At 49.0% G+C, this 57671-nt stretch carries 55 protein-coding genes and 1 pseudogene (1 of these 56 running past the window's edge); 32 read left to right on the top strand and 24 right to left on the bottom strand.

From position 1 onward, the window contains the following. Positions 1 to 981 (top strand): RepB family plasmid replication initiator protein (locus ACWPW2_RS21335; protein ID WP_312200819.1); only part of this gene is annotated, 981 nt, incomplete at its 5' end. A gap of 561 nt (positions 982 to 1542) precedes the next feature. On the opposite strand, the pseudogene ACWPW2_RS21340 reads toward ACWPW2_RS21335, so the two are convergent. Then, a pseudogene (locus ACWPW2_RS21340) lies at positions 1543 to 2662 on the bottom strand (IS3 family transposase). A 146-nt stretch (positions 2663 to 2808) separates the two neighbouring features. On the opposite strand from ACWPW2_RS21340, the gene ACWPW2_RS21345 reads away from it, so the two are divergent. The 3 genes from ACWPW2_RS21345 (at position 2809) to ACWPW2_RS21355 (ending at position 6564) form a co-directional block, all read left to right on the top strand. Then, positions 2809 to 3030, top strand: a complete 222-nt coding sequence (locus tag ACWPW2_RS21345; protein WP_312200753.1) for a hypothetical protein — start codon at positions 2809 to 2811, stop codon at positions 3028 to 3030. Positions 3031 to 3240: 210 nt separating this feature from the next. Further along, entirely contained in the window at positions 3241 to 4245 is a 1005-nt protein-coding gene (locus ACWPW2_RS21350; RefSeq protein WP_454125314.1) for a hypothetical protein, read from the top strand. Between the two features lie 567 nt (positions 4246 to 4812). Beyond that, positions 4813 to 6564 (top strand): hypothetical protein, encoded by a 1752-nt coding sequence (locus ACWPW2_RS21355; protein WP_454125316.1) that lies wholly within the window; start codon positions 4813 to 4815, stop codon positions 6562 to 6564. 295 nt (positions 6565 to 6859) lie between these two features. Here the strand turns inward: ACWPW2_RS21355 and ACWPW2_RS21360 are convergent, their stop codons facing one another. After that, positions 6860 to 7237, bottom strand: coding sequence for a VOC family protein (locus ACWPW2_RS21360; RefSeq protein ID WP_454125318.1), 378 nt, complete (start codon positions 7235 to 7237; stop codon positions 6860 to 6862). A 181-nt stretch (positions 7238 to 7418) separates the two neighbouring features. Next, positions 7419 to 8189, bottom strand: a complete 771-nt coding sequence (locus tag ACWPW2_RS21365) for an AraC family transcriptional regulator (protein WP_454125319.1) — start codon at positions 8187 to 8189, stop codon at positions 7419 to 7421. 99 nt (positions 8190 to 8288) lie between these two features. Here ACWPW2_RS21365 and ACWPW2_RS21370 point away from each other — a divergent pair, with 99 nt between their 5' ends. After that, positions 8289 to 8675, top strand: coding sequence for a nuclear transport factor 2 family protein (locus tag ACWPW2_RS21370; RefSeq protein ID WP_454125404.1), 387 nt, complete (start codon positions 8289 to 8291; stop codon positions 8673 to 8675). A gap of 56 nt (positions 8676 to 8731) precedes the next feature. Here ACWPW2_RS21370 and ACWPW2_RS21375 read toward each other — a convergent pair whose 3' ends face one another. The 5 genes from ACWPW2_RS21375 to ACWPW2_RS21395 form a co-directional block, all read right to left on the bottom strand. Then, positions 8732 to 9028, bottom strand: coding sequence for a hypothetical protein (locus ACWPW2_RS21375; RefSeq protein ID WP_312200742.1), 297 nt, complete (start codon positions 9026 to 9028; stop codon positions 8732 to 8734). Then, positions 9025 to 10398, bottom strand: coding sequence for a hypothetical protein (locus tag ACWPW2_RS21380; RefSeq protein ID WP_454125321.1), 1374 nt, complete (start codon positions 10396 to 10398; stop codon positions 9025 to 9027). Before ACWPW2_RS21380 ends, ACWPW2_RS21375 begins: the two co-directional genes overlap by 4 nt. 305 nt (positions 10399 to 10703) lie before the next feature. Next, positions 10704 to 11795: a hsdR gene (locus ACWPW2_RS21385; RefSeq protein WP_454125322.1), complete on the bottom strand. Its 1092-nt coding sequence runs from the start codon at positions 11793 to 11795 to the stop codon at positions 10704 to 10706. 307 nt (positions 11796 to 12102) lie between these two features. Continuing rightward, positions 12103 to 13173, bottom strand: a complete 1071-nt coding sequence (locus ACWPW2_RS21390) for a HEPN/Toprim-associated domain-containing protein (RefSeq protein ID WP_454125323.1) — start codon at positions 13171 to 13173, stop codon at positions 12103 to 12105. 9 nt (positions 13174 to 13182) lie between these two features. Beyond that, positions 13183 to 13968: a tyrosine-type recombinase/integrase gene (locus tag ACWPW2_RS21395; RefSeq protein WP_454125325.1), complete on the bottom strand. Its 786-nt coding sequence runs from the start codon at positions 13966 to 13968 to the stop codon at positions 13183 to 13185. Between the two features lie 523 nt (positions 13969 to 14491). Here ACWPW2_RS21395 and ACWPW2_RS21400 point away from each other — a divergent pair. Continuing rightward, positions 14492 to 15235, top strand: coding sequence for a DUF4145 domain-containing protein (locus tag ACWPW2_RS21400; protein WP_454125327.1), 744 nt, complete (start codon positions 14492 to 14494; stop codon positions 15233 to 15235). A 701-nt stretch (positions 15236 to 15936) separates the two neighbouring features. Beyond that, entirely contained in the window at positions 15937 to 16299 is a 363-nt protein-coding gene (locus ACWPW2_RS21405; RefSeq protein WP_454125329.1) for a hypothetical protein, read from the top strand. A 114-nt stretch (positions 16300 to 16413) separates the two neighbouring features. Here the strand turns inward: ACWPW2_RS21405 and ACWPW2_RS21410 are convergent, their stop codons facing one another. After that, the gene (locus ACWPW2_RS21410; RefSeq protein WP_454125331.1) at positions 16414 to 16704 is read right to left on the bottom strand and encodes a hypothetical protein; all 291 of its coding nucleotides are present in this window, start codon (positions 16702 to 16704) and stop codon (positions 16414 to 16416) included. Beyond that, complete coding sequence (locus tag ACWPW2_RS21415) at positions 16704 to 17531, bottom strand: ParA family protein (RefSeq protein ID WP_312200715.1); 828 nt, start codon at positions 17529 to 17531, stop codon at positions 16704 to 16706. Before ACWPW2_RS21415 ends, ACWPW2_RS21410 begins: the two co-directional genes overlap by 1 nt. 799 nt (positions 17532 to 18330) lie before the next feature. Here ACWPW2_RS21415 and ACWPW2_RS21420 point away from each other — a divergent pair. The 6 genes from ACWPW2_RS21420 (at position 18331) to ACWPW2_RS21445 (ending at position 22577) form a co-directional block, all read left to right on the top strand. Further along, positions 18331 to 19101 (top strand): TraX family protein, encoded by a 771-nt coding sequence (locus ACWPW2_RS21420; RefSeq protein ID WP_454125333.1) that lies wholly within the window; start codon positions 18331 to 18333, stop codon positions 19099 to 19101. A gap of 761 nt (positions 19102 to 19862) precedes the next feature. Further along, positions 19863 to 20324: a helix-turn-helix domain-containing protein gene (locus tag ACWPW2_RS21425; protein ID WP_454125335.1), complete on the top strand. Its 462-nt coding sequence runs from the start codon at positions 19863 to 19865 to the stop codon at positions 20322 to 20324. Next, complete coding sequence (locus ACWPW2_RS21430) at positions 20324 to 20899, top strand: PIN domain-containing protein (RefSeq protein ID WP_454125337.1); 576 nt, start codon at positions 20324 to 20326, stop codon at positions 20897 to 20899. The genes ACWPW2_RS21425 and ACWPW2_RS21430 overlap by 1 nt, the downstream gene beginning before the upstream one ends. Before the next feature lie 312 nt (positions 20900 to 21211). After that, positions 21212 to 21667 (top strand): STM2901 family protein, encoded by a 456-nt coding sequence (locus ACWPW2_RS21435; RefSeq protein WP_289745987.1) that lies wholly within the window; start codon positions 21212 to 21214, stop codon positions 21665 to 21667. Beyond that, positions 21661 to 21954 (top strand): DUF1493 family protein, encoded by a 294-nt coding sequence (locus tag ACWPW2_RS21440; protein WP_367165729.1) that lies wholly within the window; start codon positions 21661 to 21663, stop codon positions 21952 to 21954. Before ACWPW2_RS21435 ends, ACWPW2_RS21440 begins: the two co-directional genes overlap by 7 nt. A 293-nt stretch (positions 21955 to 22247) precedes the next feature. Continuing rightward, positions 22248 to 22577: a hypothetical protein gene (locus ACWPW2_RS21445; protein ID WP_076770359.1), complete on the top strand. Its 330-nt coding sequence runs from the start codon at positions 22248 to 22250 to the stop codon at positions 22575 to 22577. An 819-nt stretch (positions 22578 to 23396) separates the two neighbouring features. On the opposite strand, the gene repA is transcribed toward ACWPW2_RS21445, so the two are convergent. Next, positions 23397 to 24305, bottom strand: a complete 909-nt coding sequence (gene repA / locus ACWPW2_RS21450; RefSeq protein ID WP_289745982.1) for a plasmid replication initiator RepA — start codon at positions 24303 to 24305, stop codon at positions 23397 to 23399. An 820-nt stretch (positions 24306 to 25125) separates the two neighbouring features. Between repA and ACWPW2_RS21455 the strand changes: the two genes are divergently transcribed. After that, positions 25126 to 25599, top strand: coding sequence for an outer membrane beta-barrel protein (locus ACWPW2_RS21455; RefSeq protein WP_454125341.1), 474 nt, complete (start codon positions 25126 to 25128; stop codon positions 25597 to 25599). Between the two features lie 159 nt (positions 25600 to 25758). Then, entirely contained in the window at positions 25759 to 26295 is a 537-nt protein-coding gene (locus ACWPW2_RS21460; protein WP_139967025.1) for a response regulator transcription factor, read from the top strand. Positions 26296 to 26444: 149 nt separating this feature from the next. On the opposite strand, the gene ACWPW2_RS21465 is transcribed toward ACWPW2_RS21460, so the two are convergent. Beyond that, positions 26445 to 26873 carry a helix-turn-helix domain-containing protein gene (locus ACWPW2_RS21465; protein ID WP_326903123.1) on the bottom strand — a complete coding sequence of 143 codons (429 nt, stop codon included), beginning with the start codon at positions 26871 to 26873 and terminating at the stop codon, positions 26445 to 26447. Between the two features lie 1157 nt (positions 26874 to 28030). On the opposite strand from ACWPW2_RS21465, the gene ACWPW2_RS21470 reads away from it, so the two are divergent. Then, positions 28031 to 29029 (top strand): tyrosine-type recombinase/integrase, encoded by a 999-nt coding sequence (locus tag ACWPW2_RS21470; RefSeq protein ID WP_454125344.1) that lies wholly within the window; start codon positions 28031 to 28033, stop codon positions 29027 to 29029. A 96-nt stretch (positions 29030 to 29125) separates the two neighbouring features. After that, positions 29126 to 29482, top strand: coding sequence for a hypothetical protein (locus ACWPW2_RS21475; protein ID WP_454125346.1), 357 nt, complete (start codon positions 29126 to 29128; stop codon positions 29480 to 29482). 431 nt (positions 29483 to 29913) lie between these two features. Here ACWPW2_RS21475 and ACWPW2_RS21480 read toward each other — a convergent pair whose 3' ends face one another. Then, positions 29914 to 30708, bottom strand: a complete 795-nt coding sequence (locus ACWPW2_RS21480; protein WP_289745971.1) for an AraC family transcriptional regulator — start codon at positions 30706 to 30708, stop codon at positions 29914 to 29916. Between the two features lie 87 nt (positions 30709 to 30795). Between ACWPW2_RS21480 and ACWPW2_RS21485 the strand changes: the two genes are divergently transcribed. Further along, positions 30796 to 31986: an MFS transporter gene (locus tag ACWPW2_RS21485; RefSeq protein ID WP_454125348.1), complete on the top strand. Its 1191-nt coding sequence runs from the start codon at positions 30796 to 30798 to the stop codon at positions 31984 to 31986. 213 nt (positions 31987 to 32199) lie between these two features. Then, entirely contained in the window at positions 32200 to 32346 is a 147-nt protein-coding gene (locus ACWPW2_RS21490) for a winged helix-turn-helix transcriptional regulator (RefSeq protein ID WP_326903148.1), read from the top strand. Between the two features lie 236 nt (positions 32347 to 32582). Here ACWPW2_RS21490 and ACWPW2_RS21495 read toward each other — a convergent pair whose 3' ends face one another. The 3 genes from ACWPW2_RS21495 to ACWPW2_RS21505 all read right to left on the bottom strand — a co-directional run bounded on the left by ACWPW2_RS21495 (position 32583) and on the right by ACWPW2_RS21505 (position 34747). After that, positions 32583 to 33155: a flavin reductase family protein gene (locus ACWPW2_RS21495; RefSeq protein ID WP_326903126.1), complete on the bottom strand. Its 573-nt coding sequence runs from the start codon at positions 33153 to 33155 to the stop codon at positions 32583 to 32585. 93 nt (positions 33156 to 33248) lie between these two features. Continuing rightward, positions 33249 to 33764: an NAD(P)H-dependent oxidoreductase gene (locus ACWPW2_RS21500; protein ID WP_326903127.1), complete on the bottom strand. Its 516-nt coding sequence runs from the start codon at positions 33762 to 33764 to the stop codon at positions 33249 to 33251. 17 nt (positions 33765 to 33781) lie between these two features. Continuing rightward, complete coding sequence (locus ACWPW2_RS21505) at positions 33782 to 34747, bottom strand: aldo/keto reductase (RefSeq protein WP_289745960.1); 966 nt, start codon at positions 34745 to 34747, stop codon at positions 33782 to 33784. A 116-nt stretch (positions 34748 to 34863) separates the two neighbouring features. Between ACWPW2_RS21505 and ACWPW2_RS21510 the strand changes: the two genes are divergently transcribed. Further along, a complete protein-coding gene (locus tag ACWPW2_RS21510) occupies positions 34864 to 35757 on the top strand; it encodes a LysR family transcriptional regulator (protein ID WP_289745957.1) in 894 nt (297 codons plus the stop codon). Between the two features lie 197 nt (positions 35758 to 35954). Here ACWPW2_RS21510 and ACWPW2_RS21515 read toward each other — a convergent pair whose 3' ends face one another. Further along, the gene (locus tag ACWPW2_RS21515) at positions 35955 to 36842 is read right to left on the bottom strand and encodes a LysR family transcriptional regulator (protein WP_396462232.1); all 888 of its coding nucleotides are present in this window, start codon (positions 36840 to 36842) and stop codon (positions 35955 to 35957) included. Between the two features lie 142 nt (positions 36843 to 36984). Between ACWPW2_RS21515 and ACWPW2_RS21520 the strand changes: the two genes are divergently transcribed. From ACWPW2_RS21520 to ACWPW2_RS21530, 3 genes are all read left to right on the top strand, one after another. Further along, positions 36985 to 38382 carry an amidohydrolase family protein gene (locus ACWPW2_RS21520; protein WP_289745952.1) on the top strand — a complete coding sequence of 466 codons (1398 nt, stop codon included), beginning with the start codon at positions 36985 to 36987 and terminating at the stop codon, positions 38380 to 38382. 14 nt (positions 38383 to 38396) lie between these two features. Next, complete coding sequence (locus tag ACWPW2_RS21525; RefSeq protein ID WP_289745949.1) at positions 38397 to 38870, top strand: DMT family transporter; 474 nt, start codon at positions 38397 to 38399, stop codon at positions 38868 to 38870. Positions 38871 to 38970: 100 nt separating this feature from the next. Continuing rightward, positions 38971 to 39831 carry an SMP-30/gluconolactonase/LRE family protein gene (locus ACWPW2_RS21530; RefSeq protein WP_396462233.1) on the top strand — a complete coding sequence of 287 codons (861 nt, stop codon included), beginning with the start codon at positions 38971 to 38973 and terminating at the stop codon, positions 39829 to 39831. Positions 39832 to 39936: 105 nt separating this feature from the next. Here the strand turns inward: ACWPW2_RS21530 and ACWPW2_RS21535 are convergent, their stop codons facing one another. Beyond that, positions 39937 to 40890, bottom strand: a complete 954-nt coding sequence (locus ACWPW2_RS21535) for an aromatic alcohol reductase (protein ID WP_396462234.1) — start codon at positions 40888 to 40890, stop codon at positions 39937 to 39939. A 69-nt stretch (positions 40891 to 40959) separates the two neighbouring features. Here ACWPW2_RS21535 and ACWPW2_RS21540 point away from each other — a divergent pair, with 69 nt between their 5' ends. The 4 genes from ACWPW2_RS21540 to ACWPW2_RS21555 all read left to right on the top strand — a co-directional run bounded on the left by ACWPW2_RS21540 (position 40960) and on the right by ACWPW2_RS21555 (position 44428). Then, entirely contained in the window at positions 40960 to 41394 is a 435-nt protein-coding gene (locus tag ACWPW2_RS21540) for a winged helix-turn-helix transcriptional regulator (RefSeq protein WP_289745944.1), read from the top strand. A 329-nt stretch (positions 41395 to 41723) separates the two neighbouring features. Then, positions 41724 to 42680 (top strand): alpha/beta hydrolase fold domain-containing protein, encoded by a 957-nt coding sequence (locus ACWPW2_RS21545; protein WP_396462235.1) that lies wholly within the window; start codon positions 41724 to 41726, stop codon positions 42678 to 42680. A 300-nt stretch (positions 42681 to 42980) separates the two neighbouring features. Continuing rightward, positions 42981 to 44099: an alkene reductase gene (locus tag ACWPW2_RS21550; RefSeq protein WP_396462236.1), complete on the top strand. Its 1119-nt coding sequence runs from the start codon at positions 42981 to 42983 to the stop codon at positions 44097 to 44099. A 14-nt stretch (positions 44100 to 44113) separates the two neighbouring features. Continuing rightward, on the top strand, positions 44114 to 44428 hold the full coding sequence (locus ACWPW2_RS21555; RefSeq protein ID WP_139966985.1) for an ArsR/SmtB family transcription factor: 315 nt from the start codon (positions 44114 to 44116) through the stop codon (positions 44426 to 44428). 229 nt (positions 44429 to 44657) lie between these two features. Here ACWPW2_RS21555 and ACWPW2_RS21560 read toward each other — a convergent pair whose 3' ends face one another. The 3 genes from ACWPW2_RS21560 to ACWPW2_RS21570 all read right to left on the bottom strand — a co-directional run bounded on the left by ACWPW2_RS21560 (position 44658) and on the right by ACWPW2_RS21570 (position 47957). Continuing rightward, entirely contained in the window at positions 44658 to 45152 is a 495-nt protein-coding gene (locus ACWPW2_RS21560; RefSeq protein ID WP_396462237.1) for a DUF523 domain-containing protein, read from the bottom strand. A 776-nt stretch (positions 45153 to 45928) separates the two neighbouring features. Further along, entirely contained in the window at positions 45929 to 46417 is a 489-nt protein-coding gene (locus tag ACWPW2_RS21565; protein WP_454125355.1) for a hypothetical protein, read from the bottom strand. A gap of 73 nt (positions 46418 to 46490) precedes the next feature. Further along, on the bottom strand, positions 46491 to 47957 hold the full coding sequence (locus ACWPW2_RS21570) for an efflux transporter outer membrane subunit (RefSeq protein WP_454125357.1): 1467 nt from the start codon (positions 47955 to 47957) through the stop codon (positions 46491 to 46493). Between the two features lie 89 nt (positions 47958 to 48046). On the opposite strand from ACWPW2_RS21570, the gene ACWPW2_RS21575 reads away from it, so the two are divergent. The 4 genes from ACWPW2_RS21575 to tnpA all read left to right on the top strand — a co-directional run bounded on the left by ACWPW2_RS21575 (position 48047) and on the right by tnpA (position 53684). Continuing rightward, on the top strand, positions 48047 to 48661 hold the full coding sequence (locus ACWPW2_RS21575) for a TetR/AcrR family transcriptional regulator (RefSeq protein ID WP_454125359.1): 615 nt from the start codon (positions 48047 to 48049) through the stop codon (positions 48659 to 48661). A gap of 75 nt (positions 48662 to 48736) precedes the next feature. Next, positions 48737 to 49846, top strand: a complete 1110-nt coding sequence (locus ACWPW2_RS21580; RefSeq protein ID WP_182270618.1) for an efflux RND transporter periplasmic adaptor subunit — start codon at positions 48737 to 48739, stop codon at positions 49844 to 49846. Further along, positions 49843 to 52953, top strand: coding sequence for an efflux RND transporter permease subunit (locus tag ACWPW2_RS21585; RefSeq protein WP_454125361.1), 3111 nt, complete (start codon positions 49843 to 49845; stop codon positions 52951 to 52953). Before ACWPW2_RS21580 ends, ACWPW2_RS21585 begins: the two co-directional genes overlap by 4 nt. Positions 52954 to 53249: 296 nt before the next feature. Next, positions 53250 to 53684: an IS200/IS605 family transposase gene (tnpA, locus tag ACWPW2_RS21590; protein ID WP_429218117.1), complete on the top strand. Its 435-nt coding sequence runs from the start codon at positions 53250 to 53252 to the stop codon at positions 53682 to 53684. Positions 53685 to 53758: 74 nt separating this feature from the next. Here the strand turns inward: tnpA and ACWPW2_RS21595 are convergent, their stop codons facing one another. Beyond that, complete coding sequence (locus tag ACWPW2_RS21595; RefSeq protein WP_429218067.1) at positions 53759 to 54010, bottom strand: hypothetical protein; 252 nt, start codon at positions 54008 to 54010, stop codon at positions 53759 to 53761. Between the two features lie 254 nt (positions 54011 to 54264). After that, on the bottom strand, positions 54265 to 55173 hold the full coding sequence (gene lpxP, locus ACWPW2_RS21600) for a kdo(2)-lipid IV(A) palmitoleoyltransferase (RefSeq protein WP_102891560.1): 909 nt from the start codon (positions 55171 to 55173) through the stop codon (positions 54265 to 54267). A gap of 215 nt (positions 55174 to 55388) precedes the next feature. Here lpxP and ACWPW2_RS21605 point away from each other — a divergent pair, with 215 nt between their 5' ends. Next, positions 55389 to 55622: a hypothetical protein gene (locus tag ACWPW2_RS21605; RefSeq protein ID WP_102891561.1), complete on the top strand. Its 234-nt coding sequence runs from the start codon at positions 55389 to 55391 to the stop codon at positions 55620 to 55622. A 19-nt stretch (positions 55623 to 55641) separates the two neighbouring features. Here the strand turns inward: ACWPW2_RS21605 and ACWPW2_RS21610 are convergent, their stop codons facing one another. Further along, positions 55642 to 57671: the final stretch of a GH36-type glycosyl hydrolase domain-containing protein gene (locus ACWPW2_RS21610; protein WP_454125364.1), read on the bottom strand. It continues 6553 nt past the right edge of the window; 2030 of the gene's 8583 nt are visible here — the last part of the coding sequence; the start codon falls outside the window, past its right edge — the gene reads right to left on this strand; its stop codon occupies positions 55642 to 55644.

The following is a 57671-nucleotide window of genomic DNA, read 5'->3' on the forward strand; positions in this document are numbered from 1 at the left end:
ATGGATAAGTCTACTGGTGAACTTATTACCCTCACTCCAAATTCTAATAATACGGTTCAGCCAGTCGCGCTAATGCGACTTGGTGTTTTCGTCCCAACACTCAAGTCATTGAAAAATAGTAAAAAAAATACGTTATCAAAAACTGATGCGACCGAAGAGCTAACGCGTTTGTCCTTGGCCAAAGCGGAGGGTTTCGACAAAGTCGAGATCACAGGTCCGAGGCTGGATATGGATAATGACTTTAAAACTTGGGTGGGTATTATCCATTCTTTTGCCAAACATAAAGTGATAGGCGATAAGGTTCAGCTATCATTTGTTGAATTCGCTAAACTCTGTGGGATCCCATCGAGCCAGTCCTCACGCAAACTCAGGGAGCGCATCAGCCCCTCACTGAAGCGTATAGCAGGCACGGTAATATCATTCTCCCGCACCACTGAAAAGCATACCAAAGAGTATATAACTCATCTGGTACAGTCTGCATTCTATGATACCGAACGTGATATCGTGGTTCTGCAGGCGGATCCGCGGTTATTCGAACTCTATGAATTTGATAAAAAAGTACTTCTTCAGCTTAAGGCTATAAACGCGTTGAAGCGCCGCGAGTCTGCTCAGGCGCTATATACCTTTATAGAGAGTCTGCCAAAAGATCCTGCCCCTATATCGCTGGCACGCTTAAGAGCAAGATTAAGCCTGAAATCACCAGTATTCTCACAAAATCAGACCGTTCGCCGGGCTATGGAGCAGCTCAAAGAGATTGGTTACCTTGATTACACCGAGATGCAGCGCGGACGCAGCGTGCTGTTTAACGTACATTACCGTCGTCCCAAGCTCAAAGCACCTAAAGACGCTAGCGAAGAGAATCCTAAGCTGGCTGGCAGTCCAGCAAGCCCTCCCGATCAAGAGCTTACCGAAAAACTCCAGCTCCTTGAAAAGCTTGGCATAACCATGGACGACTTGGAAAAACTCTTCCGTAATAAGTAATCGAATAAGCGAGAGCGATTAATCACAATTCAATTCTCATCGCCAGTGAGTACCGACGAGATCAGTGCTCACTACAGCTTATACATATTATTTAGCGAGTACTTTTGCTAACCCTGTCCTTCGGTCAGCCGATCCTGGCTGCTATTTAGTCGCTATGGTTTATTTTTCACTCATCATTGGGTGATGATTCTCACTATAGCTTATGTATCAACATGCCAGAAGTAGCTCTGCTCTCTATAGCTTATTTTTCGATGTTCGTAAGTGCTTGCTTACCTCGGTGGCTAATGAATGATTGGTTTACGTTAGGGAAGGGAGTGATATCTATTAAATAACATAAACTATAGCGAGATAGTAACTTGCTATAGTTTATACTTCTCTGCCTGTTGTTCATCTCACTCGCCATAGCTTATGACATAAACTGTAGTAAGCAAATGCTTGCTACAGTTTATATTTTCATTAAGACAAATGCAGGAAATAAGATGGTAATCATCGAGATGCAAGCAAAATGCCTCCATTTGCATCGGAATGAGCATGACCTGCCCCCAGGATTAGATACAACGCTCACTTAGTAATGTCGGATCCTTCACTATCAGAATTACCCTTTCTCCAGGCCGCCGCAAATTCCGACGGCGTCTGATAATTGAGCGCGGAGTGCGGGCGGCACTCATTATAATCCTGACGCCATTCACTGATGGTTTTCCTGGCATGACTGACGTCACTGAACCAGTGTTCATTCAGACATTCATCGCGAAAGCGTCCATTAAAACTCTCAATAAATCCGTTCTGTGTCGGCTTGCCGGGCTGGATAAGCCGCAACTCCACGCCATGCTCAAAGGCCCATTGATCGAGCGCGCGGCAGGTAAATTCCGGGCCCTGATCAGTTCTTATTGTCGCCGGATAGCCGCGAAACAGCGCAATACTGTCCAGAATACGCGTGACCTGAACACCTGATATCCCGAAGGCAACAGTGACCGTCAGGCATTCCTTCGTGAAGTCGTCCACGCAGGTCAGGCACTTTATCCTGCGACCGGTGGCCAGCGCGTCCATGACGAAATCCATCGACCAGGTCAGGTTGGGCGCGGCAGGGCGGAGCAGCGGCAGACGTTCCGTTGCCAGTCCTTTACGACGTCGTCTGCGTTTTACGCCCAGCCCGCTGAGATGATAGAGGCGGTACACGCGCTTGTGATTAACCAGAAGGCCTTCACGGCGCAGTAACTGCCAGATGCGGCGGTAGCCAAAACGCCTGCGCTCCAGTGCCAGTTCAGTAATGCGCCCTGATAAATGTGCATCAGCCGCCGGACGCTGAGCCTCGTAGCGGCAGGTCGACAGGGATAAACCTGTAAGACTGCGGCACGACGTTGCGACAGACCGGTCGCATCACACATCAACACCACGACTTCGCGCTTCTGGTCTGTCGTCAGTACTTTCGCCCAAGAGCCACCTGAAGCGCCTCCTTATCCAGCATGGCCTCGGCGAGCAACTTCTTGAGTCTGGCGTTCTCTTCCTCAGGCGACTTCAGGCGCTTAACCTCAGGCACCTCCATACCGCCATACTTCTTACGCCAGGTATAAAACGTGGCGTCGGAAATGGCGTGCTTACGGCAGAGTTCCCGGGCAGAAACTCCGGCTTCGGCCTCGCGGAGAATACTGATGATCTGTTCGTCGGAAAAACGCTTCTTCATGGGGATGTCCTCATGTGGCTTATGAAGACATTACTGACATCGGTGTGTATTAATCAACGGGGAGCAGGTCAGAACAGGGCTCCCGCAAAACGGCGTTCATCTTTAACTATGAAGACACAACCTATAAGCGCAGCCAGATTCAGGGCATGATCGATGCTGTGCTGCAGCTCGGTATTCCTCACCATGTGGTATTCATCACCGCGTCACCGCTGGCGCTGGAAAAGGCTGGGATGGGTGAAGGACCTAACCGGGATCTTATCTACGAGCTATATCGTGTTCTGGCTACTAAATGCTGTACGTATGCTTTTGATTTCCGAGTAGGAAAGGGAAAAGAGATAAACAAACTGCTGTTAGCTCACAACGTTTGATTTGACGCGTCTGGTATCTTTTAGCTGGTTCGGTAATATGTGGGTTTACCGAATGCCCGGATAAAGGCATAAATAAACTGCCTGGCGGCAATTATTCTTCTTCCAGATAATTAAGGGTCAAAATGGGCTGCATGAGGCTTGCAAATTCAATCATGATGGCTCTACAAAACTACATCATTAAGTCAGACAACTACTATTCAAGGAAACGGAATGATACCGCAACGAATTAGTTACTTTTCTGGATTTCCGGTTCTCATGATGCCGAATGCTCCTTCTAAGCTTAAGAATGCCAGCCTGACCGGGGCCCCTCAATCATTTGTGACTCGGCGGGGCGATTGCGTACATGCCAACGGGTTGACGAGGGATTACCACCTCTACATCATGGCGTCTAGAATCAATATATCGTTCTCCTCCAACGTTGTATGGGATCCGGTGGGCAAGAAGGTGGTATGTGATATTGTTTTTCACACTTTCCCAAATGTAACTATGGTTGGGGCCGAAATTCTGTTGGATGGAAGCTCACCGTACCCCCTTCCTCCAATGCTTGATGTCACCAAAATCCAAACTGTGCGTCCAGTGCAGTATACAAATCATGGCTACCTAGTCGGTCTGGAAATTATTTGCATCAATAACACAACCCACAATTATTTTCTGAATCCGGATTTGCTGCACTACCTGCGTTTTATCAATCCCCCTGCCCACTTGACAGATTTTCACGTTGAATATATCGGAATAGCCTGCGGTCCGAATGGAACCCGGGATGTTTTTAAGAGAGCAACGGCTCACGAGAAATCTGTTGAGATCCAAGCGGATTTGATACAGAGAAATGGTAACCGGGCACTGTACATTTTTGCCTACGATCCGGGATATATCATTGAATCCAAGACAGGTGCGCCATCGGTGATTACCACCACTGACGTCATATCGTCATTGATCAAAGGGGGCGAGAACAGCCTTTATGAGGTAATGGAGGCCAGCCTGATTGCGCATTTTCAGCCTCATTATAATATTGAGTTTAAGCAATTTCCTTCGAACGAACCTCAGTGGCTGAAGAAAGATATGCAATCCCTCAATGGGTGTGTACTGGACGTAAACGAAATTGCTGTCACGCTCCTGTCTGACTGTTCGCTGCACTCCAAGCCTTGGATTTTTGGAAACCTTACTTCTTCAAAAATATCCGCACAGACATTTCACACTGTGCAGGTGTCGGTTTGATCCCCATGCTCACCTTAGCAGCTACCGTGTTAAGTTCCGCATCCATCGCAGAAAGTCCAGATGAACACCCCCCTAAGCGTCAGTAGCAAGCTGCCGACGCCAAGTCCCCGGAAATCACGCCCTTCACGTCGCAAGCGCCGTGAAGTCCGCTCACCGGGGTTAAAAGAGGTTATCTGAGTTTCTTCATTGCTAAAGGCTCGCAGGGCTGTTCAGGGAAAGGTAGGGTATGGCGCGATTTATACGGCAGTAACCGGCTACGCCGGGCGTACGGCGCCGTTCAGCCTCTGCGCCATCTTTTACTTCATCTGGCGCCTTGATGCCGCTGAAGCGGCATTCTGAATACGGGTCAGTGGTTAATTCAGATTCAAACGTCCGCTTTGTGCCAAGAGCGGACAGTTTGAAAAATAACTGTGCTACCCAGCAACAGGTACATAGTAGTTTCTGTTTTTATAAATTTTACAGCCCTGCAATGATTCTATGGACAAAAGTAGGTTAGACACAAACCATCCAAAATGGATATGATTACTGTGTTAACAAACACTCATGGTTATCACGGAGGGCTATTAAGTGCTTGATTATTTATCAAAGCTTCCTTTACCGGCTGAGCAAATACCTCAGGGTTTAAAGGATCTATTATTTGTTGAAGACAATTCTAACCCCCAGCGAGAAGTTACTGTAACCCATCGGTACGAAAGAAATAAATATCAAGATGATTATGATTACACTCATATGATCATGGCCGTAGTTCCCGAGGATGATGTCGCAAATCTAAGTGTATTACGTGAATCCTGTGAAGGTGTCGTCACATTTTCCACGCAGGACTGCACAGAGAAAGGTGGGGCTTGGGGTACAGATATATCTATCTCCGGTTATGGGTATATTGTAGCTTCTTGGGGATCAAGTCTCCACTACTCCTTTTTTTTGGCCGAAGATGTCTGGATGAAACTGGGATTGAAACCAAGGCTCATAGGGGATGATGAACAAAAAGTAATTTTTGATGAGATTTCTTCGCCATCATATGGAGTCGCACAAGGTGATGTCTCAAGTGAATATTTTTTCAAAAGCAACAAAGATGTTAAATGGACGATGAGGAATGATTACCTCAGAAAATATTTATGGATGAAAGGTTGTGTTGGAGTAAAAGTTTTCTTCTTCGAAGCCTATATCGAACGAACTAAAGAGGTACTCAAACTCTTATCAGGTTCTAATCACTTTAGAATCGAACTTCCTTGGATTGAATTTGAAATAGTTGATCATACAGATAGGATATTGCTTCAAGCATGGGGAACTGTTCAATCTGTTCAGCCAGAGCTTTGCTTTGAATTAGACGTCAACACATTAGTATGGCCCGGTCACAAGTCACCGATGACAATGTCACGAGCTACCGATTATCGTAGTGGCGAATACGTATATGTTGATGATGCTTTTCTTACTAAATATGAGAAAGATAAGACATACGAAGCCATTCCATTTTTTGATGGTAATCACTATCATGCAGACCCTAGCTATGGCGGGCAATGGGCATTTAGAGACTGTGTCAGAGTCGGTAGAAACTTAGTGAAAATACCTTTTTATGAGCTTTACCGAGGAGTTCCAGAAAAGGAAATATATCATGTGTATGATTATGCGAAAGACCAAAACCTTATTGATACTAATTCATTAGATGATGAGCATATTGTTTCTAAGACTTTTAGATTTGCTAGAGAACTAGCTGAGCTTAATGAAAACCTAGTATCTCTAGGTAGAGTTTTAGATGTTCCCCTGTCGAGTTCTGATATTTTTGAATACAACAGAGATGAACTTGATGATGAAGGCATTAGAAACTATCCTATACTGCAAAAGCTTGCTCATGTAGCCTCAATCGATATGCAAGAGCAAGATTTCCTAGCTAGATGCAAGACTATAAATGAGATCATTAATAAGATCAAAACTGGTTCATTAAAGAAATTAAGTATTGCTATGGGTGTAAAGGCTAAGGATATTGAAAGATTGCAAACGCTAAAATTATTGCAAGGAATATTAAACCTTACAAGGATTATTAATGAACAAAATGAAGATCAATCCGCGCTAAAACATGCCAATGAACTTGCAAATTATAATTCATCCAATCATACGTTAGCAGCTCTATTTATAAATAATGACTTGAGGAACGCTGAAGCTCATGAAGCAGTCAATAAATCCATTGAACATTTAGCTAGTCTTGGTTTTGATAGTGCAACTTTGGCATCAGGTTATAGCCATGCTTTAGATTTTATATTTGATCAAGTCATTGAGAGCTTGAAGAATCTTAATGCAACTTTAAATGAAGTCCTGCATTAATGTTAAATTGCAATATAAGCTTTAGATGATATTCTAAAGCTTTTTATTCAGTTAATACTAGCAAGTAATTTTTATGTCTTCTAGAATCTTTGTGCAGATAAAAGGGTCGTTAGTAATACATTCAATAGTTGCGGACTAATTGCCAATGTCCGTTCCTCGCTCAAAGCGGACCTTCAGCCTTAGACGTGTCGCTTCGTATCAGAAGCATACGTCGTTGAAATAAGTTTGTGTTCAATACCGGGCGGACAGGCTCCGGTATTAAACAATTCTTATGACATTTATGAATTGTAAATTTCTAATGGTAGACCGCTAACTCTATGAGATTCAAATCTGGATCGCGGATATACACAGAAGTAATTTCGCCTCTCGCACCTGTTCTGGTTACAGGCCCTTCGAGTACATGAACATTATTCTCTTTAAGATGTGACAGAACCTCGTCGATTGATTTGTTAACTATAAAGCACAGGTCAAGAGACCCAGGTACCGGCAGGTGAGCCTTAGGTTCAATCTCCTTACCATACTCATGAATATTGATTTTTTGCTCACCAAAAAGCAGCGCCCAACGGTTCTTGTTGAACATTACGGCCTCCATACCCAAAACACGGGTATAGAAATCCATACATTGCTCAATTGAGCGACATGTGAGTACTAAGTGATCGATTTTATTTATCAAAAGTATGCTCCATGTTTGCTAATGTTATGCGAAATCAAGATCATGTCTTGCCTGTTTACTCAGCAATAATAACTGTAGCAGGGATGTAAGGTTTTGTTAGACAGACATCTGCTCATAGCGGATGTCACCTGCGCACAGTCCAATTTGTGATAGAACGGGCGTTAAATACTGGCCAGAATATTTAAACTTTAAACCGTGCGGGGGTGGTGCCCAATACCCTGCGAAACAGTGCAATAAAAGCACTGACATTGTCATATCCAAGTTCCAGGGCTACTGTCGTCACTTGCTTTCCCGCAGCCAGAAGTTCAAGAGCCTTGAGTAGCCTTATGCGCTGTCGCCACTCATTAAAGCTAAAGCCGGTTTCAGCACTGAATCGCCGTGTAAGTGTGCGCGATGACACTCCCGCCCAGGATGCCCATTCCTCCAGTCTGCGGTCGTCATCTGGGCTATCAGACAATGCCTGAGCAACCCTGAGGAGACGGGCATCCTGCGGCATTGGCAGTCCAAGGTTAACTTCAGGCAACGATCCTATTTCATCGAGAATAACGTCTGACAGACGTTTTTGAGCCGCATTAAGCTCTTCATTTTTCCATGAGGCTGCTCGTGTTATCGCCTCACGTAGCAGATTTGTAATAGAGAGAACAGCAGGCTGAACAGGCAATTTGCTGCAGGCAGCGGGAGATATATAAACACTCCAGCCTGAATATGGGCCGTGCGAGCGTAGACCATGCGGAACAACCGGTGGTATCCACACGGCATGCGTTGCCGGTACGACCCAGCGACAATTTCCGGCATCGATGGTGAGTAGACCGTGCTCAGCTCCAAGTAATTGTCCGCAGGTGTGATGATGACGTGGAGTTTCCCTTATTGCACCAGACTGAAGAGCCGTGACAATCAAAGTGTGTCCGTTTGAAAAAAGCGTCTGAGGAAACAGAATCAATGGGTCAGTCATAATGGCGGATTTGAGGTATTAAATGTCTTTTATACCGTACCTAAGACATTGCGTCGACTGTAGAGTACTCATAACTTTCAATGAGGACTGACCATGCAAATGATTTCTATTACTAAAGTACTGGATGAGATTATCAACCGCCAGGATATGGCTCTGGAGGGTATACTCAATCGCTATTTTAGCCCCGGTTACCGGCAGCGCACTAATAATGAGTGGGAGGGCTTAGAGAACTTTGCTCACCATGCACGTAAACTTCGTGAAATCATCGCTTCCTGCAAAATTGAAGTGCACGACGAACTTCGAAACGGCAATCTCTATGCTACCAGGCATCGTGTTCTGTGTACTAAACGCAATGGTGACGAGATAGATATGGAAGTTTACATGTTCGCTGAAACAGATGATTCAGGGCGATTTATTCGTATTGAAGAGGCCACACTTATGCTTAAAGGTCTTGAAAGTGACCGAGACTTGGGTAATGCCAGGTGATAACGTTTTAAACGTCCGCTTTGTGCCATAAGCGGACGTTACTTGCACATGGTATATTATTTTAAGGGGAGCAGGTCAATTCCGATCAGTTTTTCAGTATCGGTATAAGTTTTGGTCGTGGAAGATGCATAGCCCAAATCTACTGCCTGCAGTGCTGCATCATAGCCCCGGCCGACTGTAATCCCATCAAGTAAGGATAGATCCATATAACGTCCGCAGCTCAGGGTTATATCCTTTACTGCAGCTGCGAGTCGGTTAACATACTCCTGATCATCCGGAACCCCCATAAGTTGAATTTGTGTATTTGGTGGTACGGAGGAAGGTATATTTTCGATTGATTCGGGGTCACTCATTTTTTTAACTCCTGGTTACTGGCTTTTATGTTCTTCTCTGGATTAAAGAACCAGCTCAGCAGACGGCTGTAAAAAGTCGTTTCCGATGCTTCAGGAAATCCGTTCGGATCGGTCAGGAGTGTCCCCAGGGTTTTCATTGCCTTGTGTGTGCCCCTTTTTCGCGCCACATATTCTTCTGAGTCATAGCCCATCGTCTCGATGACCAACGGTATCTCTTTACCGGACTCTTCCGGCGTGAGGGTCAGCATAAAGTCAGGATGAACATCCTCCTTTTTCCCGTCAGTCTCTGTTGCTTCAGTGAAAAGTGGTTTTACAAGGCTGATTACGGGGGGATGGTCGCTGTTGTCAGCGACATACTTTGCGGCTTTCCGTATCGTCCTTAGCGTTATCCGTTCTTTTTCGCTGTCTACCGGGATAGGGAGATTCATAGCGAAAGCGGCATGCGCATAGCCTTCCGCGCAGTAAACCTCTCCGTAATCAACCTGTCTGAACCGCAGTATCACCCAGTAGGGTTCACGGGTGCCGGCATTGAGCAGCCCTTCCCCGAAGATTTTTATGCGACCGAGCGGTGAAAAAGGATAAGCCGTTCCTTTAACCATGAACGTCACATCCGTCTGCGTTACTTTGCTGGCCAGCCCGATCAGAACCGTACAGAACTCACGATTCTTTCCCCAGCTGTGCTCACTGTTTTTAAGGGTGTTCAGTATGAGCTTGCGATCGTGGTCAGTCTGCCAGGGTTTTGTGGTTATAAACTGTGAGGCGGGGAGACCATTGCTGCACGGCCATGAATCGAGGAAATCTGTGACAGCCTGCAGGGAGGCAGTAAGACCCGGAGACGCGGTCATCGGCAGTACGCTGGTTTTATTGATGTCCGCACCTTCAAGAATGGTCATCAGTATCCGTCCAAGTGCAGGTACAGGCTTCAGTTTTATCCGGCGACGTCTCCCCTCTTCAGCCCCCCCGCTGCCCACCTGACCGGGCGTGGTTTTACGGGTGAACAGATCGTCAGGCCCTGCAGGAACCAGGGGCGCTATGCGACCGTCCCTGCCGTCATCGCCACCGGCGTGTTTACCCGGCTTTTTAACATGGTACAGAGGGCATCCCTTATCATGCCGTGCCGACGTTTTAAGATGCCGGATGAAGGTCTTTTCAACCTCGCTGTTATACGGCCGTAAATCACCGGTAATGCAGTCACAGGCGATCAGCAGTTCACGTCTGTCCATTTCCAGCAAAATGTCAGCCGCTATTTTTTTTTCTTTCGCGGTACTCTGCTTACCCCCGCCGAACACATTTATGACAGCGCTGCGTTCATCGGTAGTGAGCGTTCGGACATGAAGCCCCCTGGGGGCATTTTTGCGGACCATCTCCATATCTGGCTCCGTGAGGTATCAGATTTGAATACAAGTGTAATACATAAGTAATATTTTAATTTTTACTGACTGCTGGCCTGCCCTGTACGATGCGGCATGACGCCGCGTTCTATGGCATACATACGTATGTCTCACGTATTCCTATTGTAATACATAAGAAATACACGATTCTTAGAGGCAAGCTTCATTGCTGTTCCAACCGAGCGGCTTCAAAGAGAATACCCATAAAATACAATGGTAATTCATTTGTAATTCTTTTGTAGTTTAGTATTTTCTGTCATTCATATGGATCAGGGTCAGAATGATTAGTCATCATCCCACGCGTCCCGGTGCCCTTCACAAAAATTACATCCGCCATAAGCGCTGAATTCACTCACCTCACTGCTGTAATAGCTGCAGTGTCCGCACTGCTCAAGTGCATCAAAATATGTCAGGCACGCGGTACAAAGATAACCCTCTCCGAATTCACAGACAGTATCATATCCGTCGCATTCGCAGCATCCGGCCGGCACTGGCGCATGGGCTCTCTCGTCAATTCTGTAGGAGGAAGTATCCAGCATCCTGTAGCGTGTCTCAGAATATACGCAGTGCGAACACTCAAAACGTGTTTCCACATCGTCGGATAGCAGAAGCGCAGGAGTATCGCAGCGCGGACAATTAAATTTCAGCACGCTCCCGCCTGACATTGTGCAGACCAGACAATGGAATGAAAACAACCGTTGATGGTCATGCTCTGCGACCTGTTTCTGAACAACCGCCTTCTGCCCGCAGACGTGGCATTCACTTATCGGGTGACCGGGTAAACGGTATGCCTTAAGGTCACCCTTAATCTGCTTGTATTTTTCGGCGGCATAGAATTTGTTCTGTGTCAGAAGACGGGTTTCATCTCTGGCCAGAAGAGTTCCCAGCGCACCCTCAAACAGATCTTTCCAGTCATCCCGCATCAGCCTGTTCAGTGCAAACCAGGCGTTGGCCTGCTCAGAAATAAGCCGGTCCAGCTCTTCCTTGGTATAGGCATCGTGATAAAAATGCACCACGCGGTTGCGGTGCTTGCGAACGATATTGAAGGCATCAAGGGTTGTCTGGGGTACAGGTTTTTCCAGTACGTCCCTCAGTTTGTCGCAGGATTCCTGAAAGGTGATCGACTGAAATTCCCCGGACACATAGTCCTTCAGCCGGATATTCCTGCCGCTGCAGACGAGCGTCCAGTGCTCCTGTGCCAGAGGCACTTTCAGCATGATTTCCACTGCCGTCCAGAAACTGACGACAGAGAATTTAGGCGCGGTCTTGAAATCTTTTATGGCCCTATCAAGAAAATCCATGCCATTGTTTATCAGCGCCACGACTTCAGGGGACAGCTCCGGCGCGGGGTGATCTTTTCTGATGTCTTCTTTCATACCGTCATCCATTCCTCATGCCAGTAGTCCGACCGGGAGTAGCAGCTTCAGACAGTTCACGGGAAAAAGGCTGTAACTGAAATACATATGTAATACATTTGAATTTATAAACTAATACATATGAAATACATGTGTAATTCTTTTTTATTCACTTTCACCGACTCGATCAGGCAGTTTAAGGCTGTCCAGGATCTGACCGTCAACCGAGACGATTAAGTGACGCACGGCACTGTCGAGCCTGATAACCTCCGGATGTCCAACCGCTACCGGTTTACCGCTCGTCTGCCTGCCGTTGCGGTGAACAATATCATGACGCACCCCGACAGCATGGTTCAGGAAAGCGCGCGTCCTCAGACGGGAAGGTAACCAGCAGAACATCCCTGAAGAGCCCTCTTGCCATTTCCAGATTATGAAAAGAGAGGGAGTCAATCGTGTCAGCAATCGTTCTGTCGATCTTATCCAGCGTATTGAACAGCCGGGACATGTCCAGCTTCATGTCATTCTTAAAGGGTTTATAGCGTTCCACAAACCTGCGTCTGATCGCCTCTTCCTGAACAGAGCGCTTCATGATGTCTGCGAGATACGCTTCCAGGGCAGTGATGATGCCCGAGTAACACATTCGCTGTAATACCTCATTACCGGGCGCGCTGTCAGAGAGCCTGCTGAAGTCTTCAAGCGAGGCCAGAACGCTGCGGCAGGGGAGGGTGGCCTTCGCACTGATTTCCTCGAGGTCGTGAAAATCATCAACATACCCGTTCTGAACCAGTCCTGTTATGTCCAGGGTACACGGCGTGTCGTCACTGAACAGACTGAGGACAGCCAGGTCATAAAAGCACGCATCACTGCAGGGAAAGTTGAAATCGCCTTCTGTACAGTAGGGTGACGCGAAAAAAGGAAAACTTATCATCACAGAGAGAAGGGGCGTGCCGGTTTCACGCCAGTTACTCTCCCATGTTCCGCCGGCAGGCCAGGCTTTTGCGGTGGGAAACAACGCCAGCCAGTCATGAAGTGTGGTTCCGGTGATAGTGTCCAGCGTTTTTTCCAGGAACGGGATGATGTCATCGTAATATGCAGCGGTGCCTCGCTGTGACACGGTCTCATCCAGCTGAGACTGCAGGCTGGCGACTGCCCCGGCAAGCTGCTCAGTAAAGTGAGCTTCAAGTGTGGCCATGTCATAGCCCTGCAGCGCCATACGCCGGCGGATCTGTCCGGCCGTGGCACGGTAACCAATAAATGATCCTTCAGGGAATTCCTGCCCGCTGCCGTCCTGCTTTATCTCCCTGACACGGTCACCGGGCAGGAAAAACCAGGTACCATAACTGTTCTGCACCTCATGCAGGGAAAATTCCCCGACTTCAACACCGGACCAGGTGGACATAGACACTCCTTAACCATCATGAAAGGAAAAAGGCCGGTTACGCAGCAGCGCGACGGCCGCGGATGCGTCCAGTGTAAACCGGACCTGCTGACCGGCGGCCACATCCAGCGCAAAGATCCGCAAATAAACCTCTGTCGACTCAGATTTTTCATGCCCGAGCAGCCCCTGCAGGATTTTCGGATGCACATGGCCATAGAGAAGGTGCATGGCAAAACTGTGCCGGAAACTGTGCGGTGAGATTTCCGTGCTGAAGAACACTCCGTCACGGCCGGCAGCATCGACCGCGCGGTTCAGCCAGTTGCGCACGGTCCGGTCAGTGACCGCCCACACCGGCATCGCCCGGCGTTCACCGGTAATGGGGTCATCCTCAAAGCGCTCCTTCGTGCTGGCGAACAGCCGGCGCATCTCGTCCACGTAAACCGGATCGGAGAGCGGCACCACCCGGTTTGCACTTTTGCCTTTCCTGGGACGGCCGCCGCCGGCGCGCCGCTGCTTGGCAGTACGGATCACCACATGGGGAATATCGTCGTTGAGGTGAAAATCCCGGCGGCGCAGCGCGAGCACTTCATTGATGCGGCCCCCGGTGTTCCACAGGGTGTTGATCAGGGCGTGCTGGCTCCAGTCGGGAAGGTAATGCAGCAGGGCCGCAATTTCCGGTGCCAGCAGGTAGCGGGGCAGGTCAGTGTAGTGCCGCGCCATTTCGCGCAGCGCCAGTGCCCGGCCGTAATCGAACGGGGCAGGTAAGTGATCACCCGCATGTGCAGGGTGAGCGGGATGCACAGTCAGCTGATTCATTAACCCTCACAACAGGGAGATGACGCTGCGTGAAATCTGGCGGGAAATCCCCCTGCCGGCACTGTATTTTTCACGTAGCGCAATCTGGTTACGGTATGGCGCTATTTTCACCACTCCGGCGTCAGGCCGCCACTGAAAAAACCCGCAGAGCGGTGCGCGCTGGTTTTCCGGTTTATAGAAATATACCATAAAACGGAAAGAAGTTTTTCAGCAGGGCGATCGCAAAATGATCCGGAAAGGATCCTTTTTGCCTGGATAAGGGACTGCGGGGGCAGGGGAGGCACAACATATCGTGGCAGCGCGCGGAAATCCGCACAGGCGTACCGGTTGCCGGAAATAGCAGAAAACGGAAAGCGGAAGAAAAACGACCCTAGAAGGTGTGGTCGTATTCACAGGTGAGGACATGTCGGACATTTTTTCGTTTTGTCATAACGGGGCCGTGTCGTATGGTAAGTGCTTAACCCACTGGCCTGTGAGCGAATGCAGCAGGTATGAACCTAATTATCTGAAAATGGTATAAAAAATGGCTATACATAAACTCTCTCAAGCGTTTTTCGGATCTCTGCAAATTGAATGGCCGTGCCCGGCCTGCGGACAACTGACATTGCAGATAAAAAAAGAAACGCTGCATCAGGCGGATTCATATGAATCCAGACAATTATGGAAGGAAGAATGGGCTGAACCCGAAATGCTATCAGGGGTTTTCTGCTGTATGGCGGAATGCTACAGGCCGCAGTGCGGGGAAGTGGTTATCTGCTCAGGGACGAGTGGCAATGAACAAGACCGGGAGGGAGAAACGGGCGAACAATATTATACTGTATATAAGCCAGTGAGCTTCGTACCTCCACTTAACCCATTCAAAATCCATGATAATTGTCCAGATGAGATTTCAGAGCCGCTTGTTGCGTCCTTTTCCGTTTACCTGGCTCAGCCTGGCTCTGCGGCCAACCTGATTCGGATTACTGTCGAACGTCTGCTGACTGCCATCGGTGTTCCCGAGCTTAATAATAAAGGCAGACGGATCGTGCTTCATGAACGACTCAAAAATCACCTGCCCGGCAACTATGCAGACTATGCCGGACCATTAATGGCCATCAAGTTTCTCGGGAATGCCGGCAGTCATACCTATGACGAAGTTAAGATCAGCGATATCGAGGATGCATTTGAGATAATGGAATATGTTGTGACGGATATTTTCTCCGGGAGAAAAGAATCCATTGAAGTTCTGACTAAAAGACTCAGTGGTAAGTTCGGTAACAAAGAATAAGACATCAGGATGTTGTCAGCTTCTCAATATAGCTTGCTTGAGAAATACTGAAAGGTTGTATGCAGATACCCGAAGATTGTTAAAACTTTTCAGAAGTATCTTGATAGCCGGAAGAACTTTCATTATTAAAACTGGCGAACATATTCTCAGTAATCGAAAAGTAGTTACAGACATTCGAGCAAGCACCGACTATTTGCAAAACAACCAATACTTTCAAAATAAAATCAAGGGGTGGACTTTAGATTTGTATTTTAAAAATTGTGATGTGTGTCACAAATAGTGATTTGACAGGTTGCCATTCATGTGGGTGATTGTTAAGATGAAATTATTCTGAAGGACTGATATAAACAGTCTTAGGTCGACAGAACAGGACAGACCCAGAATAATAATAATAACGTCAGGTGTCCAGTTGCTGTTGACTGAAATAGTCGCACAGGCCCCGGCGTTCGTCCAGGGCTTTTTTTTTGGCCCTAACTGGCAACGCATGATTTAATATTCCGATCTATACGGATATATTTGTGCGGCCAAAATAATGTTCTCATTTATATGAGTAAGGAGCTTTACATGAAGTAGATATCATTAAACAAAGTTGTACGGGCGATAATCGCCATTTTCAAAACTTAAATAAAAGGTTTCTCTAATGAAAACTTTGGAAGCTATACAAATAAACGAATTTTTAATCAACCTGAATGGAGAGCAATATGGCACTATTGAGCATTATTTTGAACGTAAATACCCACCATTACCACGCATCGGTTACGGTGGAGAACAATCCTTCTGGCTTCCCCCATAACAATCCGGAACCCGAGCATGGCTCTGGCGGAAGTAAACCAGGCAGGAAAAAAGACTTCATTGTCGACGTTTTTGCCGGGGCTATCTTCGCGACCATCCAGAGTTTCTGGAATACCCCAATGGTAGCCTGGGTTGTTCAGGTACTACACTGGGCTGGTTTACCAGAGGACCCGGCAGGTCTGGCAACAGGAATCGCCACATTCGCGATTGCTGCTTTTGTATGTACCTTACCTGCCGGCTGGCGTTGGTTAATGCGTAAGTTTTATTGCTAAAAATATGGTAAGGGTATTGTGGAGATACCCTGCCAACTATAATAGGGGGAGACTGATTAAAGATCAACCCCTGTTATTACAAAAGAAATACTGATGTATTTCAAAAGTAATACATCAGATATTTTCTTTTATTGCTTTCAACACTTTTTCAGGTCCTGCACTCTGCGCGAGGTACAGACCTGCACGCAGCAGCGTGGAAACGGTAATGTTTTTATGAGTAAGCGCCTGGATTTGTTCAACCAGCTCCTGCGCCAGCATTTTCTCAGCCGGAGTCATTCTCACCGTCTTTGGGCTTTCACCTGTTGTGTTCTTCTTTTTTGTGCTGATGTTAGTCAGACGGCCAGTACTGCCGGCAGATGAACGGTCAGGCTTTATCATTGCAGGACGATTAAGTTCTTTACTCATTAGGCCACCTCTTTTTCAAACAGCGCTTCTATTTCACGCGCAAGCTTACGGTAATCATTCAGCGCCATCGCGCTTTTCTGGTAGTAATAAAGCGGAACGCAGGATACCTGTGACTGTACAATCGCCTGGTCAGTTCTGATGCGTGTTTCAAGCATTCTTGGGGCAATACGGGGGTGTTCAGTCAGTGATTTATCAATGAAACTGTTAATTTTCTTGTTGGCAGCATTATAGTTATTACGGAATACGCTGAACTGAGCATAATCCTGCTCAGATATTTCATCCATATAGTCGAGCATGATTTCAAGACCACTCAGAGAGAAACTTCCCCCGTCAACTGGAACGAGCACATGGTCTGCAATATAGATCGCATTGCCGGTTGCGATGTTCAGGCCAGGGGCGCAGTCAATAATGATGTAGTCATATTCATTACGCACTTTCTGCAGATGTCTGGATAGAATTTTTTCGCGGTGGCTGCGTGTCAGCGACTGCTCAATTATTTTCTCAAATGACGGATCTGATGGTATCAGGTCGAGATTCGGTATTTCTGTATCGCCTGCAACTGCAGAGATAATGACGCTACGGATATCTAAACGGGGATCGTTGTACAAATCGCATATAGTTGGCCCAAACAGGGAATAATACTTTTTCCCGTTAGCCAGCACCTCAGTCGAGTTGGCCTGTTGGTCTGAATCAATCGCAAGTACGCGTTTGCCGGAAAGTGCCAGTGTCACGGCCAGATTGGTGGCGGTGCTCGTTTTTCCTGGTCCGCCCTTATTATTCATAATCGCTATGATTTTGGTGGAGCGGGGTGGAGTTTGTAAGCCCATCAACTGTTCCTCTGTGAAGAAAGAAAAGAGTACGCCTGTCATTCAACAGCACTACTATAGCGATACAAATGTAATACACAAGTATTTCATAAATATTTTCAAGATAATTGTGTTTTTGATCAGGTGAAATCATATTTTTTGATTTTATTCAATTAGATAAGGGAAAGGGACAGACATCAGGAAGAGAGTGGGCCAGGCTCGATAAAGAGTGTAAACCGATTCCTTGCGATATCTCACGACTGCTCAGCCCAGACGATGTATTGGAATGTCTTGAAGGCGGTACGCCAGCCGGTAATGCAGAACATATCAATGCAGGAGCCGCATAACCGGGACGACATCCCGTAGTGGCCAGTATCAGGATACCTATAATAGGGGCCAGAAATATTTTTGCTGATCAAAAACCTGGAATTTAGGAGCACTTTTATAATCTCATCAGACAATTTCTCAGCACTGATGCCTGTATAGGCAGTTATATAAATGCAGCCTAAACAAATAATTCCAAATATGTTATTAAGTTCAGTTTGTGTTAAAGTTTTTGGCCTGAATGCCGAAAATTGTTATTATTAAATTTCTATGTAGTGCATTATGAATAGTTTCTGGTTATTGAGAACAGCAGTTGATAACAAAGATAAATTGAAGGCTATGTTAATACTGCGGGATAAGCCAGAATCCGTTGCCCGTAAAATACTGGAGAAGTCCGGTGCGGCTGTTCCGCCTTATAAAGGCAAAGCATTCTGGCAGTGGGCACAGGATTATATTATCCGTGCCTGCCGGCCTGATTCATCACTGGATAAATATCATGCACACACTGAGTGCGAAAATACAGCCATTACCGGAACAGGTCAGGGCCGGACTGAACTTAAACCCCGCAGCGGCGGACTGGCTGAAAGTGCTCGCCCTGCTGGCCATGCTGGCCGATCACACGAACACACTGCTGCTGCCACACCTGCAGCCGGAACTTTACGCGCTGGGACGCATGGCCTTCCCCCTGTTTGTGCTCATCTGGGCGCGCAACGTGCTTCACAATCCGCACCGGCTCCAGACGCGGGCAAACAGAATGTGGCTGTGGGCGATCGTCACGCAGCCGGTCTTCTCCTTCGCCTTTGCCGGGCACGACCCGTGGTATGCTCTCAATATTCTGTTCGTATTCGCCGGCGCGACGCAGCTGCTGGCGTGGTATCACCGCTTCCGGATGCGCGGTCTGGCTGCCGGGCTGGTTTTGCTCAGCCTGATGGTCTGGCCGCTGTCTTTCGCCAGTTATGGTCTGTCCGAGCTGGCTCTGGCTCTCTCGCTGGCAACGTTCCTGCATTCACCACCGGGACGCCTGTCCGGAGCAGCTGCCCTGATGGCGATTGTCGCGCTTCTGGCGATCAACAGTCAGCATGTCACACAGGCACCGGCAGTGGTGGTAATTCTGGCCATCCTGCCCACGTGCTTACTGCCGGCCGCCGCTGTCGGTCTGGTCCGCACACTGACAGACGGCCACGAACAGCGATTCATGCCGGCGATGTTCTTCTACATCGCTTATGCAGGCCACCTCTTTATTCTCGGACTGATAACCCGGCTATGATTGCTGTTGACGCGGAAATGAATGTCCGGATGAGGCGTTATAACCGGAACGACAGACATGTTTTAAAAGCGGGAGTGAGCCAGGGTGACAACCTACAAAATAACGTATGAGCAGAGCAGTAACGGGGAAACGCAGACAGAAGACACCGTGCTGGAACGCATCATGAGCCTACCAGCTAAGAGCTGGAGCAGGCTGTCAGGGGTCAGTTTGGAGATTGGAAAATTTAGTACGTTAAGCGCATTATTTAACCAATCGAGATGCGTAACGGATTGATTTTGCGTCGGCGGCTATCGCTTTTAAATTGCCACTCTTGCGGTATCGCATTTAGGTTATCCTGTTCAAAAAACAGGCGTACGTACAATAATTCTCTATAACCAAACTGCCCCCTAAAAGAGGTGGCCAAAAATGGCAATGTGCGATGTAAATTGGCTGGTTAATTTTTGGCTATTTAAAATGACCACTTAACGGCGTTTACTGTTCCGTTGCTCCCGAAAAACCAAATCCAATCTTCTCTCCACCCAACAACCTACAACTTTGCAGTCAGCAGGATTTACCTAGCTTTTCGTTTGTTTCGTTTGTTGCGTTTTTCGTTTATTTCGTATAACCTCAGTTATAACAGTTGTCGTCATATCAAAAACCGAAACCGTAAAGCCGAACAGTAGAACCTAAACCGTAAAGTCAAACCGTAGAACTGAAACCGTAAAGCTGAACCGTAAACCGAAACTGTAAAACCTAAACCTAATCAATTGGAATACTAAACAATGACAAACTCAATTCTTGATAGCCTTAGCCTTCCGGCTAAAGGGGAGATTGAGGCAGCTGTACGTGGACAAAGGGAGCTTGCCGCCTACCTCTCCACAAAAATGGAAACACAGAAAATTTCGATTCAGGATGCAGATAACGTAACTCATCAAATCGAATTACCGACGTCTTCACTGACGTTGCTTATGTCGATTTTGGGTGAACTAGCACTTGGTAATGCGGTGCAAGTGGTTCCTGTGCATGCTGAATTGACCACGCAGGAAGCCGCCAATATTCTGAATGTTTCACGCCCTCATATGGTGAAACTGCTCGAAGATGGGAAGCTTCCTTTTCATAAAACAGGTCGCCATCGCCGCGTGCTTTTCGCCGATTTGATGAAGTACAAAGGTCAGCGAGATAGCGATAGCAATAAAGCTATGCAGGAGTTGGCAGATCTAAGCCAAGAGCTTGGACTTTACTAATGAACCACACGCCTTATCCCGTAGTTTTAGATGCTTGCGTACTGTACCCGTCATTTCTACGGGATTTACTGATTCGATTGGGGCTGACCGGGTTGTACCAACCAAAATGGTCAGCTAGTATCGAAAATGAGTGGCAACGTAACCTTTTAGCAAACAGAACGGATCTAATTGAAGATCAAATTAAACGCACTGCCACGCTAATGAATAAAGCCTTTCCTGATGCGATGGTCACCGGCTTTGAGCCTCTGATTAATAGCATTGATTTACCTGATGTAGATGATCGGCATGTTGCCGCAGCCGCTGTCCGTAGCAATGCTGAAATCATTGTGACGTTGAATCTTAAAGATTTTCCGGCACCTGCTCTAGATGCCTTTGGTATCGAAGCGTTGCATCCCGACGATTTTGTTATGGATTTATTCGATTTAAATAGTGCACTTGTGCTTTCGGCCGTAACTACGCAGCGCAGTAGTTTAAGAAAACCGCCCGTGTCGGTTGATGAATATCTAGAAGCGCTGCTAAAGCAAGGTATGGCGCAAACCGTAAAAGAATTAAGCAAATACCGCATATTGATTTAGCACACTAAGTAGCCGATAAAGCTACTGGCTATAGCTCCAGCTCGAAAAAATTCGGGCCGAAATATTGGCAGCACTCATTCAAGCGGCCATAGATGGCAAGGTACTCCAGGGCATCGCCTAAGCTGATTGGACGGTCGAACTCAAACCAGAAACAATCCCAATCAAGGTGGGGTCGTTTGGTTATAGAGAATGTTAGCTCGCAGGGAAAAATCTGAAAATATCTGTAGGTTATGTGGTGACCTTAATCGCAGGGATATGATGAATGTGTACTGAATGCACACCGTACAACGTATTCATTCATGGACGCACTTTATGGACACCACTGAAGAGTTAAACGGGACGTATTTTTACGCGGGCAGATCAAACCTGACGGCCAGCGGGCTTTTATTCATGATTTTTTGTGAGCAGTTCGCCGAGCAGCTGGACGTGGATGACTTCGGGGCAATAGTGGCTGTGCTCAGTGGAAGGCGCAACATTACCACGCGAACAAAACCGGCTGACGCGCTTGAAGGGACCTCCCGGGCCTCGAAAGCCGCCCGTAAAGTGTTTGGAAACAGGAAATTCCCGCTAGGTATAAAACTGCCCACCCTTGTCGGTCTCCCCCCGTTCACGCTCAGACTGCACATGACCCGTAAAATAGGCACCTTTGTCGGACGCGCCATTCCTGTGGTTGGCTGGATAATTCTGGCCAGGGATGTGTCAGAGATTATGTTTAATACCATTACGGTTTATAACGCGATAGCGCGCGGGGATGACAAGTTATGGTAGATACCACCGAGCAGCGGATTTATGAATTAATAAAGCCTTGGTGCGGCCGGAGCTGGCTGACACGCCGGGCACCTGAGCTTACTGGCGAAACCTCCCTCAACATAACACTGAAAATGGATCCGGAAGACACCGCCGAGCTACTGGTGACGCTGTTCAGTGAATTCGGCCTGAATCCTGATGATGTCGATCTCAGTGTTTATTATCCCCGCCGGCGCGGACAGGAAATCCCTTTAACCATCGACATGCTGGTCTCTTCAGTCAGATCCGGGAAATGGCTCTATAAGTGACAGGCACATTCAGGCGGAAATCAGGCTAAAGATAATACCTTTGCTCATTACGCCGGAGCGCCCGGCGAGGCCGGCAACGTAACGGGGTGCAGTCTGGATATCGAAAATTATTGTACGTTAAGGAGCTTTTTTGACCTTGCTACTTTAGCTGGCCTCACCAACTAAACTTACCGGAAGCCGGTATCCGGTTGATTTAATGATAACATTATTTAATTATATCGTTTTCATTGCTGCATCTGCCACAGTAATGAAAAAAATGAGTTTACCTTTCACCTGATATGGAACTGTATTAAATGAAAAACATAACTATCTTAAGCACTCTACTTATTTCTCTTGGGCTATCTGGCTGCGGAATGGTTGATAATGCTGTTCGGGGTGATGAAAGCCTTAAGGAAAAAGCTGCATTTGCTCTGGGCACAACTTCAGATAAAATAACGATAAGTAACCGGAAAGCCGATATAGACTCAGTTAAATTCAATGCAACTACAAAGGGTAAAGTATACCAGTGCTATTATACCTCCGCTGGTATAAGTAGCGATGCATTGTGCTCTCCTACAGACGGTTCTGGTTTACCGGCTGGCTCTCAATGTAATGCCTTACTTAAAGCCGCCGGTAAATGTTAATTTAATTTTTGTAACCGGAGCGCGAGCAGTGCGCAGCGCGACCTGGAATGTGCCGCTTGCGGCACATGTAGGCGGAAATCGGGCTGAAGAAGACTCCGTTCCTGCATCCGCCGGAACGCCCGGCGAAGCCGGCAACGTAATAGCCTGTGGCTATCAACCCCTCCATCCCTGCTAAGCCATAACCCGCTAAAAGCGATACAGAACGTCCTGTGCGCGGTCGGAGTGGTCACGTCGAGGCTTTGCCGAAGACGGGGCGTATCTCCGCGTTAGCGTCCCGTCAGGGCGCTTACGAGCGTGTCACTCCATACTTACTGCGACACTACGTGCAGCAGCTTAGTCTCTTAGTTACATCATCCCTTTTAAAAGCGGCACTGTTCCGGGCCTCCGGCCCGGGGCGGCGCGGCTTTTCAGGGGCTGAATGGCCGCATTGTGGTCGGGTTGTTGCGCTGACGGGACCCGCCGCGTGCGGTGGGGGGAAGCTCATTTCTGAGCGGCGCAGCCGTGAGGCTGCTGCAAGCGAAGGCCTCTGTGACTTTCCCCGTTATCCACCGTTTTTATCCAGTGAATAAGGTGCATCTTTTATGAATATAAGTAAGGACGAAGTCCTGAATATATTGCGCGTTTCCTGAGAGGGTTTGCAGGAAAGGCCTTTATCCTGTTTGCGAAAATCTGTGGATAAAAGAAAGTGATGGCCATAACTCGCCCTTTCGGGGCATGCCGGCAACGGGAAAGGCCTGAGTGTTGTGTAATATTTAACCGGATATTTGTGACAGACGTGCGGAAGCCTCCGCAGCAAAGCGGAGGTTTAAAAACGGCGGGCTAGTGAGGGGGCGATGTTCCCGGCGGCTCCAGGCTGACCAGCTCCAGCTGATACAGCTGCGACCAGACCAGTTTCTCGAACTGCTGATGCGTCATATGGCCGGTCCGGCCTTTCATGCTGCGCATCAGGTCCTCGGACACCTGGCGCTTGCGCTCGTCAAAGGGCAGCGCCGCGAGTTTTTTGCGCTGCTTGCCCTCGAGGGCGCGCGTTCTGCGCGACAGGATGGTCTGGTGCCGGCAGCGCTCGTACCAGCGACGGCGTGCGGCTTTCAGGCTCAGGGTTTCGCCTGGTGCCAGCTGGCCGTCCTGAATGGCGGCCCGGCGTGCTTCCTGTTCGGCCCGGAGTTTGTCCATATCCACACCGGTGAGGCGCCAGCCGGCTTCGGTGATGATGATGTGTTTCGGGAACCGGCAGTTATTGATGACATCCCACTCAGACTCCGGCTCCTCGATGACACCGAACGGCACCAGAGCGGTGATGAGGCGTGAAACACGAGAGACGGTGACCGCCTCCTCAGGAATAATGTTGCCCTGTTCATCCCTGGGACTCAGCTCTTCCGCCAGCTTTGTGGTATTGATGGTCACGATGTCGGTGGCCAGATCGACCTTATTCAAAAACAGGATGAACAGAGCATCAAACAGGTTCCGGCGCTCAGGATAAAATGCCCGCTTGCGGTCGGTCTGCGGTCGCAGGAAGGTGAAGAGGGGATCGGCAGAGACCCGGCGTCGTATCACCCATTCCCCGGTTGTTTTGTCCCGGGCGATCAGGTTGCGCAGGGCCCGGCCATGCTCTTTGCTGAGGGCTTTGTAGTGTGCCGGGCGGACATACTGTGGTGCCGGGCATTTACAGGCCGTGGAATGGGTACCACGGTGGCGACGATCGTCGCGTGGTTTCAGATTGTCATTCACGCCGGCCTTTTCTTATGGCGGCCGGGTGTTGTTTTATGTGATGCATGCGTTATAATCCTTCACAGGCGCTGCGCCTGCTTTTGGACCCCCTGATATCTGTAGATTCCGCCAAGTTTCTAGACAGATTTCGGGGGGTTTTTGCATTCAGGCTCCGGCAAACCTGCCGTTACCTGCTCCCGGGCGTCTTTCGGACACGCCCCATCCATGATTCCTTGCGCTTTCCGCCCGCTCGCATGTACAGACGAAAAGCATGAATTAATCCTTTCTCCCTTAACCTTCCGTCCCACCACAAGACATCAGATCAGGTCAGCACGCTGATTTGAGATAGGTTCATAATTCAGAGTTGTAGCAATGAAAACACCTCACCACAGGGTTTCATTCCCGAGGGAAGTCTATCCAATTGACGTCAAGTTTTCCAGTACATCGAACCCCTGGTCGCTCAGGCCCCATGAAAATAACAGCATGTTACCTCAGCGGCTGTCCGAAGAGGCGGTGTAGCACATCCTGCACGTGCCCCAGTACAAGGCCGGCAACATAATAGCCTGTAGGGGTGTTGCCCCTCTCATCCCATCAAAGCCATAACCTGCTAACAATAATACAGAATCTTCTATTGCATGTTTTTATTACTCATCCTCGGCCTAACAACCACTGAAACAAAATTGTATAAATTTACACATGCCATTAAATATAAATACGCCTCACGATGAAGTTAATGGATGAAACTATTTATTTAATTACATGATTAGTTGGGCAAAACTCTCAGGATTTTTAGAGATTAAAAGTTTTATAGTTCACGCACTACTCCTGAGAGTGTTAAATCATGAAAAAAGAAATCGCTAAACTTCTGCTTGGAATGACTCTGCTGGCTACTTTCACGGCAAGGGCAAATGATACTTTGTCGCTGAATTATAGTTACGGTAATCTTCCTGATAAAAAAGGAATGCCAGGCCTGACAGTTCAATATATGCACGTACCTGACTCATTGGGTTTTACTACTTCTGCCACATTTCTCAGAAAAACCTACGATGAAAACATTGTCTCCAAATATGCGTCTTTACTGGCCGGGCCGGTATATAAATTGAATTCTACGCTGTATATTTTTGGTATGGCGGGGATTTCTGCATCCTCTAAAATGAAGGATAGTCAGGCCAATGAGTTATATGGCCCTGCAATAAGCGCAGGTGTGGGGATATCATTGAGCGATAAATTAGGGATTAATGTTGGATATCAAACCTCCCACAATGATGGTGGCTCACTGAATGTATTCTACGGCGGCCTTGGCTATAGCTTTTAAAAGGGGTATGTACCTTACAACAGAGGCGCAGGCTAATATTTTTCCCAGTAAGGCTTCCTCTTCATTAGCCGGTATGGACTAACGGGGCGGTACAGATGAATTCAGATTCAGAAGTGATTTAAGGCTGCCGTTATTAAATTATGCTATCAGGAAAGTTTAATGAAAACTAAATACAGTAAGCCATTCGTCCGCATTTTTGTTGTTTCCGATAACGCATACTTATTTATAGGGATTCAGTCTTTAATTGAGGATATCACATTCTTTAAAAACTGCATATGTACTGTAGTTCAAACAGGTAATTTACCTTACTTGGTCGCATCGTCTAAATCAGAGTCGTATGATATAGTTATCTCAGATAACATCTCTCACAAGTATACAATCACCCAAAAATTGATGAAGAATACACTAGTATTGCCTTCTTACTATGATTTGAATACATATATACATTGCTTTAATAATATGAGGGATATAACTGAAGATTATAAAGACAATTCTCTCAAAAAATTATCTGTTCGTGAAACGATTCTCTATACTCTTTTTGCTGCCGGCATAGATGATGACGGCATATCAGTAATTCTGCAAATATCCAAGAAAACAATCAGCTCACATAGAGCAAATATATTAGGAAAACTGAAACTCAAGAACAGGAATGAACTTTATATTCATGCTCTTTCTTCAAATGGAGTTGAAGCATGAGTTTAATCATTTCTCTTATATCAGTTTTCTTATTAATTACGTTTATAATAATATGTTTAATCATGAATTATAGAAGAAATTTCAGGAATGATATAGGCACAAACAAGAAACCCTGGTGGATCTTGATGTTTCTTCCGCCATCAAGATAGTTAATACCGCCGGGGAAGTTCTTTCATGGAAAGTAACCGGCCTCTGTTGATATGTATATACCCTCCCTCAATAAGATCTTTTAAAATTTTGTTTAATGAGCTCCTGGAGATTTGACTCCTGCTTAAAATAAATTTAAATATAGATATTTGCATTCTCTCATCTTCAGGATATTGCCATAACAACTCTAAATTGTTCTTAATAATACTATAAACATCTTTTGAATTGAACTTTTCATCCCGAATAAAAAAATATCTTGCATAGTCTGCTGCTATGAGAAAAATATTTTTCCAAAGATTATGTGCTTCAATAGTTTCTGAGAAATAGCTTTCCTCAATAGCTATTAGTTTTACATTTGTTGCTGTTACAAAATGATGATAAATATCATTTTCACCTAATGAAAACAAACCAATCATCGCAGGCGCAGTCATGCAAAAGATCAACACATTATCAACTTTTCTGTGAACATTAATCCTGCCCTCGACGAGGCAGTATACGATTTTTTTACTTTTTTCGTACAGTGGTATTTGATGCTCAGAAGTGGCGTAGACAATGTAACTCCTGTCGGAGAATTCCAGGTGTGTACGAATTATATCTATCAGGGATGGATTGCTTTGTACTTTCATAGCGCCAGGAAAGAGAGTGTTATTTTTTGTGATAATATGTTTTTTATCGATAAAATCAAGTACATGATTGATGAGATCATTGTGTATTTTTGCACTTGCAAATCATGACTATAGACTCACATAGTCAAAAACTAAAGAACACATTTTGTTACTTAATCAATGTGATTTCTAAACTGTTTATACAGCACATATAAAGTGAGAGGCAAGTTTTTGCTGCATTCTGTATTATAAACAATCACCCCATTCCAATCGTTCATAAAGAGTACATTCAAAACAGGCCATTGCTTTTACCGGGTTTTACCAGTGCTCAAGTATTTCATGGTCGAAGACACACGGAGATGATCTTAAGGGGGGCTATAATGCATCAAAAATTCGATAACAGAATTCATAATAGTTCTGAATGGATTGATATCACTCGGTTCAGTAATTACTAAGCCGACACCAAACATAATCGTATTAAAATATAGAGCAATTAAGGTTTTTTTGTACAAACATTTACTGAAACAGCCAGATACTCCGTAACTACCAAAATTAGCAGGTAACTGGTTGCAACACATATAGGATCACCCTATAACTAGCCACCATTTACTTCTCCGTATACCGAAGGTATAGGTCTATTATCATGTAATTTCAGGAAAGTTCACCCTTGGCCTGTCTTCGATATAATCCATCACAGCTTGCACGGTTTTTGTTACAGGTTTCTCTCATGGCGCATAACCTGCCTGTTTCTGATTTTTTAATGTGCGAGACAGTTTTGTAGGTGAGAACCCAATGTACTAACCTCTATATGCAAATAGTATGGGAAACGTCCGTATAAGATTCTACTTATTAAAATGTACCTTTGAAAAAGTAGAGATGTGCTGATACGCTTGCGCAGACCATCCGGTACCAGATTTCACGCAGAGCACCGGAGACTTTTCGCCGGCGGTCGCCGGATTTTTACTGACGGAGTTCGGAGCACGATGCCAGGCACACCTGACGAAGACGACTTTCTTCCTTACTCTGCCCCGGTGCATTCCGGCGGCGAAGACACCCTGCTGCCGTCCCGGCAGGGTGACACTGTCACCCCCGTCAATCCGGCCCGGGCCTACATCCTTTCGCTGAATTCGTCCCGCAGCCGGCAGACCATGGCCTCGTTCCTGAACACGGTGGCCCGCATCCTCGGCGCCCGCGAACTGGCCGACTGCAACTGGGCGGCGCTGCGCCGGCACCATGTGCTGGCCCTCACCGGAATGCTGCGGGACTCGGGGCTGGCGGTGGCCACCATCAACACCTATCTCTCAGCCCTGCGCGGGGTGGCCCTCGAGGCCTGGATGCTGAAGCTGATGAGCGTCGAGGATTACCAGCACATCCGCGCCGTGCGTTCGGTGCGCGGCAGCGCACTGCCGCGGGGGCGTGCCCTGAGCCGGGAGGAAATCCGTCAGTTGTTCGGTACCTGTGAGGCAGACCGGAGCAGTAAGGGCGTGCGCGATGCGGCCCTGCTGGGCGTCATCCTCGGCTGCGGCCTGCGTCGCTCTGAAGCCGTGGCCCTGAGTTACGCGGATATCCTGGCGGCCGACCGCGCCCTGAAAGTGCTCGGCAAGGGGAACAAAGAGCGGCTGGCATACGTGCCGGCCGGGGCATGGCAGCGGCTGGAGCTCTGGGTGGACCAGGTCCGGGGCGAGGCTCACGGACCGCTGTTCACCCGCATCCGCCGGCACGACTGTCTGACCGAAGAGCGGCTCACTGACCAGGCGGTGTACCATATCCTGCAGGTACGCCAGCGTGAGGCCGGACTTGACAGATGTGCCCCGCACGATCTGCGGCGCACCTTTGCCACGGCGCTGCTGGATAACGGGGAGGATCTGATTACGGTGAAGGATGCGATGGGCCACGCCAGTGTGACCACCACCCAGAAGTATGACCGGCGGGGTGAGCAGAAACTGCGGAAAGCGCGGGACCGGCTGGACATCGACTGGTAGGAAATTTCCCGGGGTCTGGTAGTCGCTGTGGCCCGGTACAGCATGTACACTGATTATTCTGCTTATCTTTTTACAGTAATGAACAAGGAGTGAGTTATGGATCTGAGAAAAGCTCTGGAAGAGATTTCAGGGAAAAGAGCGAAGGTCACTTCAGCGGAATATCACCAGATGCGGGCTTTTTTTTCCAGGCTCCTGAAACTGCATGCCGGCGGGGAAATCTCTCTGGAAAGTGCAGTGGATGATCTTGTGTATATCGCTGAGGCGCTCGAGGTCGGCGATACAGCCACTCTCAGGAATACCATTTTTGCCCCCGAGGACATCATTTCCCGTTCCGAAAATCATCCTTCAGGGCGCCTGCAGCATGAGGAAAACTGGCCCAGCAAGACCGGGAACCCCTCCGGGGGAAGAAGAACCAACGCTGTTCCGGACCGGAAACAGAAAGCAGCTAACTGACTGAATATTCTGAAAATATCATTGAAACTGATACGCTGGCGTCTGTTCAGCCCCCGGAACCTGTCGGAAACGGCACTAGGAAATGTTGTTCTGGTGCCATGTCAGAACAGTGATAACCAGGTCCACACCCTGTGTCACAGTCCATATAAGATTTTATCTTCTTCAAAAATATACCCGACGACTGTGAGTGGCTTACGTAAAGGACGCCCCTCCGGGGAACCGTGCCGCTCATCCCTTCTGGCTTCATCAGAAAGTTGTACAATTCTCAGATGACCACTATCAAGCAGAGTGTGCAAGCCCTGTGCCTGTGACTGCACATTTCCTGCCCCAGTTGCGCAGCACATCCTCCCGGAATGCTCGCTGAGCTGATCGTACTTTTTGCGCGGGTGAATGTCTGAACTACCGGCGCCACGCGCCTGCTGAAGGGGGTATTATTTTAGAGACGAGAAATATTGCGTCGGTGATTTACCCAGGGCTTTTCTGAACATCGTAATAAACGCGCTGACCGAATCATATCCCAGCGTTCCGGCTACGCGCTGCACTGACTGACCTTCCGCCAGATGGCTCAGGGCAATCATCAAATGCAGTTGCTGACGCCAGCGGCCATAGCTCATACCTGTAGCATTTTTTATCAGCCTGGCCAGAGATCGTTCACTGGTGGCCAGATGCCTGGCCCACTGCTTTAACGTTCGCCGGTCACCAGGTTCTTTAAAAAGTATCTCAGCCATATTCCGTATTTTAGGATGGTCGGATACAGGCAGGTGAAGCGCCTCTACCGGCACATCCGGAATGTGTTCCAGCAATACCGCAGCCAGCCTTGCGGTTTTACTGTCTGAAGAATAAGCATGTTCCTGCTCTGCCAGAAACAGTACAAGCTCACGGACCAGAGGAGGTATTGCCAGGGTACAACAAATTTCAGGCATCGCTGCCGCGCCGGGTTCAATAAAAAGGAAGCAGGTGTCCGCATTCTGCGTGATCCGGCAGCTGTGGGGGATTTCACCCGGAACCCAGACAGCATGCCCCGGCGGAACAATCCATAACGCATCCTGAATCTCACAGCTCACCGCCCCCCGCAAAGAGAGAATAAGCTGTCCCTTACGATGAGTGTGTGGACTCCGTCCGGCATACTCGCCAGACGATGCTACATGCAGGGCGATAGCAGCCTGACTGAATGCATCGGCATTAAACTCTTCCGGTGAGGTCACGGGTTTCTTATGTGCTGGCATGATTTAGTTATATGTTGTCAGGTTAGCTATATTCTGTAACTCATGCGCCCTTTAAAGTCTTTCTTTTTTTCAGAGAAAGCAAAATTCATGTCCCACACTACAAATAATTGGTCTTCAGTCATACTTGTGACCGGTATCGTTTTTATTGCCATTAACCTGCGTGTTCCTTTTACCTCTGTCGCCCCCGTTCTGGAGTCCATTCGCGAAGATTTTGGGCTAAGTATCACTGCCGTTGGGTTCCTTAACTCGCTGCCTCTGCTGGCCTTTGCCGCTTTTTCTCCCCTGAGCGCGTCCATCTCCCGAAAGTATGGTCTGGAACGCACCCTGTTTGGTGCACTGGCCGTGATTTCCGCAGGCATCCTGCTTCGTTCCGCAGGCAGCTTGTCAGCGCTTTATGGTGGAACAATCATGATAGGTATCGGGATTGCCCTGGGCAATGTCCTGCTGCCCGGCCTTATCAAACGTGACTTTTCCGGCAACGTGGCTTCCGTGACGGGAGCGTATTCCATCACCATGGGCGCCGCTGGTGCCATTGGCTCTGTCATTGTCATTCCTCTTGCGGAGCGCTGGGGCTGGAATATCGCGTTAGCCATGCTGGCTATTGCATCACTGACTGCGCTGCTTTTATGGTTACCCCAGCTAAGAAAGAAGCATCAGCTGCCAGTATCTGGTGAGAAAAAAGCGGTGGCTGTTGCGGTCTGGCGCTCGCCCCTGGCATGGCAGGTCACCTTGTTTATGGGTCTCAATGCGATGCCGTTTTATGTTGCGGTGGGCTGGCTGCCAGCCATTCTTACAGACAATGGGCTCTCCTCAGCTCAGGCCGGAGGAGTACATGGCATTCTACAACTCACCACCGCCATTCCCGGCCTGATTCTGGCAGCCGCACTGCGTCGTCTCAACGATCAGAAATTAGCCGCCGCTGGCGTCAGTCTGTTAACCGCGGTGTCCTTTATCGGCGTCCTGTATTTGCCGAATCTGGCGATGCTGTGGGCAGCCCTTCTCGGCTTTGGCTCGGGTGCCAGCATGATGCTCGGCCTCACTTTCATCGGGCTGCGTACTAAAAACGCCGGTGATGCTTCCGCACTGTCAGGCATGGCGCAAAGTGTCGGTTATCTGATGGCGGCCATGGGGCCGCTATTGCTGGGCAAAGTACAGGAGTTGTCCGGAGGCTGGACGGTACCATTACTGATGACCGCATTGATCGCAGTCGCAGGGGCCTGCACCGGGATGGCTGCCGGACGAAATGTGCAACTGGAACCTGCGCAGCAGCCGGGCTGAGTTCACAGACACTGCAAGAGAGAGATCGATTTTTTAGTTACAAATACTATTAGCTGTCGTTCTGAATAATTTTATTGCTGTTGGAACCGTGTTCTAGCCGCCAAACAGCGGGCTTTACGCTGCGTGGGACGCTTAAGGTGAGGGTAACCTTCGGTGACCGCTCCGGGACCTAGGGAGGATTTGCGAAGAAAAATTCAGGGTATATCAGAAAAGGTGCTGTCACAGAATCTTAAGGAAATTGAAAGCAGGAACCTTGTTACGCGCACTGTCTTTCGCGAAGTACCGTCCAAAGTCGAATATGCACTCACGGAAATGGGAACGTCACTCAGGCAGGCAGCGAATGAACTCAACCGGTGGTAGAACAAAACTGCCACTTTCTGATTAAAGACACTGATACTTCCCTGTGAAATGCCATTGTTCATTTATGAGTTCTGCGGGCTAACAGGAGCATATAAGAAGGCAGACTGCAGGCGCCGAAAAGCGACTTCCCTTGCTAGGTCAGAGGGGATATGGCCTGCTGGCCATGAGGGAACAGCAAGGCATTTTAACAACAAGTCCCAGCAGTTTGTTGTATCAGTACAAAAAGCACTCGCGTATCAGTCTTTGCCCGGACCATGGTCAAACCGGGTTCCTTTGCCGATGGCATAAAACTGTCCCCCGGCGACATAATGTATGGTTCGTAATTCGTCAGGTGCTTCATCAAATATCCAGTGTCCATTGCGAAAAACCCGATCGTCACTCCACGCGCCGGCAATTTCTCCCATAAACAGATTATGTTCCAACTCATACGCCGCGTTGGGTATTACCCTACATACAAGCCAGCCAGCACAGCCCTCTACCAGCGGGACATCAAACTCATTCAGGTAGAACGTCGGTATTTTATGATTCTTGTCAGGCTTGTCACGGTAGCTGTGCTCACCTGCGTACAAAAGGGTTTCCATCTGGCTGACTACGGGGATCTGTACGGCAAAAAGACCACTTTCTTCCACTAACCCTCGGGTATAAGCCTGCGGACCGATATACGCCATGACTTTATTGATTCCCGCCAGGCTAACCCAGGCCGCGGCCATCACATTCGCTTTGTCATTAAATTTGGCGGAAATCATCGTGGTGGGGCCCACCTGCAACAATCGATAAGCTTTCTTCAGTTCAACTGGCTGTAAAGACACAGGATTTATCCTCCCCATAAATGAAAAATGCGCCGTTACTGATAACGGCACATTTGATGGCGTTTTAATAAACTGATGGTCGTCTGAAGATAATCAGACTAATACCGTTTTGTATCGTCCGACCTGATCCGCGATTTCTTCGTCGGTTATCGTCGCGCTTCCACCTGTAATGAACGGCTTGATGTAGTTCATACCCAGATACCCGGAGATGGTTTCAAAAGACAGCAGGTACTCGCCTACCGTATGTCCGGCTGCGCCATCAGGCTGATAGGCAGACTCCGCACCACCAAGCGAAACTGCCAGCAGGAGTTGCTTGTCGCGCAGCGCCTGTGTTTCTCCACCATGTGACCAGCCGTAGGTCAGTACATCGTCAAGCCACTGTTTGAGAAGTGGAGGCGTGCTGTACCACTGCATAGGGAACTGCAGCACGATACGATCCGTATTCTCCAGGACAGCCTGTTCAGCGGCCACGTCGATTTTGCCATCCGGATACAGGTCATACAGATAACGCACTTCAACGCCGGTCAGTGATTCTGCACCTTTTGCCAGGGCTGAGTTTACCCGTGACTGATTAATGTTGGGGTGGGTAACAAATATAGTTGTTTTCATTTCAATCTCTTATTTTATCAGAAGAATGTTTCGTCAATTTCAAGCCGGGATAAAGCTTCGTTGATATCATTTAATTCGGCGTCACTGAGCTGAACATTTGCGGCGAGAAAATTCTCTTCGAGCCGGTGTAATTTCGTTGTTCCCGGAATCGGTACGATGTAAGGCTTCTGAGCCAGCTCCCAGGCAAGAACAATCTGTGCTGAAGTTGCGTTGTTTCTTTCCGCGATTTGAGCAATCAAATCCAGTAGCGCCTGGTTATTTTCCATTACCTCAGGTTTAAAGCGGCCCATCATGCCCCGGTAATCGCCTTCACCAAAGGTTGTATCAGTTGTCAGCTGACCACTCAGGAATCCATTGCCCAGCGGGCTGTAGGCCATAAAGCCAATATCAAGTTCATCGCAGACTGTGAACAATTCCTGCTCAGGTTTACGCCACATCATGGAATACTGATCTTCAACCGCGGTGACCGGGCAGATGGCGTGAGCCCGGCGTATGTAAGATACGGGCGCATTGGATAAGCCCCAGTATTTTATTTTGCCCTCCGCTATTAGCTCTTTCATTAATCCTGCCACCACTTCCGGCTCAACTTTTGGATCGACACGATGCTGATAAAACAGGTCGATATGGTCGGTCTGCAGACGCCTGAGGGAACCTTCCAGTTGCTCTCTGACAGATACCGGACGGCTGTCTAATACCGGCACCAGCTGTCCATCAATGTTTTCCATTCCGGTCACACCGAATTTGGTCGCGATGACAACGTGGCCCCTGTGTTTGCTGAGCGCAACACCCAGCAGTTCTTCGTTTTCAAATCCGTAAATGGGGGCAGTGTCGAAAAGGTTGCAGCCCAGTTCTACAGCCTTGTTTATCAGCTTTGTTCGCTCACGGATCTCCACTGAATAGCCATAGCCATGATCCATGCCCATGCACCCCAGCCCCATTTCGGAGACATGAAGCCCCTGGCTACCTAACCTTCTCATTTTCATGATTATTTAACCCTTTCTTACAGCATTAATGATTCTGAGATGTTGAGTATACGGCTGTATTTATTGCTGAAAAATTGTTAATTTAGAAAGTCAGAATTGCTAAAAATACAATAATTATGAACAAACTCGACGCCCTGAGATTTTTCGTTACTGCTGCAGAAACAGTGAATTTTCGCGAAGCTGCGGTCAGGCTGGCCATTTCTCCCTCAGTGGTGACACGCACGATTGCTGAGCTGGAACATCAGCTGGGGGAACCGCTTTTTAAGCGCAATACCCGATCTATTGTGCTGACCAGCTTTGGTGAGCTTTTCCTGCCCCGCGCCATGCGGCTGCTTGAAGACTCAGAGGCCCTTTTTCAGACGGCCAGAGATGACAATGAGATGAAGGGGGTTGTGAGGATCACGTTATTCCGGTTTCCAGGCCATGAGCAGGTGTTATATGAGCTTCTGACCGCTCTCGGTCCCTATCCTGAGCTGTTTATTGACTGGCGGTTGGACATGATGAAGCTGGATACTGTTCAGAACCGTATTGACATGGGGATTCGTATAGAGCGGGAGCCAAACCCGAATTTTATCGTCAGGCCCATTACGCTGGTTCATCATGCCCTGATGACGTCACCCCGGCTCATTGACAGGCTGGGCGCGCCGAAAAATTTTGAAGACCTGCGTCAGCGCTACCCTTTCAGCGGTCTGCTTAACCCTGAAACCGGCAAGGTGTTTGAATTTATGCTAGACGGCGTCAATACCTTTATTCCCCGGCATCTGGAATTTTTTACCACCGACTCCCAGTCTGAGATTCAGGCTGCTTTAGCCGGTAAAGCCGTGATTCAGTCGAGTAATTTGGCCTGCAGGGAATACCTTGAAGACGGCAGGCTGGTGAATGTCCTGCCGGAACTGAAACTGGAAACCTGGCAGCTTTATCTTTACCGGCCCTATCAGACCCTGGTACCGCAGCGCATCAGGACCGTTTTTCAAATCCTTGAAAATATTTTACTCAGACACTTTAGTTAAGGGAGGGTCCGGATGTGGCTGGCGCTCTTAGCCGGCGTCCCCAGTAAACCGGAAATGTGAATTTCTGGGTACAGCCTATTTGTCCGGGAAGTCGCTGCTCCGGGATGTTCGTATCCGTGAAATAAAGTCTGCCGTTCTTTCAGGTTCCCTGAATACTGCTGACTATTAGTGTGCAACGGGGAGCTGTGACAGACGTATCAACTGAATATTTCATCTATCCAGTCTGCAAATGCACGTACGGCGGGTGAAAGAAAACGCTGATGGGGATAAAGCAATGCGACAGGAACAGACGACGGCTGCCAGTCGGCCAGGACTTCAACCAGCGTTCCTTTCTGAAGGTGTTCTGCTACAACGTTCTCAGCAAGTTGCGCCAGCCCGAATCCTTCGAGGCACATTTTTATATAGAGTCCCGTCTCGTTGACGGCTGCCTGCCCCCTGACGGGTACGGACAGCATTTCTGTTCCCTTTACAAAACGCAATTCGTCTGTACGCCGGCTTTGTCCGGAAAAATAATGAACAGCCCGGTGATGAGATAAATCTTCAGGTGATTGCGGAATACCGTACTCCCTCAGATAATCGGGAGAGGCGCAGGTGATCCAGCGAAGTTCTCCAAGCGGACGGGCTACAAGCGTGGAGTTAAGTAACTCTCCCGTTCTGATCACGCAATCCACGCCCTCCTGAACCAGGTCAACCTGCCGGTCGCTGACGCCGATCATCAGGTAAATATCAGGATACCGGCTGTAGAACTCTTTCAGGTTTGGCATAACGATGAAATGGGCTATACCGCCGGGCATGTCAACGCGTAAACGGCCCCGGGGGCGCCTGTTCGAATCGGCCAGACTGGCTTCCGTATGTTCAATTAAGGCCAGAATTTCCCGGCACTGCGCCAGATACTGCATACCTTCCGGAGTAAGGCTGACCCGTCTTGTGGTCCGGTTCAGCAGACGTACCTGCAGATATTTCTCCAGGTTTTTGATGGTGCTGGTAACAGTAGAAGAAGGCAGGGACAGTGTTTCCGCTGCCCGGACAAAGCTTCCGGCCTCAACCACCCTTATAAAAACCTGCATAGCCTGAATACGATCCACCTGATTGCGCTCCTGAATAGCATGTGACGGTGTTAGGTATCATTATTCGCAAATTCTGAATGATGAAAACACGTTAGTCATCTTTTTCAGCTTAAACAGGAGGCGTATTGTTTTCCTTCTGAACCTGAAAGAGACAATTCAAATGACCGATTACAGCAGAAATATTGTTAATAATCAGACGGAAAATCCGTCAGCAATACTGATTCGCGGCGCAACCATACTGAGTATGGATGAGAATGTCGGTAACATTGAGCGTGGCGATATCCTTGTCACAGGCTCAACCATAACCGCCATCGGTAAGGACCTGAACGCCGAGGGTGCTCACGTCATTGATGCAACAAATATGATTGCCATGCCGGGAATGGTGGATTCTCATCGTCATGCCTGGGAAGGTCAGCTACGCCGTATTAACCCCAATGCCACCTGCCTGGACGACTACAGCAACGCCACGCACTTCTCGTTTGCGAAATACTACCGGCCAGCAGATATCTATGTCGGTAATCTCCTGACTGCGCTGGGCGCGATTGATGCTGGTATCACTACCATGATTGATAATTCACACAACAGCCGTACCGCAGCACATGCAGACGCCGCCGTTGAGGCTCTGCTTGATTCCGGCATTCGCGCCATCCATGCTTCCGGCGCGCCGGTTGCCGGTGAATGGGATAAAGCGCACTGGCCTGGCAACTGGCAGCGTCTGCAGGAAAAATATTTCAAAGACAATCCTGAGGGTCTTGTTACTCTGGGCGTCATGGCTCAGCTGGAGCCGGAATTGTGGGCTGAAGCCCGCAGGTTGGGGCTGCCGATTGTGACCGAGTTCTTTGGTGCTGAGATGGCCTCCGAGCTTGAATCACTGCACCAGCAGGGGCTGCTTGGCCCTGATAATATCTTCAACCACTGCACGGCACTGCCTGATGAGGGGTGGGAAATCCTGCGCGAAGCCGGTGTCCGGGTAAACGTTTGCCCGCGCTCAGATTCGCACTATGGCATTGAAAGCGGAATGTTCGCCATTGAAGCCGCGCAGCGCCATGGCATCAATCCCGGCCTGAGCGTGGATAACGAAACGTCCTACAGCACCGACATGTTTATGGAAATGCGCGTGGCGTTCTATCTGCAGCGAGTAATGGGGATGCATAAGCAGCACTGCTGTGATTCAGGGCATTCACTGACAACTCTCCCGGCAGCGCAGCTGCTCAAGTCGGCAACCGTCGATGGTGCGACCTGTGCCGGATTACAGGATAAAGTGGGTAGCCTGACCCCAGGCAAACAGGCCGACCTGATCCTGATTAACGCTGCTGATCTCAATCTCTATCCGAACGGGAATGCCTTTGGGACGGTGGTGCATGCAACTGAACGCAGCAATATCGATACCGTTATGATTGGCGGGCGCATCGTCAAGCAGAACGGTAAAGTTCAGGGCGTGGACAGCGAGCGTCTTCGTGCTGCCATTGATGAATCACGCGAACACCTTTTTGCAGCCGCCGGGTATGAGCCGGACATCTTTGCGGAGAAATTCCTGCCGCTGGTACAGGCAAACTGACAGGGAATAACAGCATGAGCGCGATTTATTACGTAATAGCTTTTGCAGCGGGTCTTGGTATTACTCTTCAGACGACCCTGAACAGTCAGCTCGCAAAAGGACTCGGGGGAGATCCGGTCACCGCTGCGTTCTTTTCCTTTACGGCCGGGGCGTTGAGTCTCGGAGTTTACTCGCTGCTACGTGGGGGGTTATTTAACTCTCTCGCTGCTATTCCTTCGCAGCCTGCGTGGAGTCTGGCGGGCGGACTGATCGGTGCCTGTGCGTTATTCAGCTACGTGGTGCTGGCACCAAAAATAGGTTTTTCAGCATTGCTGGGGCTGGCAATCGTTGGGCAGTTACTCTCGTCGCAGATGATTGACCATTTCGGTCTGCTGGGTGCTGTACGGCGACCGGTCTCACTGCTCAAACTGGGGGGCATGCTGGTCATGCTGGCAGGACTCGCCCTCATGCTTTTTGGTGACAAACTTACAGCGCGTTTTTTGCCCTGATGGGATAGGAATTGCTCCTTATTGCCATCTGCCATAGTGCAGATGGCCGTAAGCTTTTGGTCAGGCGCGATGCGAAACTTTTATATGCGGGAGAAATAACATGTTTTCAGTGGCTGCTGATGCCAGTAATTTGCTGGGAGAGTGCCCAATCTGGTGCGAGAGGACACGCAGGATTTACTGGACTGACATTGAAGGCAGCGAACTGCTTGCCCTTGAAGAAGACACCAGTGTTGTGATGCGCTGGTCCCTGCCTGAGCGCCTCGGATCGTTTGCACTTACTGAAAATTCTGACGTTTTACTGATGGGGCTGGCATCCAGATTCGCCTTCTGCGATCTGAATACGGGTACCTTTACGCCGGTAGTGGCGTCACCAGGAGGACCGGGAACACGGATAGGGGATGGTCGGTGCGACCGTGAAGGTAATTTCGTCTTCGGGACCATGGATGACGGGCACCCCGTGAGAGTCATAGGAAGATTTCACAGGCTAAATGCAGCGACACTCAGCATTGAGACGCTACCCCTGCCTGAGGTGGCCATCCCGAACAGCATCTGTTTCAGTCCGGACGGCAGCACGATGTATTACTGTGACTCGATGCAGGGTTGTATAATGTGTTGTGATTACCCCTCTATGAATAACCAGCGCGTTTTCACTACAACAGAAGGAAAGGGGGCGCCTGACGGCTCCTGCGTGGACGCAATGGGCTATGTCTGGAATGCCGAATGGGGAGGAAGTCGTGTTGTACGTTATCGTCCGGACGGAACGACGGAGAGTATCCTGCCCTCTTCAGGAGTTCAGAGCACTTGCCCGACACTCGCGGGAGAAGCATTCACAACGCTGTATTGTACCAGTGCCAGCGTGGGTCTTTCTGTGCCGTCAAGGCATGATGGAGCGTTGTTAAGAGCGAAATCAGCCGTATTCCCCGGTTTACCGGAGAGCCGGTTTTCAGCGCACACAGCGTAACCGCTTTGCTATCAGTGCCAACAGGGGGAACAGAGTCTTTCTCATCACCATATTCGGGTAGGCAGGAGAAAGACTCTGGTATTTAATACAGCAGCTTAAATACGTTTATAGTGAGCTGTCCGGGGGCAGGTTTGCCTTAATCCAGGCTGCCACGTCAGTGACCGGAATGTTATGGCGTTCATTGAATGTCTGCTTTTTATCCCATGCAACGCCCCGCCCCTGCGCAAAAACGGCACGATACTTAGACATCATGTCTTGTGGGTTGAGCGCCAGTTTATCCATCAGATATTGTTCGCTCCATACCGTGCAGTTGAAAGAGCGGCCAAGCGCTGATTGCAGCTTATCTGCAACCTCTGCGTAGGTCAGTGTATCACCGGCGATATACACAATTTCATTACGGATGCGAGGAGTTGTAAATACGATCGCTGCCGTCAGCATCCCGATATCATCAGGTGTTGTCAGCGTCATGGTGTTGTCAATGCTGCCGAGTGCGTGAACAGTATCGTTCTGCAGATCGACCACACCGAAGTCTGGTTCGAACAAATAGCTCATGAAGATGCCGGTCGAAATAATGACCCACTCAGTTTCATGCTGGCTGCGTAGTAAATCACGCACGTCAATCTGCGCGTCGAAGATGTCTTGTGGACTGCCACGTCCGATGGCATCAAAATCGGCACCAAACTGCCATGGAAAATAGCGGGGAATCCGCGCCTGTAGGGCCGCCTGCGCCAGTTTCATTGGTGTATTTATTCCTGCCGCGTACCCTGTGCAGCCAACGACTGTGTCAAATTGCGCAAAGAGGCTGGCCAAATCGTCGACAGAACTCATGACGAGATCGCCCGTAACTATATTAATACCGAGGTTTCTGATTTCCGTGATAACTAATTTTTTTACAGGTTCATCTGACGTTAAGGTACTTTCGCGCAGCAGTACGCTGATTTTCGTTCCCTTCACATCTTTTGCCCGAAGGGCAAGATTTCGCAGAACGGGGAGGCCCAGCTCACCGGCACCCAGCACGAGGATATTTTCAGACGTAGAGTTAAAATCAGTTTTGTTCATAATCTGGCCTTAGATGAATTGTTGCGCCACTCTAGCAATTCATAACAGGCTAAAAAAGAAGGTACATGTATGATACCGGGAGTCAGTGAAATGGATCGTGATGAGATTCTTCAGTATTCGCAGGCTGTTTGTAAGGGGCTGAAAGACGATGATGATGGCTTGCGGCGGGAGGTGCTGGCTCATGCAGGAAGTCGTTGGTCACTGGGTATCGTCAACACGCTTGGCGTTTATGGCAGACTGCGTCACGCCGAAATTGGCAGGCGTATGCACGGAGTGACTCAGCGCATGCTGACACGTACATTACGACAGCTTGAGCGTGACGGACTGGTTATCCGCCATGATTTTAGTGAAATCCCGCCACGAGTAGAATACGAGCTGTCCGATACAGGTATGGAATTACTTGTGCGGATGATCCCACTGTGGACCTGGATTGTCGATAATGCTGATCGCTTTCGTGAAGACCGGTTGAGATATGAAAAAAATAACAGTAACCCGGGGACGTAACTGGTCATGAATATAAAACATCACTTTTCATGGTTTGTAACGAATACACATATTTGAATTGATAAGCCCTCGGATATGTATGTATACAGCAGCCATCCGGAGACAGAACCGATTTCACCGGGCTCTGCCGGGATGGTGTAATTACAGAGGATTAGATTTTACGTATATCTATGATCAATATCAGTCGGTACATATTTCAAATGGGTGTAATAGCGAATTTTATTTTTGCCATTATCAATTCGGCCTTAAAAATTATCTGACAGGATGACCTACCCTTCAGAATAATAGATTGACTGGCGAAACAACATTTTAAAAACTGGTGATTTCTTATGATTTCTAAAAAAAATAATGACATTTCTTCTGATTATCATGATCTGCCTGGTTATGTTCATGGGGCGAAAATTATCCAGGTCGCCTTGACCAAACCCCCTATAGACAATATCAGTGATGTAGTTTATGAGACAGTGAAAAAAACTCGTTCTGTCAGGCAATTGCATATGTCTTTTCTGGTTCCTCGTACCAAAACTCTGAAACCAGCCATCATCTATTTTCCTGGGGGAGGATTTATGACAGCTGAGCACAATAAATTTGTGGAAATGCGCATGGCTTTAGCTGAGGCTGGCTTTGTTGTTGCAGCGGCAGAATACAGGACAATTCCGGATACTTTCCCTGCGCCAGTGATAGATGCTAAAGCAGCAGTAAGATACCTTCGTCAACATGCCCAAGATTATGGCATTGACCCCTCACGAATTGGTGTATTTGGCGATTCTGCTGGAGGATGGCTGGCGCAGATGCTTGGTACCACTAATGGCGATAAATCATTCGATCACGGCGATTTTCTCAGCCAGTCCGCTGATGTGCAGGCTGTGGCTACGCTTTACGGAATATCAGATTTGCGTAACATAGGTGACGGTTTTCCGGATCACCGACAAAAAGTGCATCAGTCTCCTGCAGTCACGGAAGCACTGCTGATAAATGGTGTGGCTTTCAAGAATTTTGCAGGTGCCTCCATCAGTTCTGTATCTGAAAAAGCGATAAATGCAAGCCCCATAGGACATCTCAATGGATATAAACCTCCGTTCCTAATAATGCATGGAAGTAAGGATACATTGGTATCACCTAAGCAGAGCGCAACGCTTTACAAAGCCCTTTTGGAATCCGGAAACAAAGCGGACTACGTACTTATCGAAGGTGCAGAACACGGTGATGATCACTGGTATCAACCCGTTGTCATAAATAGGGTCGTTGACTGGTTCCGCGGGCATCTTTGTCCTAAAAATACATGATGGCCAACGCTCCGTTGAATCAGTCAGACTGCTGGTTGCAACGTCCGCTTCTGGCACATAGCAGGATGACGCGAGCGCGACGTCCGCCAGGAGCGAAAGGGACCGTTTGGCATTTTGATAATAAATACCAACAGTGGGTCTCAGTGACGTAAGTCTGACCAGAGCATGGCTGTGAGGGGAAGGCAAACTCACCAGAGCTGTCTGGAAAAACAGCACGATCTTAAATTTACACATTTACACATTTACACATTTAAATGTTTAAATATAATGCTTCCTCTAATTTATCGAAGGATTTAACTTATGTCGTCGCTTTTTGCTCCCCTGCAGCTGGGTGGTTTCCAGCTCCGTAACCGTATTGCACTGCCGCCACTCACCCGTTGCCGCAGTGAGCAGCCGGGCAACATCCCTGGGGAAATGATGGTGAAGTATTACCGCCAGCGCGCCAGCGCCGGCTTTATGATCACCGAAGGTACGCAGATTGAACCCCGAGGCCAGGGATATGCCTGGACGCCCGGTATACACAGCGAAGCGCAAATTGTAGGGTGGAGAAAAGTAACCGATGCGGTTCATAAAGAGGGCGGAACCATTTTCTGTCAGCTCTGGCACGTCGGCCGCGTTTCCCACACCGAACTCCAGCCGGAAAAGCAATCACCAGTGGCGCCCTCTTCGGTTACCGCTACCGGCGTGAGGGTATTTATTGAAACAGGGCCCGGTGCCGGCATGCTGACTGAACCCAGCACGCCGCGCGAACTGACGACGGCTGAGGTGAAAGAGATTGTGATGATGTACCGTACCGCCGCGGAGAACGCAAAAAAAGCGGGCTTTGACGGTGTTGAGCTTCATTCGGCCAACGGTTACCTGATTAATCAGTTTATCTCTGAACACACTAACTTCCGTAGCGATGAATATGGCGGCTCACTTGATAACCGCCTCCGCTTCCTGCGCGAAGTGACTGAAGCGGTCAGCGCCGTATTCGGTAGTCACCGCGTCGGTGTTCGCTTTGCTCCCCTGTTTTCGAGTACAGATGAAGAGCGCGTCTATCTGGGGCTGGTTGAGAGCGATCCGCATGCCACATACATCCGTGCAGCGCAGCTCCTGAACGAGCTCGAAGTGGGTTATCTGTCAATAGCTGAAGCTGACTGGGACAATAGCCCGGATTTGCCGGAGAGTTTTCGTATTGCTCTTCGGGAAGCCTTCCGTTCGCCGATTATGTATTCCGGTCGCTATACCATGGAAAAAGCCGAACGTATGCTGGAAAAGGGCTGGGGAGATTTGTTCGGCTTCGGGCGCACTTTCATCGCTAATCCGGATTTACCTACGCGTTTTAAAGCAGGCCACCCGCTGAATACAGTAGATACAGCCTCGCTGTATGGAGGGACCCGTAAAGGTTATACTGACTATCCTTTTTACCCTTCCTGAAGCCCGGAGATGGCATGTCACCAGAAAACGCCGTTAAATTACTGTCCAACCCTACGCGGGTTGCGGTGCTGAAATGGCTCAGAGTCCCTGACGAAGCTTTTGCTGGCTATTCTCAGCTCTATCCTTTCGAACAGTACGGTGTATGTGCCAGTCTCATCCAGGACAAGGCGGGCCTGTCACAGCCCGCTATATCGCTGTGTCTCAAAGCGCTGCATGATGCCGGACTGCTTGAAGCAACCAAGGTAGGAAAATGGACCTACTATCGCCGACGCCACCAGGCCGTACGCGAAATGAACGAGAGGCTCATCCAGTCTCTGCAGGAATTGTAATCCTGTTTAGCAGCCGTCTTGTAAGACATCCGCCCAATAGCGGTAAGTTCATTTGCGTATCATCAGCACGCCCTGAAAATAAGCGTACGCACCTGGCACAAAGCGGACAAGTTACCTGAGTGAAAGGTCCGCTATGAGCGAAAAGCGGACATGAGAGATTGATATCTTTAAATCAGTAAGCGACACAGAAAAGCAAAATAGTCTGACATTTTTACCATAGACAGAAGGCTCAGCTTTCTCTTTCCTCAATCCAGGTAATAAGTTCAGCGAGCTGAGTATCAGAAAATACTGCTATTCCATGCTCATTAAGTAACGATGCTGCGACTCCCATACCAGGCTTACGCTGGGCACTAAAAGAGCCGTCATAGATAAACTGACTTCCACATGTAGGACTACCATCAGTTAATAATGCAGCGGTACATCCAGACTCCTGTGCTGTGCGTAAGGCCAGCCAGGCTGCAAGCTGATAATGCTCAGTCACATCATTCCCTGTATTTTCTATTATTCTGGCTCGCTCCCGCATCACGTCTTTCCCATCAGCAAAAAAAATCTCTGCCGGGGAACGTGGTATTGGTAACCCCGCAGCCAGCTCGGGGCAGTGGATCACCAGGCGTTGCTCCTTTTGCCAGCGCAACAGATGAGCCATCATTGGTGCTTTCTCACTTCCGTTATAGCGCACTTTAAAACCCATCAGGCAAGCACTTATCAGAATTCTGTTTACCATTTTTAACTTAAATTTAGGGCACAGGAATGCCTGGATTATAACAATTTATATTTATCTATTCACATTCCTGCCTATGGATAACGCACCACATAAAAATGCATGGCCGCTTTTGGCACAGAGTTGACTAACATACAGGTCAATGTCTGCTATGAGCGAACAGCGGAAGTTCGCGTTTATCATAACAAGCGAGATGGAGGACTAACATTGGCATCTGATAATCAACTGGGAGCAGGTCAAATTCTCAACCATTGTTTTTTGCAGTGTTAGTTCCGTTTTTGAAAAAAAAGGGGAGGTCACGACCTCCCAAACTCAGTGGCTTACTTATGTTATTATAGTTATTTTACTTTCCGTCGGAATAAAAAACGTTACTATGCTGACGGCTAAATTTCTTTCTATAATTTTGCGGGAGGGGGTAGTTGATACTTTTTATGAAACGCTTTGGTTAATGATTGTTGAGAGTCAAAACCATAATTAATGCCCAGGTTAATCAGTGGCTCATTTTAGGTAATAAGTTTATCAGCAATCAGAACTAACTTTTCTCTCTGATGAACTGACCAGGAGTCTGCCCGGTCTCCGCTAAAAACAGCCTTTGTAAGCGCCATTTCGAATAACCAGACTTTATGGCGACATCATCAATTTTCAGATGTGATTCAATGTTATTATTTATCCATAATATAAAATCATTTATAAACGCTTTCCTGTTCATCATGACTCCACTCTCAACGGCTTGTGCCCAAGGACAGACCGGCATTTGATTCTGATTGTTTCGGTAGGGTTTATTCAGATGACGATCTGAAATTGACATCAAGTGTATGCACGGGTTTCATTGCAACCAACAGGACTTTAAGAATAAAAAGATAGTCATCAATCTGTATTTCTGTTAGATGAATAAATGGCGAAATATTAGCCAGTGCTACATGTCTGGTTGTAAAATTTATTTTTTTATCCGTATAGGGTGAAAACACCTGACTGTTTATTGATGGCCATGCTTCCAAAAAAAAGATTAATTGTGATTTTCGATACTCGATTTTTTCCGGTGGGTTTTCAGAGGAATATGTTCCTGTCGTAATGATAATGATATCTGCTTCGTTAATTACCGCCTGAACGTCATCCTGAATCCAGCACGGAAACTTCCTTGCCAGCAGGTTTGCGCGCTCATGCTCCCCGGATGAAAGAAAAACATGAGCGCAAGGATCAAGACGGAACAATTCGACCAGAATGGTTTCAGACAGATCATTTACTCCAAGAATGCCAATTCGTGTCATAATGTTACCTTTTTGTCGTTACGCACATTTGAATAAACAACTGTTTGCTCTGTTTAATACAGTCAGCGAGCCTTTATCCCGGCGTATTTGCTATTTCTTCAGACAATGTAGATTGCCAGCCACCGCCCAGCGCCCTGAATGCTGCCACGGCTGCATGGGCAGCTTCTGTCTGCGCCTGCGCTCTTGCATCCGAGGCCTGGAGAAGCGTTTCATCGTTATGCAGTACGTCAATCAGACTGGCTGTACCTTGCTGAAAAGCCACGAAAGAAGACTGTCGGGCGCTGGCCAGGGCGGTTTCGCCGCTCGTCAGTGTGGCTGCCTGCGTCTGGCGATTGACCAGTGCCGAGAATGCGTTTTCTACGTCTTCTGCTGCGCGCAAGACTGACAGACGATAAGCCGCGAGAGCCTCAGCTTCCTGGCCCTCTGCCTGCTTTATCTGGGCGTTAATACGACCAAAGTCAAAAAGCCGCCAGCGTAACCCCAGCACACCTGCCGACTGGCTGGCACCGGCAGTGAAAAGATTATCCCCTGACACTGCCGTTGCGCTGCCAAGCAACGCGTTAAGGGAAAATTTTGGATAATACTCGCTGACAGCCACACCGATACGGGCGCTTGATGCGGCCAGATGGCGCTCGGCCACAATAATATCGGGCCTGCGGCGAAGCAGGTCAGCCGGGGTGCCCATTGCGGTGATTGCGGGTGTATGAGGAATTGCCCCCGGTGAAGCCAGTTGCGCATGATGCGTTCCTGGAGGCGTACCCAGCATGACGTCCAGCGCATTCATGGCGCCATCAAGTCCGTTGTTCAGAACCGGTACCGTTGCCTTCACCTGTGCCAGTGCGCCTTCTGTCTGGCGAACCTGATATTCTGATGCCAGCCCTTTGCTGTGCAATAGCTGAACTTTTTCCAGCAGCAGTTGCTGTGTAATGACCTGTTTATTCGCAATATCCAGACGGGACTGTAATCCACGCAGGGTGATATAGATATCTGCAGTCTGTGCTGCGACAGCAAGACGTGTCGCCGCTACACCGGCCTCAGAAGCCTGATAATCGGCCAGAGCAGCCTGACGGCCTCGTCTCAGGCCACCAAACAGGTCTATCTCCCAGCCTGCATTGAGATCCGTTTCATACGAACTGCCGTAGCGATTATAATCCGGCGTTGAACTAAGCACCTGACCCAACGGTGTTTCAACCGACTGATACGCACGTGCAGCTTGCCCGCTGATATTTCCCGAGGGAAGCAGCGCCGCCGTTGCCGCTCCCAGCCCGGCTTGTGCCTGCATCATCCTGGCGGATGCCTGGGCGAGGTCAAGATTTTGCGTAAGTGCATCTGAAACGAACCGACTTAACAGCGGATCGCCAAAGTTTTCCCACCAGATTGAAAAACTGGCGGATTCGGATGTAGTGGGCTGCTGTAAAGCCGGCTGAGCGTGGTAATGCTTCGCAATGGGCACCTCAGGGCGATAATAGTCCGGTCCGACGGTACAACCCGTCAGGATGCAGGCACCCACAACCACTGCAAGTGTATTCAGGGAAAACATGGAAAACCCTTGAGTCGAATTTGTATTGTGACTACATTATCAAATGGTCACTCGTTGTCAATCAGGTCTCATTGAGCTAAGCTGGAAAAATGACTAAACAGATAAACGATACCCCCACGCGGGGGCCTTCCGACCATAGTGTCCGTGATCAGGTTGTTGACGCAGCCACTGAGCATTTCGGCCACTACGGCTACGAAAAAACCACGGTCTCCGATCTCGCCAAAGCGATCGGTTTTTCAAAGGCTTATATCTATAAGTTTTTTGATTCTAAACAGGCAATCGGCGAAGTTATCTGCTCAAACCGGCTGGCGATGATCATGGAAATTGTTAATGCTGCGATTGCGGATGCGCCGACAGCTGCTGAGAAAATTCGGCGATTATTCAGAGGATTATCAGAATCCGGCAGCGATTTGTTTTTTCGTGACCGTAAGTTGTACGACATCGCGGCCGTTGCGGCACGTGATAACTGGCCTTCAGCGCAAGCGCATGAGCAACGTCTGCGTCAGCTTATTGAACAGATCATTGTTGAAGGGCGTGAGGCTGGTGAGTTTGAAAGAAAAACTCCCCTTGACGAGACTGCTGATGCGATTTTTATGGTCATGCGACCTTATATCAGCCCGGTGCAGCTGCAATATAATCTGGAAACTGCCCCGGCCGCAGCCGTATTACTGCCCTCCCTGATCCTGAGAAGTTTGTCCCCATGATCGGTGACCATTGACAATATTGGTCACAAGTCTGATTATAGGGTTCCTGTCCTGTCTAATTTATTAAGGGAACCCATGTTCAGGCTCAAACCTGCCACTTTTGCTGTTTGCCTGTTGCCGTTTGCACTTGTGGCCTGCGGCGACGCTTCAGATAACAGTGATCCCCGCAGCCTGCCCCCCCTGGTCAGGTCTGCCGCAGCGATCAACGCAACCCATTCTTCCCGCGCTTTTACAGGGGTGGTGGTTGCACGTATCCAGAGTGACCTTGGTTTCAGGGTACAAGGCAAAATCCTGGAACGTCTCGTTGATACCGGTCAGGCCGTGAAACGAGGCCAGCCGTTAATGCGTCTGGACCCTGTGGATCTGAGCCTGCAGGCTCAGGCTCAGCACCAGGCTGTCGCTGCAGCAAAAGCACGCGCCCGACAGACAGCAGACGACGAATCGCGATATCGCGGTCTGGTCACTACCGGAGCTGTATCGGCATCCGCTTACGATCAGATTAAAGCCGCGGCAGATACGGCCAGGGCTGATCTCAGCGCCGCCCAGGCGCAGGCGAATGTGGCGCAAAACGCCATGAGCTACGCAGTCCTGGTGGCTGATGATGACGGGGTGGTGATGGATACGCTGGCCGAACCTGGTCAGGTGGTCAGTGCCGGACAACCGGTAATCAGGCTTGCCAGAGCCGGGCAGCGTGAGGCGGTCGTCCAGTTACCTGAGACGCTACGTCCGTCCCCAGGAAGCACGGCACAGGCTTCTCTGTACGGCAGCGATAAACAGCCTGTTTCCGCGACACTGCGGTTACTCTCGGATGCCGCCGATCCGTTGACGCGCACGTTCGAGGCACGGTATGTGCTGAACGGCCCGTTGTCTGGTGCCCCACTGGGGTCCACTGTCACCATTCATATTGCGCAGGGCAGAACATCGCAGCCGTTGCTGCAGGTGCCTTTAGCCGCCGTTTTTGATGCGGGTAAAGGCCCGGGTGTCTGGAGCATTTCTGGAAACCCCGCCAGAGTGGCATGGCGTCCAGTACAGGTCGTCAGCCTCGGGGATGATGCGGCAAGCGTGACCGGCAGCCTTAAGCCTGGCGAACAGGTCGTGGCGCTGGGGGCTCATCTGCTGCATGACGGTGAGACAGTCCGGCTGGCGAAGCAGAGCGATGTCAGTGTCGCCGGGAGCCAGCCATGAGTAGTGGACGTTTCAATCTTTCCGCGCTCGCTGTGCGTGAGCGTTCAGTTACGCTGTTTCTTATCCTGTTAATCACCGTTGCCGGCATTCTCTCGTTCCTTGGACTGGGGCGCGCAGAAGACCCACCCTTTACGGTTAAGCAGATGACCATCATTTCCGCCTGGCCCGGAGCCACAGCTCAGGAAATGCAGGACCAGGTGGCCGAACCGCTGGAGAAGCGTCTCCAGGAACTCAAGTGGTATGACCGCACCGAGACCTACACGCGCCCCGGCCTGGCTTTTACCATGCTCTCGTTGCAGGACAGTACTCCACCTTCAGAGGTCCAGGAAGAGTTCTATCAGGCACGTAAAAAACTCAGCGATGAATCAAGGAACCTCCCAGCCGGGGTAATTGGTCCGATGGTCAACGATGAGTTCTCGGATGTCACGTTTGCGCTCTTTGCGCTGAAAGCAAAAGGAGAGCCACAGCGGCTACTGGTTCGTGATGCCGAATCATTACGCCAGCGCTTATTGCATGTACCCGGGGTGAAAAAGGTCAATATTATCGGCGAGCAGGCCGAGCGGATTTTTGTCTCATTTTCTCATGACCGTCTGGCAACACTGGGTATCTCACCGCAGGATATCTTTGCAGCCCTGAACAACCAGAACGTGCTGACGCCTGCCGGTTCAATAAACACTCGTGGTCCGCAGGTTTTTATCCGTCTGGATGGGGCGTTTGACAAGCTGGAGAAAATTCGTGAAACGCCTGTTGTATCACAGGGAAGGACGCTGAAGCTTTCTGATGTCGCGACAGTTGAGCGTGGCTACGAAGATCCGGCGACCTTTATGGTACGTAACCAGAGTGAGCCTGCGCTGTTGCTGGGTATTGTGATGCGTGAGGGCTGGAATGGTCTGGATCTGGGTAAAGCGCTGGATAAGGAAGCCGCCAGCATCAATGCGGATATGCCTCTCGGCATGACCTTTACGAAAGTCACCGATCAGTCCGTTAACATCAGCTCCGCCGTTGATGAGTTCATGATCAAGTTTTTTGTGGCGCTGCTGGTCGTGATGGTGGTCTGCTTTCTCAGCATGGGCTGGCGCGTGGGCGTGGTTGTCGCTGCGGCTGTGCCACTGACACTGGCTGTCGTCTTTGTGATCATGGAAGCGTCAGGTAAAAACTTCGACCGTATTACCCTGGGTTCGCTTATCCTCGCGCTGGGATTACTGGTGGATGATGCGATCATTGCCATTGAAATGATGGTGGTGAAGATGGAAGAGGGTTACGACCGAATAAAAGCCTCGGCGTATGCCTGGAGCCACACCGCCGCGCCTATGCTGGCCGGTACGCTGGTCACGGCCGTCGGCTTTATGCCCAACGGTTTTGCACAATCCACGGCGGGTGAATACACCAGCAATATGTTCTGGATTGTGGGAATTGCCTTAATCGCCTCCTGGGTTGTGGCAGTGGTCTTTACGCCGTATCTCGGGGTGAAAATGCTGCCAGATATCAAAACGGTTGAAGGGGGACATGATGCTATCTACAACACCCGACGCTACAACCGTTTTCGTCAGTTACTGACGCGGGTGATCGCACGAAAATGGCTGGTCGCGGGTTCAGTCGTCGCGGTGTTCACCGTTGCCGTTCTCGGCATGGCACTGGTGAAAAAACAGTTTTTCCCGACGTCTGATCGACCAGAAGTTCTTGTGGAAGTGCAGATGCCGTACGGCACCTCTATTGAACAAACCAGCGCCGCCGTAACGAAAATTGAGGACTGGCTCAGGCACCAGAAAGAGGCAAAAATCGTGACGGCTTATATCGGGCAGGGTTCACCACGTTTCTACCTCGCCATGGCGCCGGAACTGCCCGATCCCTCTTTTGCGAAAATTGTTGTCCTGACCGACAGCCAGGAAGCCCGTGAGGCGCTCAAGTTTCGTCTTCGCCAGGCTGCGGCTGACGGGCTGGCACCGGAGGCACGTGTTCGCGTGACCCAGCTGGTATTTGGCCCGTATTCACCCTATCCGGTTGCCTTTCGTGTGACAGGGCCGGATCCGACGGTTTTACGGGACATTGCAGATAAGGTAAAAACGCTGATGCAGGCCAGTCCGTTGATGAGAACGGTCAACACGGACTGGGGATCACGCGTGCCGACACTTCATTTCAATCTGAATCAGGATCGGCTGCAGGCGGTGGGGCTGACGTCAAACGCGGTGGCCCAGCAGCTTCAGTTCCTGCTTTCGGGCGTACCGGTCACCGCTGTACGTGAAGATATCCGTTCAGTGCAGGTCATGGGACGTGCTGCCGGCGATATCAGGCTTGATCCAGCGAAAATAGCTGACTTTACCCTGGTTGGTTCCGCAGGGCAGCGTATCCCCTTATCGCAGGCTGGCGAGGTCGAAGTGCGCATGGAAGATCCTGTTCTGCGCCGTCGTGATCGGATGCCAACCATTACCGTTCGGGGTGATATTGCTGAATCCCGGCAGCCGCCGGATGTCTCCACTGCAATTATGAAGCAACTGCAGCCCATCATCACAACGCTGCCGGATGGATACCGTATTGATGAAGCTGGCTCGATTGAGGAGTCAGGGAAAGCCACCAAAGCGATGGTACCCTTATTCCCAATCATGATAGCCATGACACTGCTGATTATTATCCTCCAGGTACGCTCGATGTCAGCGATGGTGATGGTCTTTATGACTGCGCCACTGGGACTGGTAGGCGTGGTGCCTACCCTGCTGCTCTTTAACCAGCCTTTTGGCATCAATGCGCTGGTTGGCCTGATTGCTTTGTCAGGAATCCTAATGCGTAACACGCTGATCCTGATCGGCCAGATTCACCATAACGAGCAGGAAGGACTTGCGCCCTTTCATGCAGTCATTGAGGCAACGGTACAACGTTCCAGACCCGTGCTGCTCACGGCGATGGCGGCCATTCTGGCCTTTATCCCGTTAACACATTCGGTGTTCTGGGGAACCCTTGCCTACACCCTGATAGGCGGGACACTGGGTGGGACCATTATTACTCTGGTGTTCCTGCCGGCTATGTATGCCATCTGGTTCCGGATCAAGAGGCCGGATTCAACCTCGTCAACGGAAAAACATTTCAGCTCAGAAGGATTAAAAAATGTCTGAACATAAAGTCGTTCTGATTACCGGTGTTTCATCAGGTATTGGCAGGGCGGCAGCCCTGGCCTTCAAGGCCAGAGGTTGACAGGTATTTGGTACCGTCAGGGATATCAACAGTGTTTTCCCGTTAATATAATATAAAGATGAACCATATAAATGGGTGGCTCCGCCACCCATTTTATTGTCACCCCTAAACCACCTCCTGGGGAGGTGGTGATTGATCCTGTAAGGCTATAGCCTGAAGAATGCCCATGCCGGAATATCTCTGCTTACTCACCACAAGTAAAAGGAGACAGACCGACATGGGGCTTTACAGGAGTTCATCACATGTATATTGGCGTTGCAAATACCACATAGTCTGGACGCCAAAGTATCGATTCAGGATCCTGAAAGATAAGCTGGGCAAGGAACTTTACAGGACAATCTATATTCTCTGCGGAATAAAAGGTTGTGAGGTTCTGGAGTTAAATGTTCAGCCAGATCATGTATATCTGGTAGTGATAGTCCCGCCCAAAATCTCGATATCGACCTTGATGGGGCACCTGAAAGGGCGTAGCGCCATCAGACTCTACAATCGTTTCCCTCATATAAGAAAGAAGTTATGGGGAAACCATTTTTGGTCACGTGGATACTTTGTCGATACGGTAGGGGTAAACGAAGAGATCATCAGACGATATGTGCGGCATCAGGCGAAAACGGAACAAACGCATGAACAGCAGATGGAATTGCTAGAGTAGAAACAGGAAGGTGACAATAGCCCCCCTTACAGGGGACACTCTCGAAAGCCACCTTCTAAGAAGGTGGTCTTTTACTATTCGCTTGGGGCGCCTTCATCCTTTGCTACTTCATGTGATGATTTACCTAATTTAGCAATCTGAGCTTCTATAACCTCAAGATATTTTGCTCTTTTCTGGGATTGAGTCATTGGAGAGCTATCTATTGTATTTAAAATAGCCTGGACTTCTTCACTAACTCCTCGCCCTGTTAAACCATCAAAAATAGTCTTTGCTTGTGTTGACCTGCTCCCCGTAAACCAAAGCAAACTGATGTCAGCAACGTCCACTTTGGCACAAAGCGGACAAGTTACCTGAGTGATAGGTCCGCTATGAGCGAATAGCGGACATTGCAGATTAGCGTAAATAGTTTTTAAGATACGTGCACTGGTAAGTGCTCAAGAAGATCCGTTGTTCATTAGTGTTTACAGACAAAAAAATGAGCCTGCCGGACCGGACAGAGAGACGTTACTCCCGGCCAGGCAATAGATTTCAGAACCACCTGAATGTCATAGCCAGAAATAGAAACAGCATGTGAGAACGGTCATTCGTATAAAGACCCCCCGTCTTTCGGGCGGGTTTTAAACCGACGATGCATCCACAGATATTGCTCAGGAGCACGCAGGATTTCACTTTCGATTATCTTGTTTATATACGTGGCTGCAGCGATTTCATCCCCCTCAGGATAGTCTGATAACACACCGCTGATATACATGTTGTATCCTTTTTTGTCGTTCCGTCGAATCAAGCAAAGAGTGATTAGATCAACACCGGCAAGTTTTGACAGCGCATATGTTCCGTTTGTCGTCGCTGCTTTTTTTACCGAAAAAAACGGTGCGAAAACACTTCCTTTAGAACCATAATCCTGATCAGGTGCAAACCATACCGCCTCACCAGCCCTGAGTGCATGAACAAAACCGGATAAATTACGTCGGTTTATCATAGCTTTATTCGACCGCATCCGCCCTTTAGTCTGGATCCATTCCATCAGAGCATTATTGTGCGGGCGATACGTAGCCATCATAGGATGACATAGCCCCATAGCCCTTCCGCACAATTCAAGAGACATGAAATGAATTCCAACAACCATTACGCCTCGTGTTATATTGGTCAGGTTTTCTATTCCTTCTACATCAAACCATTTTTTGATTCTGGCATCACTCCAGAACCAGGCCATGCCTGTTTCCATCAGCCCCATCCCGAGAGAAACGAAGTTTTTAGTGACCATCTGGCTTCGGGCAAATGGTGTCATGTCGGGAAAGCAGAGTTCAATATTTCTGATCGCAATACCTTCCCGGCGTTTCATAAAGGGCCTGGATAATTTTCCAAGGCCAGCGCCAAGAATATGTAACACAGGATAAGGAAGCTGAACGATAAGCCAGAGCAGGCCCAAGCCAGTCCAGATAAGCCAGTAGCGGGGATAGAGAAATTTCTTGGTAAAGGGTTGCAGCATGAATTTCCTTAAAGCAAATGAAAGTTTTACGCATAAGGAAAAAACCATTAAATATTTTATCTTTAGCGAGACACAGCATTTAGACAACTCAGTCAGGAGAAAATTCAGAAAATAACTGCTTTGAGTTTTAGATATATATTTTGAATCATTACATCAGATATTAAAAATTACGTTTTATGACTTATGATACAATACCCTTCCATGAGAAATTTATAATGAAATCAGAAGACACCCTTGACTGGTACCCGGCACAGCTTCCTCCAGTAAAAATTATTCTTGGTGAAGCTGTGCTTGCTGTGGGTAAGCAGGGCCGACCGATCAATACCCGAACCTTACTCGAATACCTTCAGGTCATGCAGGACAAGCAAAAACGGCGGGATGATAAAGTCGCCATGCAGACCGCGATTGATGTTCTCAGGGATAACCAGCGTATTAACGGCAGACGTTAATACGCGTATGGAACCAGTATCAGTTCTGAATGATCTCCACCGTATGGTTTTTCCCGTCATCCTGTAGTGGTATTCTGTCATCGGGAAGAAGAATGCCATTAAGTGTAACCCGGTATTCTCCCTCGCCGCGTAAGATACTTATCTGATAATGACTATCGCCATACTGATATGCCATAGAGAAAGAAGTCCACTCATCCGGGAGCAGGGCATGGACAGTAAAGGCATTGCCAAAGCGTTTTACCCCCAGTAATTCTTCGGTAAGCAGACGCCAGGCCCAGCCTGCGGAACCGGTATACCAGCTCCATCCTGCCCGGCCAGTATGCGGAGCAACGCTGTAAACATCAGCGCTCATGACATAAGGTTCTGCCTTATAAACCGCAACCTCTTTTGTATTCGACGTGTGGTTTATCGGGTTGAGCATCGACCAGAGTTGCCAGGCCCGTTGAGCATTCCCCATTCGGGCAAATGCCATCACTGCCCAGATGGCGCCATGTGTATACTGTCCCCCGTTTTCCCTAACTCCGGGCAGATACCCCTGAATATAACCCGGGTTAGGGCCGTGTCCATCGAAAGGGGGTGCCAAAAGTTTTATCAATCCACCTTCTTTATCCACAAGATGCTTATCCAGTGCCTGCATGGCCTGTGCTCGCCGTTCCCTGCCTGAAGCTCCCGACAGTACAGACCAGCTCTGCGCAATCGCATCAATCCGGCAGTCCTGCGAGGCTTTCGAGCCAAGGGGAGTACCATCGTCAAAATACCCGCGCCGGTACCATTCACCATCCCAGGCATGGGTTTCGAGGTTGTTTTGCAGGAGCAGGGCTTGCGAGCGACACATCGAGGCCATATTGTCATCGTGCCTGCTTTCCGCCAGTGCCGAAAACCGGGTCAGGATGTCATAGAGGAAGAAGCCCAGCCAGACGCTTTCTCCTTTACCTTCAATACCAACCTGATTCATCCCGTCATTCCAGTCGCCTGCCCCCATAAGCGGCAGCCCATGCTCTCCAAAATTCAGCCCATGCTCCACAGCTTTTACGCAGTGCAACCAGAGCGTATCTTCAGTGTCACTGATGGCAGGCGTGTAATAGACAGACTCCTCACCAGTCTGTAGTGTCCGCCCCTCCAGATAAGGGATGCATATTTCCAGAATATCTTTATCCCCCGTTGTTTCCACATAGTGGCAGACAGCAAGCGGAAGCCACAGGTAGTCGTCAGAACAGCTCGTACGTACACCATTGCCATGAGGTGGGTGCCACCAGTGCTGTACATCTCCCTCAGTAAACTGCCGTGATGCGCACAGTATTATCTGTTCACGCATACGGTTCGGATCGACATGACTCAGGGCCATCGTATCCTGCAGCTGATCGCGAAAACCAAACGCACCTCCTGACTGATAGTAACCACTGCGGGCCATAAGCCGGCAGGCTACTGTCTGATATAACAGCCAGCCATTGACAAGCAAGTTCACAGAGGTGTCGGGCGTATTAACCACGATTTTATCTAGCACGTTATGCCAGTGGGTGTGAACCCGGTTCAGCTCCTGGCGGACCGTATCCTCATTCAGGTAACGGACAAGCGTTTCCTGAGCGCTGGCATGATTCTCAGCTGTACCGAGTACAAAAATAAACGTCCTGTGATCCCCGTCAATTAGTGTGACGGCGGACTGTACAGCTCCGCACGGATCGAGGCCAGCTCCCGTTTTACCTGAAAGTCTGTGCAGTTTCATAGCAGAGGGTTCCTGCAGGGAAGCATTACGACCAATAAATTCGCGGCGGTCACCCGTTAGAGAGCAATGGTTACCGCTTACGGCAAAAAATGCAGTGCGTTCGCTACCATTATCACCGTAAAAGTTGTTAGCCAGCACTGCACACCCCCCATGAATACTGGACGCATGTGTCACAACATGAAGGGCTGAGCGGGTTCGGGATTCCCCGAGCGTCCACTCCACATAGCCAGTAACGGAAATTTTACGTGTTCGCCCTGAATTATTACTGAGCGTCAGAAGTGCCAGTTTGACAGGTGCCTCTTCGGCGACCAGGACCGTCAGCTCAC

The organism is Kosakonia sp. Marseille-Q7440, assembly GCF_965119485.1.

Bases quoted from the DNA above. Each gene is read 5' to 3' on its own strand.
- ACWPW2_RS21345 (WP_312200753.1), top strand. From the start codon at position 2,809: ATGATCGATGCTGTGCTGCAGCTCGGTATTCCTCACCATGTGGTATTC.
- ACWPW2_RS21350 (WP_454125314.1), top strand. From the start codon at position 3,241: ATGATACCGCAACGAATTAGTTACTTTTCTGGATTTCCGGTTCTCATG.
- ACWPW2_RS21365 (WP_454125319.1), bottom strand. From the start codon at position 8,189: ATGACTGACCCATTGATTCTGTTTCCTCAGACGCTTTTTTCAAACGGA.
- ACWPW2_RS21370 (WP_454125404.1), top strand. From the start codon at position 8,289: ATGATTTCTATTACTAAAGTACTGGATGAGATTATCAACCGCCAGGAT.
- ACWPW2_RS21375 (WP_312200742.1), bottom strand. From the start codon at position 9,028: ATGAGTGACCCCGAATCAATCGAAAATATACCTTCCTCCGTACCACCA.
- ACWPW2_RS21380 (WP_454125321.1), bottom strand. From the start codon at position 10,398: ATGGAGATGGTCCGCAAAAATGCCCCCAGGGGGCTTCATGTCCGAACG.
- ACWPW2_RS21385 (WP_454125322.1), bottom strand. From the start codon at position 11,795: ATGAAAGAAGACATCAGAAAAGATCACCCCGCGCCGGAGCTGTCCCCT.
- ACWPW2_RS21390 (WP_454125323.1), bottom strand. From the start codon at position 13,173: ATGTCCACCTGGTCCGGTGTTGAAGTCGGGGAATTTTCCCTGCATGAG.
- ACWPW2_RS21395 (WP_454125325.1), bottom strand. From the start codon at position 13,968: ATGAATCAGCTGACTGTGCATCCCGCTCACCCTGCACATGCGGGTGAT.
- ACWPW2_RS21400 (WP_454125327.1), top strand. From the start codon at position 14,492: ATGGCTATACATAAACTCTCTCAAGCGTTTTTCGGATCTCTGCAAATT.
- ACWPW2_RS21405 (WP_454125329.1), top strand. From the start codon at position 15,937: ATGGCACTATTGAGCATTATTTTGAACGTAAATACCCACCATTACCAC.
- ACWPW2_RS21410 (WP_454125331.1), bottom strand. From the start codon at position 16,704: ATGAGTAAAGAACTTAATCGTCCTGCAATGATAAAGCCTGACCGTTCA.
- ACWPW2_RS21415 (WP_312200715.1), bottom strand. From the start codon at position 17,531: ATGGGCTTACAAACTCCACCCCGCTCCACCAAAATCATAGCGATTATG.
- ACWPW2_RS21420 (WP_454125333.1), top strand. From the start codon at position 18,331: ATGCACACACTGAGTGCGAAAATACAGCCATTACCGGAACAGGTCAGG.
- ACWPW2_RS21425 (WP_454125335.1), top strand. From the start codon at position 19,863: ATGACAAACTCAATTCTTGATAGCCTTAGCCTTCCGGCTAAAGGGGAG.
- ACWPW2_RS21430 (WP_454125337.1), top strand. From the start codon at position 20,324: ATGAACCACACGCCTTATCCCGTAGTTTTAGATGCTTGCGTACTGTAC.
- ACWPW2_RS21435 (WP_289745987.1), top strand. From the start codon at position 21,212: ATGGACACCACTGAAGAGTTAAACGGGACGTATTTTTACGCGGGCAGA.
- ACWPW2_RS21440 (WP_367165729.1), top strand. From the start codon at position 21,661: ATGGTAGATACCACCGAGCAGCGGATTTATGAATTAATAAAGCCTTGG.
- ACWPW2_RS21445 (WP_076770359.1), top strand. From the start codon at position 22,248: ATGAAAAACATAACTATCTTAAGCACTCTACTTATTTCTCTTGGGCTA.
- ACWPW2_RS21455 (WP_454125341.1), top strand. From the start codon at position 25,126: ATGAAAAAAGAAATCGCTAAACTTCTGCTTGGAATGACTCTGCTGGCT.
- ACWPW2_RS21460 (WP_139967025.1), top strand. From the start codon at position 25,759: ATGAAAACTAAATACAGTAAGCCATTCGTCCGCATTTTTGTTGTTTCC.
- ACWPW2_RS21465 (WP_326903123.1), bottom strand. From the start codon at position 26,873: ATGACTGCGCCTGCGATGATTGGTTTGTTTTCATTAGGTGAAAATGAT.
- ACWPW2_RS21470 (WP_454125344.1), top strand. From the start codon at position 28,031: ATGCCAGGCACACCTGACGAAGACGACTTTCTTCCTTACTCTGCCCCG.
- ACWPW2_RS21475 (WP_454125346.1), top strand. From the start codon at position 29,126: ATGGATCTGAGAAAAGCTCTGGAAGAGATTTCAGGGAAAAGAGCGAAG.
- ACWPW2_RS21480 (WP_289745971.1), bottom strand. From the start codon at position 30,708: ATGCCAGCACATAAGAAACCCGTGACCTCACCGGAAGAGTTTAATGCC.
- ACWPW2_RS21485 (WP_454125348.1), top strand. From the start codon at position 30,796: ATGTCCCACACTACAAATAATTGGTCTTCAGTCATACTTGTGACCGGT.
- ACWPW2_RS21500 (WP_326903127.1), bottom strand. From the start codon at position 33,764: ATGAAAACAACTATATTTGTTACCCACCCCAACATTAATCAGTCACGG.
- ACWPW2_RS21505 (WP_289745960.1), bottom strand. From the start codon at position 34,747: ATGAAAATGAGAAGGTTAGGTAGCCAGGGGCTTCATGTCTCCGAAATG.
- ACWPW2_RS21510 (WP_289745957.1), top strand. From the start codon at position 34,864: ATGAACAAACTCGACGCCCTGAGATTTTTCGTTACTGCTGCAGAAACA.
- ACWPW2_RS21520 (WP_289745952.1), top strand. From the start codon at position 36,985: ATGACCGATTACAGCAGAAATATTGTTAATAATCAGACGGAAAATCCG.
- ACWPW2_RS21525 (WP_289745949.1), top strand. From the start codon at position 38,397: ATGAGCGCGATTTATTACGTAATAGCTTTTGCAGCGGGTCTTGGTATT.
- ACWPW2_RS21530 (WP_396462233.1), top strand. From the start codon at position 38,971: ATGTTTTCAGTGGCTGCTGATGCCAGTAATTTGCTGGGAGAGTGCCCA.
- ACWPW2_RS21535 (WP_396462234.1), bottom strand. From the start codon at position 40,890: ATGAACAAAACTGATTTTAACTCTACGTCTGAAAATATCCTCGTGCTG.
- ACWPW2_RS21540 (WP_289745944.1), top strand. From the start codon at position 40,960: ATGATACCGGGAGTCAGTGAAATGGATCGTGATGAGATTCTTCAGTAT.
- ACWPW2_RS21545 (WP_396462235.1), top strand. From the start codon at position 41,724: ATGATTTCTAAAAAAAATAATGACATTTCTTCTGATTATCATGATCTG.
- ACWPW2_RS21550 (WP_396462236.1), top strand. From the start codon at position 42,981: ATGTCGTCGCTTTTTGCTCCCCTGCAGCTGGGTGGTTTCCAGCTCCGT.
- ACWPW2_RS21555 (WP_139966985.1), top strand. From the start codon at position 44,114: ATGTCACCAGAAAACGCCGTTAAATTACTGTCCAACCCTACGCGGGTT.
- ACWPW2_RS21560 (WP_396462237.1), bottom strand. From the start codon at position 45,152: ATGGTAAACAGAATTCTGATAAGTGCTTGCCTGATGGGTTTTAAAGTG.
- ACWPW2_RS21565 (WP_454125355.1), bottom strand. From the start codon at position 46,417: ATGACACGAATTGGCATTCTTGGAGTAAATGATCTGTCTGAAACCATT.
- ACWPW2_RS21570 (WP_454125357.1), bottom strand. From the start codon at position 47,957: ATGTTTTCCCTGAATACACTTGCAGTGGTTGTGGGTGCCTGCATCCTG.
- ACWPW2_RS21575 (WP_454125359.1), top strand. From the start codon at position 48,047: ATGACTAAACAGATAAACGATACCCCCACGCGGGGGCCTTCCGACCAT.
- ACWPW2_RS21580 (WP_182270618.1), top strand. From the start codon at position 48,737: ATGTTCAGGCTCAAACCTGCCACTTTTGCTGTTTGCCTGTTGCCGTTT.
- ACWPW2_RS21585 (WP_454125361.1), top strand. From the start codon at position 49,843: ATGAGTAGTGGACGTTTCAATCTTTCCGCGCTCGCTGTGCGTGAGCGT.
- tnpA (WP_429218117.1), top strand. From the start codon at position 53,250: ATGGGGCTTTACAGGAGTTCATCACATGTATATTGGCGTTGCAAATAC.
- lpxP (WP_102891560.1), bottom strand. From the start codon at position 55,173: ATGCTGCAACCCTTTACCAAGAAATTTCTCTATCCCCGCTACTGGCTT.
- ACWPW2_RS21605 (WP_102891561.1), top strand. From the start codon at position 55,389: ATGAAATCAGAAGACACCCTTGACTGGTACCCGGCACAGCTTCCTCCA.